The following is a 56,721-nucleotide window of genomic DNA, read 5'->3' as shown; positions in this document are numbered from 1 at the left end:
CCGGGCCGTTGAACGAATTCGGCTCGTAATAGGCACTCGGATTGCCGGTCTGAATGCCGCCGAACGTGTTCATCTGGCCATCGCGGTGATAGTGATGCACCGGGCATTTCGGCCGGTTGACCGGAATGTGCTCGTAATGCGTTCCGAGCCGGTAGCGGTGGGCGTCGGCATAGGAGAACAGCCGGGCCTGCAGCATCTTGTCCGGCGAAAAGCCGATGCCGGGCACGATGTTGGACGGCGAGAAGGCGGCGTTCTCGACCTCGGCGAAATAGTTCTCCGGGTTGCGATTGAGCTCCAGCACGCCGACCGCGATCGGCGGATATTCTGCATGCGGCCAGACCTTGGTGACGTCGAAGGGATCATAGGCCGTCTTCTCGGCTTCGAGCTCGGGCATGATCTGCACCTGCAGCGTCCAACGCGGATAGTTGCCCTCTTCGATCGCCCCATAGAGCGCTTCCTGGTAGCTTTCGCGCGTCCGGCCGATCACGTCTGCCGCCTCGGCGTTGGTGTAGTGCATGTGGCCGTGCTGGGTTTTGAAGTGGAACTTGACCCAATAGCGCTCGCCGGCGTCGTTCCAGAACGAGAAGGTGTGCGAGCCGTAGCCGTTCATGTGCAGCGGCGACACCGGACATCCGCGATCGGACATCAGGATCGTGACCTGATGCAGGCTTTCCGGCGACAGCGACCAGAAATCCCACATCGCGGTCGCCGAACGCAGGTTGGTCTTCGGGTGGCGCTTCTGGGTGTGGATGAAGTCCGGGAACTTGTAGGCGTCGCGAACGAAGAAGATCGGCGTGTTGTTGCCGACGAGGTCCCAATTGCCCTCGGGCGTATAGAATTTCAGCGCGAAGCCGCGCACGTCGCGCTCGGCGTCGGCAGCACCCAGTTCACCGGCAACAGTCGAGAACCGCGCCAGCATCGGCGTCTCGGCGCCGGGCTGCAAAACCTTGGCCTTGGTGTATTTCGAGATGTCGCCGGTGATCTTCAGCGTGCCATAGGCGCCCCAACCCTTGGCGTGAACGGCGCGCTCGGGAATGCGCTCGCGGTTTTGATGCGACAGCTTCTCGATAAGCTGATAGTCCTGCATCATGACGCCGCCGCGCGGGCCGGCCGTCAGCGAATTCTGGTTGTCCGGCACCGGGGCTCCGGCACTCGTCGTCAATATGGGTCGATCAGACATCGCGTCCTCCTGTCAAAGGGTTTCGCGTCCGGGTGGTCGCACAGGACCGACGGCAGCCGGCGCAAACTGCGCGGCGATCAAAGCCCGAACGCTCTGGCAAGAGGTTTTTCCCACGGCGCTTCGATAATCTCCAATTGCATAAAAATTAAAAATCGATAAGATTTTCCTATCATGCTTACACTCAGACAGATGCGCTATTTCGATGCGCTCGCCTCCGCTCGCCACTTCGGCAAGGCGGCCGAACTCGTCCATGTCAGCCAGCCGGCGCTCTCCGCCCAGATCATGGAAATGGAGAACCACTTGGGCGTGAAGCTGGTGGAGCGCAGCCGCAGCGGCGTCTTCTTGACCCGCAAGGGCGAAGAGGTTTTGGCCCGTACCCGCGCCATCCTCTCTGAGGTGGATCAGCTGGAGTTGAGCGCGCGCGCCAGTTCCGGCACGCTCGAAGGGCGGATCCGCATCGGCGTCATCCCGACGCTTGCCCCCTACCTCGTGCCGCGGCTGGTGCCGCACCTGCGCCAGGTCTACCCGGCAATCGAGATCGAACTGAAGGAATCGGTGACATCAAGACTGGTCGCCGATCTCGGCGAGGGCCTGCTCGACGCCGTCGTCGCCGCCTTGCCGATCGAGGCCGACGGACTTTCGACGAAGCCGCTCTTTTCCGACCGCTTCTACATGGCAATGGCGGACGACGAGCGAAACATCCTGATGTCGCCGCTGACTGAAGACCAGGTGGATGTCGAACAGTTGCTCCTGCTCGAAGAGGGCCATTGCCTGCGCGATCAGGCGCTCGCCGTCTGCAGCACGGCCGGCAAGCGCCGTCTCGTCTCGTTCGGCGCGACCTCGATGACGACGCTCCTGCAGATGGTCGCCAACGGCATGGGCATGACGCTCATCCCCGAGATCGCGATCGCGACCGAGGCGGCGCGCAACTCCATCCGCATCGTACCCTTCGCCGCGCCTGAACCGGCGCGCGAGATCGGGCTTATCTGGCGGCGCAGCAGCCCGCGCGAACGAGACATGGAAGCGCTCGCAGCGGCGATCAGCGGCTGCGCCGACGATATTCTCCAGGCGGCAGCGGCCTGAGCGTAGCAGCGCTCAGGCGAGCTTGGCCTTCAGGAACTCGACCGTCCGGCTCCAGGCGAGATCGGCCGCGGCCTTGTCATACCGCGCGGCCGAGGTGTCGTTGTTGAAGGCGTGGTTGACGCCATCATAGACATAGATCGTCGCGTCCTTGCCATTGTCTTTCAGCGCCTTCTGGTAGGCGTCGATGCCGGCATTGATGCGTTCGTCGAGGCCTGCATAGTGCAGCAGCAGCGCCGCCTTGATCTTCGGCACGTCTTCGGCCTTGGGCTGCGCGCCATAATAGGCGACGCCGGCCTTCAGATCCGGGGATCCGACCGCGAGCCGGTTGACGAGACCGCCGCCCCAGCAGAAGCCGATGGCGCCGACCTTGCCGGTCGATTGCGCGTGTCCTTCCAGAAATGCCACGGTCGCCGCCGCATTCGCGGTCGTTGCCGCCGCATCGAGCGCACCGATCATCTCGCGCGCCTTGTCCTCGTCCGTCGGCGTGCCGCCCGCAGGCGACAGGAAATCCGGCGCCAGCGCCAGGAAGCCTTCGAGCGCCATGCGCCGCGCGACGTCGCGGATATGCGGGTTCAGCCCGCGGTTCTCATGGATGACGATGACCGCCGGCAGCTTGCCGCTCACCTCTGCCGGACGAACGAGATAGCCTTTCATATCGCCGGCAGCGCCGGGATAGGTGATGTCCTCGCCGGTCACCCGGGTGTCGTTTGCAGCCACGATCTCCGCCTTGGCACCATTGGCCGCCAGCAGCGGCGCGATCGCCGCGGCCGCAGCCGCGGAACCGGCGAGACCGGTGAGCTTTTCCATGAAGCGACGGCGATCGAGGGTCAGATGCGTGTACTCGTCGTAGGCGTCGATCATCGCCTGCGTGATTTTCGGTTCCTGCATGCCAGCCTCCTTCGGTTCTTATCTCCCGCGGCGGCAGACAGAACCGCCCGCGACAGAATAGGTCGGCGGGCGGCCTGGAACATACAAACTTGCGTTACTGCCGCGTGTTTCCTTTCGCCCTCACAGGTCGAAGGTCCCACGCACGCCGATCAGCCGTTGAGGTCGAGCACGATGCGACCGTCGATCTTGCCTTCCTCCATGCGCTTGAAGATGGCGTTGATGTTCTCGATCTTGTCCCAGGTGAAGTGCGAGGCGACCTTGCCTTCACCGGCGAACTCGAGCGATTCCTCCAGATCCTGCCGCGTCCCGACGATCGAGCCGCGGATGGTGATGCGCTTCAGAACCGTATCGAAGATTGGCAGGCACATCTGGCCGGGCGGCAGGCCGACCAGCGCCATGGTTCCCTTGGAGCGCAGCATGTTGAAGGCCTGCTCCATCGCCTTGGGCGCGACGGCCGTCACCAGGGCACCATGCACGCCCCCGGTCGCATCTCGCACCTGCTCGACCGCATCCTTGTCGCGCGCATCGACGACGAGGTCGGCACCGAGTTTTCGGGCAAGCTCCAGCTTGTCCGGGAAGATATCGACGGCGGCGACATGCATGCCCATGGCCTTGGCATATTGCACCGCCATGTGCCCGAGTCCGCCGATGCCCGAGATCAGCGCCCATTCGCCCGGACGCACTTCGGTTTCCTTCAAGCCCTTGTAGACGGTGACGCCGGCGCAAAGGATGGGGGCCGCCGGTCCGAATTCGAGCTTTGCCGGCAGGCGGCCGACGAAGTCAGGATCGGCGAGGCCGTATTGCGCAAACGTGCCGTTGACGGAATAACCGGTGTTCTGCTGGCTGCCGCAGAGCGTTTCCCACCCTGTGCGGCAAGGCGTGCAGCCGCCGCAGGCGGTGTGCAGCCACGGAACGCCGACGCGGTCGCCTTCCTTCAGCCGCGCGACGCCGCTGCCGAGCTTGGCGACATAGCCGACGCCTTCATGTCCGGGGATGAAGGGCGGCTTCGGCTTGACCGGCCAGTCGCCGTTGGCGGCGTGCAGGTCCGTGTGGCAGACGCCCGTCGCCTCGTATTTGATCAGCACCTGGCCGGGACCCGGCTCCGGTATCGGCACATCCTCGATTACCAGCGGCTTGCCGAATTCGCGCACCACGGCGGCTTTCATCGTTGCGGTCATCTCGTCCTCCGATGCGTTGTTGCCCAACGCCGGAGAGACTACGCGCAAAAGCGGCATCGGGTAATTGATACGCATCAAGACGGGAAGATGAAGGCGCAGACTGTCTCAGATCTGCGTCAGAATGGCGGTGCGCCTATCCGGATCAGCTCATCGCCATCCAGACGGCAAGCCACACCCACATCGCAAACAGCGTTGCGCAGCCGCCCATGAACAGCGGGCGCCGGTAGCGGAGGCGATTGCTGGTGACATGCACGAAGGCGTGCACATAGCGCAGGGCAACGAAGAGCCAGGCAAGAGCGAGGGAGACGATGTTGTCGGCCTCGGTGATGTAGAGCAGCACGCAGCAGAGGTAGAAGAGAACCGGCAGCTCGAACTGGTTGGCGATGCTGTTCTTCACCACCAGGCTTTCGCTCGGCTCGTCACGGTTTTCGCGAAACTGGCCGGCATTCGCCTTACCGGCGCGCACCAGGCCCATCCGGCGGAAGGAGAGAAGAGCATAGAGGCAGAAGACGAGGAAGACATGCGCCACGATCGGCCAGAAAATCTCGAAACCCGTCATTACGCTACTCCCTCAAACACGCTTACTCTGAAATAGCGAAGGGCGCCGCGCGATGGCGCGGCGCCCTTCGAATGCAATCGCAATCAGTGCGCGCCCGGGTAGTTCGGGCTTTCGCGAGTGATCGTCACGTCATGGGCGTGGCTTTCGCGCAGGCCTGCGCCGGAGATGCGCACGAACTGGGCGCGCTCCTGGTATTCCTTGATCGTCGGGCCGCCGACATAACCCATGGAGGCCTTGAGGCCGCCCGCAAGCTGGTGCAGGACGCCTGCGACCGGACCCTTGTAGGGGACCTGGCCTTCGATGCCCTCGGGAACCAGCTTCAGCGTGTCGCGCACTTCCGCCTGGAAGTAGCGGTCTGCCGAGCCGCGCGCCATGGCGCCAACGGAGCCCATGCCGCGATAGGCCTTGAAGGAGCGGCCCTGGTAGAGGAACACTTCGCCCGGGCTTTCATCGGTGCCGGCAAGCAGCGAGCCGATCATGACGGCCGAAGCACCGGCGGCGATCGCCTTGGCAAGGTCGCCAGAGAACTTGATGCCGCCATCGGCGATGACAGGAATGCCGGCCGCCTGGGCGGCTTCGACGGCGCCCATGATCGCAGCGAGCTGCGGCACGCCGACACCGGCGACGATGCGCGTGGTGCAGATCGAGCCCGGGCCGATACCGACCTTGACCGCATCCGCACCGGCATCGATCAGCGCCTTGGTGCCGGAAGCAGTCGCGACGTTGCCGGCCATGATGCGAACCGAGTTCGAGAGCTTCTTGACGCGGGCGACCGCGTCGAGAACGCGCTGTGAGTGACCATGGGCGGTGTCGACGACGATCAGGTCGACGCCGGCATCGATCAGTCGCTCGGCGCGCTCAAAGCCGTCATCGCCGACCGAGATGGCGGCGGCGGCACGAAGGCGGCCCTGCGCATCCTTGGAGGCGTTCGGGTTCAGCTGTGCCTTCTCGATATCCTTGACGGTGATGAGACCGACGCAACGGCCGTCGCCGTCGACCACGAGCAGCTTTTCGATGCGATGGGCGTGCAGCAGGCGCTTGGCTTCCTGCTGGTCGACGCTTTCCTTGACCGTGACCAGGTTCTCATGGGTCATGAGTTCGTGAATCTTCTGGTTCGGATCCGAGGCGAAACGAACGTCGCGGTTGGTGAGGATACCGACGAGGCGGCCCTGCTTCTGGCCACCGGCACCGCCGTTTTCAACGACCGGGATGCCGGAAATGCCATGCTGCTTCATCAGGCCGAGCGCATCGGCGAGCTTGGCGTCGGGACCGATGGTCACCGGATTGACGACCATGCCGCTTTCGAACTTTTTGACCTGGCGAACCTCTTCGGCCTGCTCGGCCGGCGTCAGGTTGCGGTGGATGACGCCGATGCCGCCGGCCTGCGCCATGGCGATTGCGAGACGCCCTTCAGTCACCGTGTCCATGGCCGACGACAGGATCGGCAGGTTCAGGTCGATGTCCTGGGCAATGGTGGTCGCGATGTTGGTCTGACCCGGCATGACTTCGGAATGCCCGGGCAGGAGCAGGACGTCGTCGAAGGTCAAAGCCTCCAGACCAGTTGCCGTTTCGATGATGCGCGCCATGGCCAATTCCCTTCAAATAGCGAAAATCCCCGGGGACGGGCTGCGATTTGTCCACCGGGCGACTTCAAAGCGTGTCTTGGAAGTTGGCGAGGGCTCGTAACACGGATATGTCAGGATGAAAATAGCCAAAGCCGGGAAATGTCCCGCCGTCGGCCGATATTTGTTGCAGAGCAGCAATTTCGCGCGAAGAGGCGCGGTAACCGATCAGATATCGAGCTGATAGCTTGCGGGCACGAAACGGTAACCCTCGCCCTGCTTCTCGACGAAACCGACCGCAGGAAACGGCATGTGGTAGCCGATAAAGGGCAGCCGTTCGCTGGCGATCATGTCGAACACCCGGCGGCGCGTCTCTGCTGCCTTCGCCTTGTCCATGTCGAAGCGCACTTCCCAGTCCGGCCGCTGCAGCGACAACACATAGTGGTTGGCGGTATCGGCCGTCAGCATCAGCGCCTTGCCGTCGGAATCAAGACGGAACACCATGTGCCCCGGCGAATGGCCGAAGGCGGCAATGGCCGAAATGCCCGGAACGACCGCGGCACCGTCGCCGATGAAGGTGGTCTTTTCCGCAAGCGGCACGACCTTTTCCAGCACGGCCTTGTGACCGTTTTCTGCTGGCGTGCCGGCGCGCGCCGAATCTTTCCAGAAGGCGTATTCGACTTCGCCCATCACATAGCGGGCATTGGCGAAGGCCGGTTTTCCGGCCTCCATGAGGCCGCCGATGTGATCGCCATGCATATGGGTTACCACGACGACCGAGACCTGCTCCGGCGAATAGCCGGCAGCGCGGATCCCGTCGAGCAGGCGGCCAGCGCCGGTCTCCCGACCGCCCTCGCCCATGCCGGTATCGAAGAGCACGAGGTCCGATCCGGTATCGACAAGAACGGGCGAATAGCTGTTGAGCAGCGCATCGGTCGGCAGGAAGTTCTGCTGCAGCAGTTCGGCCACCGCCTGTTGCGGCTGGTTGGTGCCGTAAGTCTCGTGCGGCTTGTCGCTGACGCGAATGCCGTCATTGACGACAACGATCTTGAACGCGCCAAGCTTGAGCATTCTTGTCGGAGGGCTGGCTTTCATACCGGTGTTTTCCGATTTTTCCTGAGCGACTGCAATGCCCGTCATCAGCGAGGGCGCTGCGAGCACGCCGAGCGTTCCCGCTCCCATCAAGGTCCTGCGCTTCATCGACATTTCACTCATGGTTCGTTTCCGCTTTCTGTTGGATCCGTTGCCATCGGCGGCAACTCGGCCAGAACTAGCGTCTTGACAGCAAAGGCCAGTCGGGATCACAGGCTTTTGATCCGCAATCACCGGTTTTGCCCCGACAAAAGCCATGACGGCATTATTAGCTTCTGCTTATCGCTGACCGTCCGAAGCATCGTTTCATGAACCGTATCGTCCCGATGATCCTTGCCGTCGCTCTTTTCATGGAGCAGATGGACTCGACCGTGATTTCCACGTCGCTGCCGGCAATCGCCCGCGACATCGGCGTCGGGCCGATCACGCTGAAGTTGGCGCTGACCGCTTACATGGTGGCGCTGGCGATCTTCATCCCCTTGAGCGGCTGGATGGCCGACCGCTTCGGCGCCAAGAGGATCTTTCGCGCGGCGATCCTGGTCTTCATTGCGGGATCGATCTTCTGCGCCATTTCGAACAGCCTGCCCGCCTTCGTCTTCTCCCGGTTTCTGCAGGGAATGGGCGGCGCGATGATGACGCCGGTCGCTCGCCTCGTGCTGGTTCGCGGGACGCCGCGCAGCGAACTGGTGTCGGCCATGGCGCTGTTGACGATCCCCGCGCTCGTGGGTCCGCTTGCCGGACCGCCCCTCGGTGGCTTCATCACCACCTACTTCTCCTGGCACTGGATCTTCCTGATCAACGTGCCCGTCGGCATCGCCGGCTACATCCTGTCGGGCATCTACCTGCCGAAGATGGAGCCGCTCAATCCGCCGCCGGTCGACGTGCTGGGCTTCCTGCTCGGCGGCATTGCTGCCTCCGGCATCGTCTTCGGCCTGTCGGTGATCAGCCTGCCTGCCCTGCCCCCCGTTGTCGGCATCGCCTCGGTAGCGATCGGCCTTGTTTCGGCCCTGCTCTACATCCGCCATGCGCGGCGTCATCCGGCCCCGGTCCTCGACCTGAAGCTCTTCCGCGACAACGCCTTTCGCGCCGCTTCGATCGGCGGCACAATCTTCCGCATCTCGGTCGGCGCCGTTCCCTTCCTGATGCCGCTGATGCTGCAGGTGGGGTTCGGCCTCAACCCGTTCCAGTCCGGCCTCATCACCTTCATCGGCGCGGTCGGCGCGATTACCACGAAGTTCTACGCGCGGCGCGTTCTGGCCTTTGCCGGCTTCCGTACCACGCTGATCATCGCTGCGATCATTGCGGCGATCACCACCTTCGCCAACGGCTTCTTCACGCCGGAGACGCCCTATCTGGTGCTGATCACCATCCTCCTGATCGCCGGCTTTGCGCGCTCGTTCTTCTTCACCAGCGTCAACGCGCTGTCTTTTGCCGATATCGACGATGCGGATGCCAGCAAGGCGACCTCGATGAGCGCGGTGCTGCAACAGATCAGCCTGGCGCTCGGCGTTGCGGTCGCCGGCGCGATCCTCGAAATCGAGACGAAGCTCAGCGGCGGCCCGCTGCAACTCGACGATTTCCACACCGCTTTCATGATCATCGCCGCCGCCAACCTGATCGCGGCGATCCCGTTCCTCACCATGGCGAAGAACGCCGGCTCCTCCGTGTCGGGACACCGGCTGCCGGCGCGCGAAGTCGAGACGGCTGCGGGGAAATGATCCTTTGGGCACCGACTGATCGACGGTGCCTTCCTAGCAACGGTGCCGGCCTTAGTAGTTGGCCAGCCACTGTTCGGCGCCCAGGTCTCCAAACCGGGGCTTCACCCCGAGGAGCGGCGCTGACCGACCGATGATCGACTTGACCATCGGAGCGGCGTTGGCCGCGGCCGTCCGCCCGCCGTTTTCTCCGGTTTTCGGCGCGTCGATGATCGACAGCACGATGTATTTGGGCTTATCCATCGGGAAGGCCGCAAGGAAGGCGTTGAAGTTGATGTCCTTGGCATAGCGGCCGTTGATGACCTTGTCGGCCGTGCCGGTCTTGCCGCCGACATGGAAGCCTTCCACCTGCGCCCGCCTGCCGGAGCCCTTCACGCCGTTCCAGTTGTAGAGGAAGCGCATGTCGGCGCTGGTCGTTTCCTTGATCACCCTTTGCGAGACGAACTTCGTTTCCTCCGGTGAGCGCGGCAGGAAGGTCGGCGGGATCAGGTGTCCGCCATTCATCAGCGCCGCGGCGGCGACGGCCGTCTGCAACGGCGTGGTCGCCACGCCGTGACCGAAGGAGATCGTCACCGAATTGATCTTCTTCCACGTGCGCGGCTGGGTCGGGATGGCGACCCCCGGCATTTCGGTTTGCATGCGGGACAGGAGGCCCATCTTCGTCAGGAACTGCTGGTGACCTTCGATCCCGACCATGTCGGCAACCGCCGCGGTGCCGATGTTGGAGGAGTACTGGAAGACCTCCGGGATCGATAGCGGACGGTTCTTGCCCTTGAAGTCCTTGATGGTGAAGCCGCCCATGCGGATCGGCCGCGACGCGTCGACGACCGAGTTCAGATTGACCTTGCCCGCGTCGAGGCCCATCGCCAGCGTGAAGCTCTTGAAGGTCGAGCCCATCTCGAACGTGGCGTTGCTCATCCGGTTGAACCAGCCCTTTTCGTACTCCTTGTCGACGCCGCCGCCAGGCAAAGTTCGCGAGGGTTCGTTCGGATCGTAGTCGGGTACCGAGGCCATGGCGAGCACCTCACCGGTCTCTGCATCGAGAACCACAGCGCCGGCCGCCTCGGCCTCATAGTCGGTCATCGCGATGGCGACCACTTCGCGCACGATGTTCTGGACGCGCAGATCGATCGACAGCCGCACAGGCTCGAGCGAGGCGTTGCTGGTAAGGCCAGCGGCCCGCAGATCGGCAAAGCCCTGCTGGTCGAGATAGCGCTCGATGCCGGCCAGCCCCTGGTTGTCGACATTGACGTGACCGAGGATGTGCGAAGCGGTGACGCCGCCAGGATAGAAACGGCGCTTTTCCGGGCGGAAGCCGATGCCGGGAATGCCGAGCGCCAGAATGTCCGACTGCTGCTTCGGCGTGAGCTGGCGTCGCAGCCACTGGAATGCTGATCCGGACTGGAGCTTGCGGTGCGTATCGCGCCAATCGAGATTGGGAATCACGGTCGCGAGCTTCTCGACGACCTCGTCGGCGTCGACGATCTTGCGCGGCTCCGCATAGAGCGACATCGTGTTGAGATCGGTCGCCAAGAGATGGCCGTTGCGGTCGACGATATCCGGGCGAGAGGCGATGACATGGCCGCTGCCGCCGATCGACGCGGTTTCGGCCGGCGCCGACAGGCCATATTGAACCAGCCGCCCGCCGACGACGAGAAAGACGACGGCAAAGCCGGCGATCAGGATCCCCACGCGCTGCCGCGCCTGGTTCCTGCGGCCGGCGCTGGTGCCGATGATCACCCCCGGCTTGCCGGCACCATTCCTCTTGACGGAAAAATGCGCGCGGCTTCTGAGCCGAACGGCAAGCGAAATCATCGACATCCAGGTACTTCCACATGCAGCCAACCGGGCACGTGCTCGACCCGTCGCCAATCGTCGATCGGCAGCCAGCGCTCGGTGAAATTTAAAACCTTAGGAGGTCCTAATGGACCAGATAGTAACACCAGAGTTGCACTCAACTGGTTAATGGCCGATTAACCACGATGCGCCGTCTTTGGGGGGGGGCCGGGTTTTGGAGGGCGATCAGGAGTGCGGCCGATCGGCACAAGCCGGCCTGGCCCCGTGGCGCCTGCGTGCTTTCACCATCAGGAAATCGTTGGAAACTCGGCGCCCGTGCGGCAGGTTACTCCGGCCGCTCGCAGACGGCGGCGATCTTGTTGCCGTCGTGATCGCGAACCCAGGCACCATAAAAATTTGCGTGAAACGGGCGTAGGCCCGGCGCACCCTCGTCCGTGCCGCCATTGGCAAGGGCTGCGGCATGAAAAGCGTCGACGGCGGCGCGGGTCTCGGCTGCAAGCGCGATGCTCACGCCATTGCCATAGGTGGCGGGCGCGCGGTTGAAGGGAGTCACCACCCAAAAGCGGATGCGATCGCCCTCAGCGCCATAGCCGATCTCGGTCTCGTCCCGGCGCTGCCGGTGGTAGCCAAGGGTCGGCATTACCGCATCGTAGAACGCGCCGGCGCGTGTCAGATCGTTGCTGCCGACGGTGACGTATAGCAGCATGTTATTTGGCCGCTTCGTCTTCGGTTTCCATTTCGCTGCCGGCCTGCTGGCGCCCCTTGAAATCCTTGGCAAGCAGGAACATCTCGACCGATTCGGCGCGCGAGGAGGCCGGCTTCACATGGATGACCTGACGGAAATTCTGCTTGAGCATGTTGAGCAGCTCGCGCTCGGTGCCGCCCTGGAAGGTCTTCGCCAGGAAGTGCCCGCCCTTGGCCAGCACGTCGACGGCGAAATAGGCCGCGACCTCGCACAGATGCATGGTGCGCAGGTGGTCGGTCTGGCGGTGGCCGGTCGTCGGCGCCGCCATGTCGGAGATCACCAGATCAGGCGTTCCGCCGATCGCTTCCATCAGCTTGCCCGGCGCTTCCGGATCGAGAAAGTCCATCTGAAGAATGCGCACGCCCGGAAGGGGATCGACCTCGAGGAAGTCGATCGCCGCAACGCGCGGATCGGTATCGGTGGAGTTGGTGACCTTGGCGGCAATCTGCGACCAGCTGCCGGGGGCAGCGCCCAAGTCGATGATGCGGCGGGCGCCGCTCAGGATCTTGTGCTTCTCGTCGATCTCCAGGAGCTTGAACGCCGCGCGGGCGCGGTAGCCCTCGAGCTGCGCCCGCTGCACATAGGGGTCGTTGATGTGGCGCTCGATCCAGCGGCGGGAGGATGCCTTGAGCTTGCCCTTCTTGACCTTCTGGCCAAGCTTGCGGCCGCTACGGTTGGCGCCGACGGGGGGTTTCGTCATGGTTTGTTTCCTTCGTGGCTGCCGGAGGCATTAGAACCGCGCTGGTGGCGGCGCGGCCGCGAGCGGCGCCAGGCGCCGTCGTCCGCCATCATATCGGTGAGCAGGCCTTCGCGCAGGCCACGATCGGCTACCCGCATGCGGGTCGACGGCCAGCGCCGGCGGATCGCTTCGAGGATGGCGCAGCCGGCAAGCACCAGATCGGCACGATCAGGGCCGATGCAGGGATTGGCGGCGCGCGCGTCGAAATCCCAGGAGAGAAGCCGCGCCTGCATGGCCGAGACTTCGTCGTCCGTCAGCCACAGGCCATCGACGCGGCGGCGATCATAGCGCGGCAAGTCGAGATGCACGCCGGCAAGCGTCGTCACCGTGCCTGACGTGCCGATCAGGTGGAAACCGCTGCCCGACGTGCCGTTCGCCAGAGCTTCGACAGGCGGGCTGTCGAAGCGGGAAAGCATGCCTTCCACTTCCTGCACCATCGCCTCGAAGCTTGCCGGCGTCACATGCTGGCCGCCATGGCGCTCCGAAAGCGTCACGACGCCGACCGGCAGCGAAGTCCAGTGGGTGATGTGGTTGGCGAGCCGGTTCGAGCGCGAATCACCGATGCGGATGACGGCGATCTCGGACGAGCCGCCGCCGATATCGAAGAGCACGACCGAGCGCGTCTCGCGATCCACCAGCGACGAGCAGCCGGAAACGGCAAGCCGTGCCTCGGTTTCGCGGTTGATGATCTCGAGATCGAGACCGGTTTCGCTCGCAACCCGCTCAAGGAAGCTTTCACCGTTTTCAGCCGCGCGGGCAGCCTCTGTCGCAATCAGGCGGCTTCGGCGGATGGTACGGGCGCCGAGCTTCGACGCGCAGATCTTCAGCGCCTCGACGGCACGCTCCATCGCCTCGTCCGACAGCCGGCCGCTGGCACCGAGCCCTTCGCCGAGACGGACGATGCGCGAGAAGGCGTCGACCACCCGGAACTGGCCGGGACGGGTCGGCTGAGCGATCAGCAGACGGCAATTGTTGGTACCGAGATCAAGTGCGGCATAGAGCGGCGCGGGCGGTTCGCTAGCAGCGATATAGGGTGCACGCGGTTGTTCGCCGCGATTGCCCGAACGCGGCTGTGCGCCCGCCTGAACGCCGCCGGCGGCAGAAGTCTGCCGCGCATTGCCGCCGCCATCGGCGCCACGCTGCTGCGCCGGCTGGCGCTCGCCGCTCGTCAGCGGGCGCCCCTGGAGCCCGCGGCGGTGCTTGGCCTTCTTGCTGCGCTTGTGGCCCTTGCGTTCGCCAAGCGACGCATCGACGACCTGAACGCCGCTGCTTTGCGACGCGGATCCGGCCTGCGCCTGCTGTTTTGCTGATTTCGAACGACGCCGCCGCTTGCGCTTGCGCGCCGGCTCCGTTTCGTTCTCTCCTGCGGGACGCCCTGCCAAACCGGCTGCGCCGGACTGGCTGGCAATTGCAGACGGCGAAGCAGACGACTTGCGTCGTTTACGCTTGCCCTTGCCGTTGCGCGGACCGAGCTTCGATCCATCACTGCGGCCTGCTGCCGACGCCCCGGATTCGGACGGCTTATCGCCGTGATCGGGGTCTTTCACTTGTTTCAACCATGGCGCCGCGCAAGGCCTTAGGGCCGCTCAAGGCGCTCTCTCGATTTTTCGTTGGCGCGACTGTACCAGCGCAACCCCCATTCGCCAAACTTTTTTTGAGAACCGGCTTGTGCACAACAAAGGCGTCGGGCGCCCGAACCCAGCAAACACACCGGGTTGAGCACCTGGGCCCCTGTTCCGGCCACCCTCGATGGCTGCGATCTCACTTCAGCCGCGATTTTTTTTGCAAAAGGTATTTGCATCAGCCGCCGATTTGTTTATAAGCCCGCCAACCACACCGACGGGCTTCGCTCCGACGGCGGCTTTGGGGAATAGGTTAACGGTAGACCCACGGACTCTGACTCCGTTAGTCCTGGTTCGAATCCAGGTTCCCCAGCCAATCTTCTCTCTTCAATTCCTTGATTTTCAGATCGCGCTGGATGTCGCTTTGACATCATTGGCGGCCCGATACGGCGCCGAAATCCCTGCCCACCGTAAGCTCCGTCACCTCTGAGGTAGGAATATTAGGATATTCTGCCCCATGGTCGCTTGCCTATGCGTGGCAAATGGAGTGGGATGTGGTCAACTCGGCTGACGTTGGGCGATGGCGAGAATGAAGGGGTCCGATTCGCAAATTCAGCTCGGCGGCGAAAGGCGCCAGGTGACGGCGGTTTTCTACGATATCGTCGGTTCGACCGAGCTGTTGCTCAGCAACGACCCGGAGAAATACCTCCGCTCCATCGCCAGTCTCCACAACAGTTCGGAAGACATCATTCGTCGCCATGGGGGCAATCTTAGCCGGCGGCTTGGCGACGGCGGATGCGGCTACTTCGGCTATCCGGCGCAGGTCGAGGACGCAGCCGAAATGGCCGTCCAGGCGGCTCTGGAGCTCATTGAGATGGCGACCCGGCAAAGCCACCGCCCGCGCACGGTACCCTTCAAGTTGCGCGTCGGTGTCGCAACCAGCGTCGTCGTCCTCTCCTCCGACGGCAAGGATATTGTCGGCACCGCACCGATACTGGCGGCGCGGCTTCAGGCGGAAGCGCAGCCTGATACGGTCCTTGTTGCCGAGGCAACCTACCAGCTCACCCGAAACAGGTTCGACTATACTTTCTTGCGCGACGCCGCTCTCAAGGGCTTCTCTGAACCGTCGGCGTTGTGGCAGCCTCTTGCCAGAAGCCCTGGATCTCTCCGCGACCGGTCGAATCCGGCGCGCGGCGCGCCGATGGGCGGGCGCGAGAAAGAGCTGGCGCGGCTCACGATCGAGTGGAACGCCGCATGCAGCGGCACTGGCAGATCGGTCGCCGTGACCGGTGAAGCCGGTATCGGCAAGTCCCGGCTCGTCGCCGAACTGCGCCGCTCGCTCGGGCGCGAAAACGATGCCGATATTCTTCTGCAATGCGATGCACGGATGACCGGCGAGCCCATGCAGCCGCTGATCGGCTTTCTGGAAGCAAGCGTGGGAAAGGATGTCCTGCAGCGCGGCAACGCACCGCAGCTGCGGGAGGCCCTGCACGGCATCGGGCTTCCCGTCGATGAGCGCGCGGCGCGCGCGATCGCCACGTTTACCGGCGGCGATTCGCGACGCAAGGCCGGCAATATCCAGGTTGCCGATCTCTCCGGCGAGGCGTTCCGAAAGGATGTCATCCGGGCGGGCGTGCAGATCCTGTGCGCCGGCGAGGCGGCCAAGCTCATCGTGATCGAGGACGTGCACTGGGCCGACAGCATGACCCTGACGATGCTCGAGCACCTGGTGAGCCACGCTCGCCATCGTCCGGTTCTCGTGGTCCAGACCTCGCGTGGACCGACGGCGGTTGCAGCCGCCGAAAGCCTGCCCCTCCAAGGCCTCGGAACCGCGGCAATGAAGAGCCTGGTCGCCTCCGTATGGGGCGGCGCGCCACCCGCAGGCCTGGTGTCCTTCATTCTGCAGCAATGCGACGGACTGCCGCTTTATGCCAAGGAGCTCGCGCTTCTGCTTCGGAGCCGGCATTCCGTAGCGCCCGCCGCCGCCAGCTGGACGAAGCTGCTCGTCGAAGAAGGCGTTTCGTCGCTGAACGATCTCCTAGCTGTCAAGCTTGCGAAGGTTGGAAGCGCCCGCCGCGTTGCCCAACTGGCAAGCGTCATCGGCAGGGAGTTCAGCGTCAGCCTGCTCAATCGGCTGCTCGATGGCGCAGCGGCAGCCTCGCTCGAAGCGGACCTTGCCGCACTCGTCGCGCATGGCGTGATCGAACAAGGCGCCACATCCAACGACGCCTTCCAGTTCCGCCACGTGCTGCAGCACGAGGCGACCTATGGCAGCCTGCTTCGCACCGACCGGCGCAGGTTCCACAAACGCATCGCCCAATTGCTAAGCGAGGAGGACGTGCCGAGCGTGCCGCCAGCCGTGGCCGCCTGGCAATGCGCCGAAGCTGGCCTCCATCTCCAGGCGGCGCAATTTGCAATGAAGGCGGCGGAGGCGTGCGTCCTGCGATCGGCGATGCGCGAGGCCCGCCAGTCGCTCGATCTTTGCGCCCGCGAGATCGCGGCGATGCGGCGGCACGCGGATCGCCGTCCGTTCCTGCTGGACCTGCTGCAGCTTCAAGGCGTCGTGGCGACGGCGCTCGAGGGCGAAGGGTCGCAACTGGCCCGCCGGACCTACGCGCGCGCCATTTCACTGCTCAAGCGCGACGGCTCCGCCAACCGCGAAGAGCGCCTGCCGCTCTATTGGGGCTGGTGGTTCACCGCTCCGAACATTTCGCTGCAACAATCGCGGGCGCGGGTGCTGGTGAGCGACATGGAGGGCGCCCGGGATCCCGAAACGCGGCTTCAGGCTTATCATTGCGGCTGGGCGACGAGCTTCCATGCAGGCCATCACGACTACTGCCTGGACTGCGTCGGCAAGGGCATCGCCCTATATGACGCGGAACGGGCGCTTCGCAATCGCGCCTTCTACGGCGGCCACGACGCCAAGGTCTGCGGCCTTGGCGAAAGCGCCTTGTCCTACCTTCTGACGGACGCACACGAACCGAGCGAGGCGGCCATCCGGCAATGCCTGGAGTGGGCCGACAGGACGGAGCATGTCGGCAGCATGGTGCATGCGCTCTACTACGGAATCGTGTTGCGTCGCTGCCAGCAGCGATATGAAGACGTGCACAGCCTCGGCGAACGCATGCTGGCGCTCGCCGACGAAAATGGCCTGGTGGCGAGCCAGGCGCGCGCCAATATGTATTGCGGCTGGGCGGAAGCCATGGCCTCGTCACCGGAGCGGGGCGCTGCGCGCTTCGAGGAAGGGCTGCGCCTCCAAAAGCTCACGGGGACCGACGACAATCTGTCGATCCACAGCGACATGCACTCCGAGATCCTGGAACGCATGGGAGATCCCGGAGCGGCGGTCGTCCCGATCGAGAACGCCATCGCGCTTGGCCGCAAGAGCGGCCAATGGTTCTGGCTTGCGGAGCTCTACCGGCGAAGGGCGCATCTGCGGCTGGCGCTCGGCGACGCTCCTGCGCGGGCACGGCGCGACCTGCGATATGCCTTGCAATCGGCCGAGACGCAGGGCGCCGAATGGCTGGCCAAGCGCGCCGGGCACGATTTGCGACATCACTTCGGCTAGTCGGCGATGGCGAGCGTTTCGTTCCAGGACCGATCGCTCGAGGGCGTGCTGAACGCCCCCTCCCCAGCCCCTCCCGACACCTGGCAAACCGTGGAGAAAATTCTCGCCCTCCGACGGGATTTCGGGATCACCCGCCTCGGATCGGTAACCGGGCTCGATCGGATCGGCATACCGGTCGTGCAGGTGGTCCGCCCGGCCTCGCGCTCGGTTTCGGTCAATCAGGGCAAGGGCCTCAACTATGCCCAAGCCGCCATTTCCGGCCTGATGGAATCGCTTGAAGGATGGGCATCGGAGCGCATACCGGCGGAGCGCGTGTGGCGGGCCAGCCTTGCAGACATAAATGCCGGCGGGATGTGGTCGCATCTCCATCCGGCTGCAACGCCGCCGGCCGACAGCCACGATCTCGCCTGGATTTCAGGCTGGGATCTGATCTCCGGCTCTTTCCGGCCCGTGCCGCTGGCGGCGGTCGACACAAATTACGTCATCCCCTCTCCGCATCCGCACTGGCTTCAACGCAACACCACCGGGCTTGCCGCAGGCACGAGCCTGCAGCAGGCACTGATTCACGGCTGTCTTGAGATCCTCGAACGCCACGCGCATCATCTGGCCACCAAGCGGCCGCACTTCTTCGACCGCTACCAGATCGGTGTCGACACCATTGGCCGGGGCAAATCCGGTGAAATCCTTGACCGGCTGCGCCAGGCGGGGCTGGCTGCGGGCGTATGGGCGTTACCAAGCCCGAGTGGCCTGCCCGCCTATTGGTGTCATGTCATGGAAGACCCGGCGCGGGTTCCGCTGGCCCCCTTGCCGGCGTCTGGCTTCGGCTGCGACATCGATCATGACCGCGCCCTTGCCAAGGCTCTTCTCGAGGCGTGCCAGTCGCGCCTCGGCGCCATCGCCGCGACCCGGGAAGACGTGATCGGCCGCTTCTACGCCCCACCGGAACGAAGCGAACTGATCGCCTGGTTCGAAACCCTGTCGCGCGGCGGTCTGCCCTTTCCCGAAAACGCGTCTGCGCACTTGGGCGAAAACCCGTTACCGGCCATTCTCGAGGCGATGGTCGCCGCTGGTGTCAAAGCGGTCGTCGTCGTGGTCCTGTTCTCGGACGAAGCGCTCCCTCTGCATGTGGTCAGAGTGGTTGCCCCGCCCCTGGAGGTGAGCATTGAGGAGTGAAACGATCGTCTTCCTCGGACCAACGCTGAGTGCCGCCGAGGCGCGAGCACAGCTCGATGCGACCTATCTTCCGCCCGCCGGGCAGGGGGACGTCGTGCGCGCCGTGCTGAAACATCGCCCGGCGGTGATCGCGATCATCGATGGCGAGTTTGCGCAGCGGCCAGCGGTTCGGCACAAGGAGATCCTCTGGGCCTTGGCAAAAGGCGTGTATGTCTGCGGCGCATCCAGCATGGGCGCCGTCCGCGCGGCGGAACTCAGCGACGAAGGAATGATCGGCTATGGCTTCGTCTACCGATGGTATCGGCGCACGAGGCTTGCCGACGACGCCGACGTCGCAGTGGCGATGGCGCCGCCCGAACTGGGGTCAAGGGCGCTCACCGAAGCCCTCATTGACATCAGGCTGACACTGAAACAGTCTGAACGGAGGGGCATCATCACACGCGAACTGCGCGTTGCACTCGAAGAGGCGGCGCGATCGCTTCATTATTCAGAGCGCAGCTACAGCATCATCCTCGACAGTGTCAGGAATAATAACAACGACCTTGATATTGAGCGATTAAGACGTCATCTCGCAATCGGATTACCGAGACAGAAGAAACTTGACGCGATCGAACTACTAAAAGCGATCTCCACCTTTAAACTTCGGCGCAAAGGCCCGGACAAAAGCAACGCGTTCGAGATGACCGAGGCTTTTGCATACGATCTTCAATACGCTGAGCTGCTCGATGAAATATTCCGAGCGGATTAGTACGAACAAGTTAATCGAATTTTACAATCACAGGTGATATTGAAACCGCGAGAGAGGCCAACATGGATGCCGCCGCTCACACGTCCGACGCCGACCCGGGCAGAGCCGCTTCACCGCGTCTCGGAACGCGCTTTCTTGTCTTTCCGCAACCCCCATACATTCCAGGTTACGAGAAACCCGAGGTGGTCTGGCTCGCCCCTTCGGCAGGCGGGATTACGGCCGGCCCGTCCGACCGGCGCATGTATGTCGCCGATCCGCTCGAAACCAAGAGGCCCTATGCCTACCCTATCCTGCCGCCCTATGCCGGCGCACTCTGCCCGCCGGTGGAACCGGACGCTGACGGACATTTCGATTACATCACGCCGGACTCGCCTGCCTTTCTGGCGACACACAGCTTTGCCTGCGCACGGCGCGTGCTGGATATCTTCGAGGGCTATGTCGGGCGCGAAATCAGATGGTTCTTCGAACCGACCCTGAGCCGGCTGGAGATCATTCCGCACATTGCCGACTGGGACAACGCACAATCGGGCTTCGGCTTTGTGGAATTCGGGGAAAGCGAACCCGAGAGGGTAACATCGCGATTCGCGCTCAATTTCGATTCCGTCGCCCATGAGATGGGCCACCTGATCCTTCTCAGCGAACTGGGCCTGCTTGAGGGCGACGGCGCCGGCAGCGAGTTTTTTGCCTATCACGAGGCGGTCGCCGACTTCGCATCGCTGCTCGGCTTGCTGCATTTCGATACAGCCGCGGATCGCATCCTGCGCCGCACCGGAGGCAACCTTTTGATCAACAACGAACTCGATCGCTTCGCCGAGCTCAGCGACGAAAGGCAGATCCGCACCTTCAATAATTCGCTGCGCGCGGGCGACGTCAGCCATGAAGTGCACGATCATTCCAAGCCATTTGCCGGAGGGCTCTTCGACTGCTTGGTCGAGGTCTATCAGACACTGCTCTTCGAGCGCGGACTTTCCGACCTCGATCCTCGCCAGTTCGGCAACCTGCGCCAGCAACTGGCGCCAGAGCTCATCGAAGCGACACTGCGTCCGTCAAGGGCGGACTACGAGCTGAAGCACTTTGCCAGCAAGGCTGCCCTAGAAGAGGCACGGGACATCGTCGGCGAGAGCGTCGTTCGCTCCTGGCGGTTTCTGGAACCCGACGACGTCACCTTCGAAGCGGCAGCGGAAGCCTTTTTGACGGCAGCCGATCGGGGGCGTGGTCGAGCCTATGTCGAACAATTCGAAGACTGCATGCGGTGGCGTGAAATTCTTTGGTGAAACGGAGGGAATTGTGATGACCGATGTGAGCGTACCTGCACCTGCCAAATCAGGCCCATACCACGCAGAAGCGATCATACTATACGGCGTGAAACTGAATGCCACAGAAGACTATGGCAGCTTCGATATGAGTCAGGGCTCCAATGCCGAATTGCGAGTTCAGCTATTCAGGGCGGGCGACGCGCAAACCAAACAGAAATACTCGGTTGTGTTGGCCTATGGTTATGCCTTCGAAGGTCATTGCTACAGGTTCGACGCAAATCGTATTTTCATCGTCACAGGCCCCGCAGGCGAGCCAGCTGTTGGCTGCGGCTTTGATGCTTTGCCGGGTGCGAAAGAATCGGATCCCTCCTATCAGATGTGGCGGATACGAGCTTCGACCGATCTACTCGAAGTCGCTGTCAACTTTGACGACGCAAAGACCCTCATTCTAGACGCGAACCTACCCGGCAAAAGATCACCGACCTCGTATGCCATCACGCAATCCATGGCACACCGCAACGGTCGCCTTTCTCGCGACTAGTCGCATTCGCCTTTGCCTGTGAAAGGAGAAGCCCTATGTTTGAAGCGACCGTGGAGTTCACGAAAAACCTAACAAACGTATCAATAAGAGATTACGTCGATGGCGGAAAACCGCTCTGCAAGAAGAAGGATGGTACTGTCATTGAGAACATTTCCGCGTCCGCCAAGACAACAATAATATTTCTTGCGGAGCAATTCGACGGTACGATGTCAGGATATGTTCACATTACGGGTACTGACGGTAGTATACACGTAGAAAAGCATGCAGATGGGATAAGAGAAGGTAATCCCGTCAAATTTCCCTAGGTCAAGGCACGCGCTGCTGACGCATTAAATGAATCGGCGCATAATCATTGCGATCACGACGAAGGATCAGGCGGAGAAAAGCCGATGCTCGATATCAACAGGAAAGCGGACGCCTCCTATGCGATCGAGTACTTCCAGGAACATCCGGAAGCCGGACTGTGCCAGGAGGGTCGAAGCTGGTGGATTACCCCAAACGCCAACGAGACGGACGGGCAGGTTTTTTCCATGGATATGACAGAGGCCGTGCGGCTCAAGGACGATGCGCGCCTTCGAGCCGTCCCCGACATCGCGCATGCGGGTCGGTCGCTCTGGGTCATGCGGGACATGACGTAGTCGCCGTCGCGAAGACGGGAAGACGTTTGCCCTACAGCAGCCCCCTGCCCGCGAGATTGCGCATCAGAGCCGCGGATCCGAAGGTCCATGGCGCGCACTGCGTCGACAACCTCACCGTATTGGTGAGATGGCCGAGCTCGGCATTGGCGATCGTCACCACGTCGCCGAGCTTGTGGGTGAAGCCCTGGCCGGGCTCGTCGCGGTCTTCGACGGGCGCAAAGAGGGTGCCCATGAACAGCATCAGGCCATCAGGATACTGGTGGTGCGGGCCAATCGTCTGAGCGACGAGGTCGAGCGGGTCGCGGCTGATTTCGGCCATCGAACTGCGGCCGGTCAGGCGGTAGCCGTCTTCGCCTTCGACCAGGAGCGTCAGTTCGGCCTTGCGGACATCGTCGATCCCGTAGGTTTCATCGAAGAGGCGGATAAAGGGACCGACGGCGCATGAGGCGTTGTTGTCCTTGGCCTTGCCGAGAAGCAGCGCCGAGCGCCCCTCGATGTCGCGCAGGTTGACGTCGTTGCCGAGGGTGGCACCCCTCACCTGACCGCTCGAGGAAACCGCGAGCACGATCTCCGGCTCCGGATTGTTCCAGCGTGAGGCCGGGTGCAGGCCGACATCGGCGCCCGGGCCGACCGCCGAGAGCGCTTGCGCCTTGGTGAACACCTCCGCATCCGGACCGATGCCGACCTCCAGATACTGCGACCAGATGCCCTCTTCGATGAGGGCTGCCTTGACGCGGGCCGCCTCCGGCGAACCGGGCTTCAGGTTTCGCAGGCTGTCGCCGATGACGGTTGTGACGCGGGCGCGGATCGCTTCGGCGCGCGAGGCATCGCCCGCCGCCCGCTCCTCGATGACGCGCTCGATCATCGAGCGCGCGAAGGTGACACCACAGGCCTTCACCGCCTGCAGATCGCAGGGCGCAAGGAGATGCAGGGCGGATGGATCCGCCTTCTGTGCGAGGCAATCCTCGAGCGCGACAAGCCGCTCGCCCTGGGTGGAGCGGACGTGCGCAACGGGATCCGGGTGTTCGAGAATGTCGCGCATGGTGGGCGCTGCCTTCGAGGTGACGTCGAAGAGCGCGCCGTAACGGATCACAACTACCGACGGGCCGCCGACATCGGCTCGCCAGGCGCGACCGACAAAGGTGCCATTTTGAAATACCGGATCCGCCATGCCGTTCTACCCTCCCGTGAGCGCTACCATCATGCAGCGGAAACCTCCGCTGTAAAGCGGGCGACGACGATCGAACGTCCCTTGGGTTGTAGCGGTCGGAACATTGCAAATTTTCACGCGTTTACGGTTACGGCGCGCCGATCCGAGCGCGCCCCGCCTACGGCGCGCCGATCCGAGCGCGCCCCGCCGCTCTGTGTCGCGAGCGCACGAAATCCGGCGCCCACCGCTGCCCCGGGAAGGTTCAGGAGCAGCCGGCCGAGGCCACGAGGAGATCAAGAAAGGATCAACGCAATGAACCAGCACGAAGAGTTCAAGGAAAAGCCGGTCATCGACCCCGTGACCGGGCAGCCGCTGCCCCAACCCACTGCGCAAACGCACCTCAGCGACGTACCTGTCGAGCCCCCCAGACGCAGCAGCTGGCCAATCATCATCATCCTGCTCGCCGGCCTGGTGCTGGCGTTGATCGCCTGGCTGCCGGCCGAACTGAGCCGCGACACCGCCAACACGGCAGCGCCACCGGCGACCACCGACCAGCCGGCAACCGGAACGACGGGCCAGGCCACACCGCCGGCCGATACGGGCACGGCTCCCGCCGGTGGAACGACGACCCAGCCGGCCCCGGAAGCAACGCCGCAGCAGGGAACACAGGGCGCTAGCCCGAACTCGACCCCTGGCACGACACCCGAAATGACGCAGCCGGCGCCGTAAGCAGGACGGAGCACGCGCAAACTGGTGGGCCGGAGGCTTTTGATCTCCGGCCCTCGCGTCGTCGTTCACCAGAACAAAAATCATCAGGCCGAATGACGGATCGGGTGTGTCCGTTAAACGTCGTTCGTCAGTCCGGCCGGATGTTTGCGGAAATCATCGCGTCCCAGCCGCCTGCGGCGCAGTCGGCGATCGCGACCAGGGTTTCCCGCGTGGCGCCGTCGCGCGCCTGGATCGACATGCCGTGCTGCAGCGAGGCGACGTAGGCGGCAATCGCGGCGCAGTCGACACCCACAGGCAGTTCGCCTTCCTCGACTGCGCGCTCGAAACGCTGCTCCAGAGCCATCTGCTTCTCCAGCCGACGCAGCTTCAGTGCGTCACAGACCTCCGCATCCCCACCCGCCATCTGCGGTGCCGACAGAACCACCATGCAGCCTCTCGGCTCGCCACGCTGTGTAAAATTCTCGGCCGTGCGTCTCAACAGGTCGTGCACCGCCGCCTTTGCGGTCGGAACCGTCTCCAGTTCATCCCAGATGCCGGCACCGTCGGTGCGGCCGTAAAGGTCCACGGCCTCGATGAAGAGCTGCGCCTTGCTGCCGAAGGCAGCGTAGAGGCTCGGCGGGTTCAATCCCATGGCCCGAGTCAGATCCGACAGCGAGGTATTGTCATAGCCCTTGTCCCAGAAGAGCTGCATGGCGCTTGCAAGCGCCTCGTCCCTCGAAAAATTGCGTGGCCGCCCGCGGCTCATCTCGGCTGATCCTTTTTGTATCGATCAATACATAAATCGCTTGACAGCGGATGGCAAGTCGTTTCCCCTTATATGTATCGATCACTACAGATTTGGAGAAACCAGTGACGAGTTTGAAAGACAAGGTGGCCCTGGTGACGGGCGGCAGCCGCGGCATCGGTGCAGCGATCGCAAGGCGCCTGGCAAGCGACGGCGCAACGGTGGCGGTGACCTACAGCCAGTCGAAAGAAAAGGCCGAGGCGCTCGTGGCGGAGATCACGGGGGATGGCGGCAGCGCACTGGCGATCCAGGCGGACAACCGCGATCCGGGCGCGGTTGAAGCCGCCGTCAAGACGGTCGCGGAAAAACACGGTCGCATCGATATCCTCGTCAACAATGCCGGCATCTTCGATGCCGGAACGGTGGACGAGGTGACTGAGCAGGATTTCGACCGGACGATCGACGTCAATGTGAAGGCGGTGTTTCTCGCCACGCGCGCTGCAGCGGCGCACATGCCGGATGGCGGGCGCGTCATCACCATCGGCAGCAACCTCGCCGCCCGCGTCCCATGGCCGGGCATGAGCCTTTATGTGCTGAGCAAGAGCGCGCTGATTGGCTTCACCAAAGCGGTGGCGCGCGATCTCGGGCCGAAGGGCATCACCGTCAACATCGTCCATCCTGGCTCCACCGACACGGACATGAACCCGGCCAACGGCGAACATGCCGGCCCGCAGCGCGGACTGATGGCGATCCCGCGTTTCAATGAGGCGAGCGACGTAGCAGGCGTCGTCGCCTGGCTGGCGGGGCCTGACGGCCGGAGCGTAACGGGCGCCGAATTCACCATCGACGGCGGCACCAACGCCTGACCAGGCAAGGAACAAGGCCGGAAACGCAGCGTCCGGCCTTTTCCTACTTCGTGATGCTATGGTTTCGGACCGTGTCAGGCCAGGAAACGCTCCGGCCGGTAGGGCGCGATGTCGATGACCGTCTTTTCGCCGGTCATGGCTTCCGCCAGCGCCCGACCGGTGACCGGCCCAAGCGTCATGCCGTGATGGGCATGGCCGAAGGCAAACCACAGGCCCTCGTGACGCGGCGCCTTGCCGATAAGCGGCATCATATCCGGCGTGCAGGGACGCGCGCCCATCCAAGGTTCTTCGTCGCGACGTTCGGCAAGCGGGAAGAATTCGCGCGCCACCCGCTCGGCCCGCGTCAGCTGCACCGGCGTCTTGGGCGCATCGCGCCAGGCAAATTCCGCACCCGTCGTCAAACGGATGCCGCGCAGCATCGGCGCCAGGAAGTAGCCCTTTTCGGCATCGAGCACCCAGTTGTTGAGCTGCGCGCCGTCCTGCATGCCGTAGTGCATGTGGTAACCGCGTTTGACCGCAAGCGGGAAATGATAGCCGAGCTTGCGGGTAACCGTATCGGCCCAGGGGCCGAGCGCCACGACGACTTCGCGGGCTTCCAGCGGCCCTTCCGGGGTGGCGACGCGCCAACCGGGACCTTCGAGTACGTGTTCGGTCGTCGCCGCATCGCCGGAAATCAGCCGTCCGCCCAGGGACTGGAAGTAGGCGAGATAGGCCTTGTTGAGGCTGTGCGGATCGCGGATCGACCAGGGATCGCTCCAGCGCAGACCGCCGACGAGATCGGCCTTGATCGACGGCTCCAGCGTCTTCAACTCGCTCGTCGAAAGCTTCTGGTGGTTGACGCCGAAGCCCGCCGAGAGCTTTTCCGCTTCCTTGTACGCGGCGTCGCGTTCCTTCTCGGTGCGGAACACTTTCATCCAGCCGTCCTTACGGATGAGGTCGCCGGCGCCGGACGCCTCGATCAGATCCTGATGTTCGGTGATCGAATGCTCGATCAGCGGCGCATAGAGCTGGGCGATGCGCCGGTGCTGGGTAAAGCCGGAATGCCACCAGTAGCGGGCGAGGAACGGCACAAGGCCCGGAAGGGCGCGGAAATGGTAATGGGCGTCGATGGTGTTGTTGAGCGCGTAGCGGAAGAGCGCGCCGAAATCATGCGGGAAGCCGTATGGAAAGACGCCTTCGCGCTGGATCAGGCCGGCGTTGCCGTAGGAGGTTTCCTCGCCGGGGCCACGACGATCGAGCAGCACCACCGACTTGCCGCGGCGGGCGAGATGGATGGCGGTGGAAATGCCGACGATGCCGGCGCCCAGAACCACTACGTCAGTCTTCATCTCAGGCTGCCCCGTTGCTCGATCAAGACGAACCGCGGCTTTGCGTGAAGCCGCGGCACCAATATCACTTCTTCTTCAGCGCATTCATGATTTGCTCGAGATAGCCGAGTAGTACGGCCGAGACGACAAAGGCCAGATGTATGATCGTCGCCCACATCAACTGCTCGCTCGAATATTGCTGCGCGTTTAAGAAGATCTGCAGCAGGTGGATCGAGGAAATGGCCACGATCGACGACGCAACCTTGATCTTCAGGCTGCCGGAATCGAGCTTGCCGAGGAAGGAGACCTCCGCATCGCCTTCGTCGAAGCGGCTGACGAAGTTCTCGTAACCGGAAATCATCACCATCACGATCAGGCTGGCCACGAGCGCTGCATCGATCAGGCCGAGCATCGCCAGAATCATCTGCGCATCGTCATAGACGAAGACCATGCTGGCGATCTTCAGCAGCTTGAAGGCGAACGAGATGCCGTAGAGGGCAAGTGCCGCGACCAGGCCAAGGTAGAAGATGACGAGAAGCCAGCGGCTGGACAGGATGATCCGCTCGACGAGCAGTTCCAGCGATTTCATGATGTTCGATACCCCGGGGCGAAAACGACAATTGGGGCATCAATAGCCAAGCGGGCCAGCAAGGGCAAGCAAGACGATTCGGCCACCAAACACATCGAGGGCGGCTCTGACGCCGCCCGTTTCCTGTTTATGCCTAACAACTCAAATAAGGCCGCTCAGCCGCGGCGCACCAGGCCGGCAACGAGCGAAATCACCAGAAAGACCAGGAAAAGGAAGAAGAGGATCTGCGCGATGCCCGCGGACGTGCCGGCAATACCCCCAAACCCAAGTACACCCGCTATGATTGCCACAACGAGGAAGACAAGCGCGTAGTATAACATAGCAATTCTCCTTGCCTAAATCACTGCAATGCAAACGCGATAGCTTTCAATTTGTTCCAGTTCTCGATCAAAATCGGCGCGCGGAATTCCGTGGCGTCACTCGACATTAATATTCTGTTTACGATGAAAGACGAAAGAGTCCCAAATCGGCACGGTTTGCACCGGAAATGCCCGGAACCTTCGCAATACTCTGACGTTCTTCATCCATGGAACGCAGGGTCGAAATGAAGATGCCGACAGCACATATCTGGAAAACGGCGACCGAAGCCGGACGGGAGCGGACGCATCTCTCCGATAGAAATCTTCACATCGGAAAGACGATGCGCGACCTGTACACGGACGGCGAAGAACAAAGCGCCAAGCTTCAGTCTCTGCTTGAAGAACTTCGCAGGCGAGAGGCCAAGGCAAAGAAGAAATAAGCGCGATGCGCATGACAAACAAAAAGCCGCGCGACAGGTGTCGCGCGGCTTTTGTCTTGGCGTCGTTCTTCCGGGGAAGCAAGACTGACTGCTTGCCGCGAACCGCCTAGCGGCGCGACATCCAGTCGTCGATCTGCCGCTCCGCCTCGTCACGTGCAACGCCGTATCGCGCCTGGATCCGCCCGGCGAGTTCTTCCCTGCGGCCATCGATGATATCGAGGTCGTCGTTGGTGAGCTTACCCCACTGCGACTGAGCCTTACCCTTCAACTCGTGCCATTTGCCTTCAACAATGTCCCAGTTCATTTCCGATCCTTTCGGTTGATGCAGTCGCCCTAGCGCAATTGCCCAAGAGCTACCGGTGAAATCAGTTGCGAGCCTTGGCGCCGCTTTCGCTTCGCGCGGCAACGGCATAGCTGCCGTCATCGACCTTGACCTCGACCTGCAGACGGCCAGGCGCCTTCACCTGCCACTCGATGGTCGCATCTTCTACGAACAGCGCCGGATCGACTTCCGCGCAGGCGCCGTAGGCGTGCTTGAAGCTCGTCGATGTCGCCTCGATCGCAGGTGAAAGCAGTTCGCGGCATTCGTCTACGGTCTCGAAAGCCACGGTGGGCGCCGGCACTTCGCGGCAGGCCTCTGTCGTCTGCATGCAGCCGACCAGGACCATGATGGCGGCAATGTGTTCCATTCGCATGCTCCCTTGCGTCAAACTCCAACAGCAAACGGAAATATGCGATCTGCGGTTCCGCGAATGGGCGCGAAATATTTCCTGGAACCTTGGCGTCAGCTGCGCGTTTGAGCGGCCCAGAGAGGTCGGGAGGCGTCATTCGCCCACAGCGTTCAGCGGGCGACCACGGCCCACAACCGGGACGGACATCGACCGTCGGCCACCCCAACAATGGAACAAAAATGCCCCGGTCTCGTTTTCGCAACGATAACAAGCGCTGCGACCGCGGCCGAGCGACGGAGGATATACTGGCGAGGCAAGGACACACCACAAGCGGCTCGCTCATTGCGAGCGCCGAAAGGTAACATCAAAAGTCGATCAGGACGGCGCGGCATCGGGTACGGGCTATGCCTCATTGTCGTCATTCTGTTCGTCACCAGTCGCGGGCAAATCGATTTCACCGAAAATTGATTCTCAGTTCAACAAAGCAACCCTCGGATAGGAACGCGTCATGAAGAAGATACTTATCGTAGCAAGCCTGATCCTCCCCCTCGCGGCATGCACGCAGACAGAAAAGGGCGCAGCGATCGGCGCAACCGGCGGTGCCATCGTCGGCGGTGCGGCGACGGGCAATGTCAGGGGTGCGGCCGTGGGCGCGGCCATCGGCGGCGTCGCCGGCGCGCTCATCGGCAACGCCAACGAACCGGGCCGCTGCATCTATCGCGACCGCTACGGCCGCCGCTACGAAGCCGCCTGCTGATCGGCGCATCTCATAAAGAAACGGGCAGCCGCCCGTTTCTTCCCCCTCAAAGCGGAACCCCACCCTTCGACGGGACTTTGGCCGCAGCCTCCGCTTCATCGAGTTTTTCAAGAAGATTGAGAAAGAGTTCCGGAACGGGCTCCTGCTCCAGCGACCGATAGAGCGCCTTCAAGCTGGTGCCGATCGAGCCGCCGATTTCGAGCGTTTCGGCAGTGCCTCCGCGCTGTTGGCCTACGCCGCCGTGCTTTCCGGTTTCTTCATCCATGCTGCGTCCCACCACCGCTTAGTCCTTCACGGCTTTTGCTGCCCTTGCGAAATCGCCGGCACACCGTTTCGAACACGTCCCCCATTTGCTCTAAGCCGAAAAACGTGTTCAAAACATCCATCTATTCCGCCCCATACCCCCTATCCTCAGAAATCAAACGAATCGCATTGCACGTAAGGAAGTCGTTGATGTCACTTTCGACCCGGATTGCGCCCCACCTGCCCTTTCTGCGCCGTTACGCGCGGGCCGTCACAGGCTCGCAGGCCGCAGGCGACGGCTATGTGGCCGCCGTTCTCGAAGCCCTGATCGAGGATATCAGCCTCTTTCCGGAAGCCTCGAACGACCGGATCAGCCTCTACAAGCTGTTCTGCTCGCAGTTCGAAAAGATCTCGATCGACCGCAGCGAAAATGCCTCACCGTTCGCATGGGAAAAACAGGCGGCCGCCAATCTCTCGCTGATCGCGCCGGCGCCGCGCCAGGCGTTTCTGCTCGTATCGGTCGAGGGTTTCTCCATCGCCGATGCGGCCGAGGTCATGAACCTCAGCCAGGCCGAGTTTTCGAAGCTGCTGACAGTCGCCTCGGAGGACATTTCGCACCAGGTCGCAACGGACGTCCTGATCATCGAGGACGAGCCGCTGATCGCGCTCGATATCGAGGATATGGTGACCAGCCTCGGCCACCGCGTCACCGGGATCGCCCGCACCCACGGCGAGGCGCTCGATCTCTACCGCAAGACCTCTCCGAAGATGGTTCTGGCCGATATCCAGCTTGCCGATGGCAGCTCGGGCATCGACGCCGTCAACGAGATCCTCACGCAGGCCGCTGTGCCGGTGATCTTCATCACCGCCTTCCCCGAGCGGCTGCTGACCGGCAAGCGGCCGGAGCCAGCCTTTCTCGTGACCAAGCCGTTCAATCCGGACATGGTGAAGGCACTGATCAGCCAGGCGCTGTTCTTCGACGAGCACGCACGCTCTGCCCGGCGTTAGGCCGGGCAACACATCCCCTTATCCGGGCAGCTGACGTTCAGGCGGCTGGTCGCTGATTTCCTCGACGATGGCGAGGACGATGAGAGAGAGCGGCAGCGCCAGCATGGCGCCGACCGCCCCCCACATCCAGGTCCAGAACACGATCGCCAGGAAGATCAAGAACGGGTTCACCTCGAGCTCGTTGCCGAGGATGGCCGGAATGGCAAGGTTTTCCATCGCAAGGTGAACGACGAAGAAGGCCACCGCCGGCGCCAATGCCAGCCACAGCACCTCGTGCGTCATCAGCCCCGCCACCAGCAGGCTCAACGTCATCGCCGTCACGCCGAGATAGGGAATGAAGCTGGAGACGAAAGCGAACAGGCCCCACAGCGGCGCCATGCCCAGACCCCCGACAAAAGCGATCACCGTCGTCACGAGGCCGAGCGAGAAATAGATGACGCTGGCGATCGAGAAGTATCGCGCCAACGCATCCTCGATGCCGTTCATGATGCGAATGGCGCTAAGCCGCCGCTCACGGCTGGCAAAGGCAAGGATGACCGCCTTGCGCAGTTGCAACCGTCCGAGCAGAAACAGGCCGAGTGCTGCCAGGAAGATCAGTGTCTGCACCAAAGCGGGTGTCAGCCCGGCGGCGGTGGCGGCAAGCATCGGGCCGGCATTCTTCATGACGGTATCGGCAATCGCATCGTTGCCGACGCTGCGCGCGACGGCCAGACGCAGCCACTCGAACCGGTCAATGAACGGCATCACCCGCGCCACCACGCTTTCGGCAAGCTTCGGCGCCTCCGAGGCGAGCGCCGTCAACGGACCCAGGAGGGCATTGACGAGCCACGAGAGGCCGGTGACGAAAATGATCGCCAGCAGCAACCCTCCGAAAATCGGCGGCAGGCCATAACGCGCCAGTCCGTCGGCCGTCCGGCCGAGCACGACGCCGACGACGATTGCGAGCGTGATCGGCAGGAGGATCGTTTCCATGGCGTAGATGCCCGCGCATGCGGCAATGGCGAAGAGGCCAATGATGCTCCAGGCGACCATCAGATCGATGCCGTCGCGCCGCGGGGCTGTCGATGGCGCCGCCGTCGCCACAGCAGCCTCTTCCTCGACGATCCACCGCGCACGCTTGCGCTGCTGGGCGGCACCCGCCCGACGCAGCGTATTCGCGATCATGCCTCGCCGTCCTTCAATCAGGGCCGCGCGCGGTTCGTTCGCGTTTCCGGTCAACAGATCAGGCCGCCCTGCCTTTTGCTCCGGCCCGGCTTGCGGCACATCGCGTGAATGGTCTTGCACGGTCAATGGTGTTCCGGCGGGAAGACATGCAGGGTCAGCGACAATAGGCCAAGCCCAAGGATGATGACGAGCAAGGTATGGGCGACACCTGCGGCGGTGTAGGGAAGAAGACCGAAACCGATCATGACGCCCGCCAGGAGAAGGACACAGACACGGGGCAGCCAGTAAAGCATAGACAGTCCTCCCAATCGTGGCGGCCGGTTTTGGCCTGCTTCTTCGGATTGGACACTTAACGTGCCGGTGCGCCGTTTGGTTCCGCGCAAGGGAACTGAAATGGGAACGAAAAACGCCGCCGGACGGCAGTCCGGCGGCGCAGGAATAAGAAGACGGGAAATCCCGTAGCGCAGGCCTTAGGCGGCAGCGGCGACGACGATGACTTCGACGAGGTATTCCGGGGTCGCGAGCTTGGCTTCGCCGGTGGCGCGAGCCGGGGTGTGGCCCTGCGGTGCCCAGGCGTCCCAGACCGAGTTCATCTTCGGGAAGTCTGCCATGTCGGCGAGCCAGATGGTGGCCGAGAGGATGCGAGTCTTGTCGGTGCCGGCGAGCGCCAGAAGACGGTCGACTTCGGCAAGCGCCTGCTTGGTCTGCGTCACGACATCGTCACCGGCGTTGCCGACCTGGCCGGCGAGGTAGACGGTGTTGTTGTAGACCACGGCCTGGCTCATACGGGGGCCGGTTTCGAAACGCTTGATTTCCATGAACGTGTTCCTGAGGTTGGGCCGAACGATCGGTCCGGCCAAAAAGCGGCTGCCCGCCGCCAAGAGGCGAGAAGTGAAGGCGGCGCGACACCTCTACACCATCAAGCCCCCAAGTCAAAGAAGCCGGGCATTGGCTGCCCGGCTTCTCTTGTTTCTTCAGCAAAAATCAGCAGCGGCGGATCAGGCCGCCTGCTTCTTCTTGGCAAGGCGCGCCTTGATGCTCTCGACATCCGCACGCGGCGTCGCTGCAAACAGCGTCTTGGTGTAGCTGTGCTTCGGGTCGGCAAAGACCTCGTCGCGGCTGCCGTATTCGACCGCTTCGCCGAAATACATCACCATGACATCGTCAGCGATATAGCGCACGACAGAGAGGTCGTGGCTGATGAAGACGTAGGTGAGCTTCAGTTCGTCCTGAAGGTCGGCGAGCAGGTTCAGCACCTGTGCCTGGACCGACAGGTCGAGCGCCGACACCGGCTCGTCGAGCACCAGCAGCTTCGGGTTCAGCATCAACGCGCGCGCAATGGCGATACGCTGGCGCTGGCCGCCCGAAAACATGTGCGGATAGCGGTTGAAGTGCAGCTCGGTGAGGCCGACCTTCTTCAGCATCGTCATCGCCCGGTCGCGACGTTCGTCGGCCGGCGTGTCGGTGTTGATGACCAGCGGTTCCATCAGGATGTCGCCGATCTTCTGGCGCGGGTTGAGCGAGCCATAGGGGTTCTGGAAGACGATCTGCACCTTGCGGCGCATCTCCGGCGTCATGTCGCCTTTGGAAATATCGATCTTCTTGCCCTCGATCAGCAGTTCGCCGGAGGTCGCCGGGTCGATCAGGGTGAGGATGCGGCCCAGCGTGGACTTGCCGCAGCCGCTTTCGCCAACGATCGCCAGCGTCTTGCCCTGTTCGACGGAAAAGCTCACGCCTTTCAGCGCATGAACCGTCTTTGCCTTTTTGATGAGGCCGCCGGGGATATGGTAGTCGCGCACCAGATTGCGCGCTTCGAGGATCACGCTCATTGGGCCGCTCCTTCGTCGACGAAGAGTTCGGAAATCGTCGGCAGACGATCGCCGGTCGCGTTGTCAGGCAGCGCCGCCAGAAGTGCGCGCGTGTAGTTGCTCTTCGGGTTTTCGAAGAGCGTCAGAACGTCGGCCTCTTCCATCTTGCGGCCCTTGTACTGCACGACCACCCGGTCGGCAGTCTCGGCGACCACGCCCATGTTGTGCGTGATCATGATCAGGCCCATCTTGTGCTCGGCCTGCAGCCTCATCAGGAGGTCCAGGATCTGCTTCTGGATCGTCACGTCGAGCGCGGTGGTCGGCTCGTCGGCGATCAGGAGCTTCGGGTTGCAGGCGATCGCGATCGCGATCATCACGCGCTGGCACTGGCCGCCCGACATCTGGTGCGGATAGTGGCCGAGCCGCTCGGCCGGATCGGGAATGCCGACCGCCTCGAACAGTTCGATTGCGCGCTTGCGGCGACCGGCCTTGTCGAGGCCCATGTGGATGCGCAGCACTTCCTCGATCTGGAAGCCGACGGTGAAGCACGGGTTGAGGCTGGCGATCGGCTCCTGGAAGATCATGGCAATATCCTTGCCGACGATCTTGCGCCGTTCGTTTGCCGACATGCCGAGCAGGTCGCGGCCGTTGAAGGTGAGCTTGTCGGCGGTCACTTTCGCCGTCCAGGGCAGAAGCCCCATCGCGGCCAGCATCGACACGGACTTGCCCGAGCCGGACTCGCCAACGATCGCAAGCACTTCGCCTTCATGGACCTTCATCGACACGCCGTTAACGGCGCGGAAGGGACCGGAGGCCGTCTGGAATTCGACGACCAGGTTTTCGATTTCGAGAAGCGCCATGATCAGGACCTCTTCAGCTTGGGATCGAGCGCATCGCGCAGGCCGTCACCCATAAGGTTGATCGCCAGCACCGTGATCAGGATCGCGATACCCGGAAGGGTCACCACCCACCAGTGGCTGCTGATGAACTCGCGGGCTTCGGCGAGCATCGTGCCCCATTCCGGTGTCGGAGGCTGTGCGCCCATGCCGAGGAAGCCGAGGGCCGCAGCGTCAAGGATCGCGCTCGAGAAGGAGAGCGTCGCCTGGACGATCAGCGGCGCCATGCAGTTCGGCAGGATCGTCTTGAACATCAGACGGCCATGACCGGCGCCGGCCACCTTGGCGGCAACGACATAGTCACGGGTCTTTTCGCTCATGACGGCAGCACGCGTCAGGCGCACGAAGTGCGGCTGGAAGACGAGCGCGATGGCGATCATGGCGTTGACGAGGCCCGGGCCGAGGACGGCGACCAGCACGAGGGCGAGCAGCAGCGACGGGAAGGCCAGGATGATGTCCATCACGCGCATGATGACGGTATCGACCCAACCACGGAAGTAGCCGGCGATGACGCCAAGCGCGATACCGCCGACGAGCGACAGGGTCGTGACGATGACACCGACGAACAGCGAGAAGCGCGTGCCGTAGATCAGCCGGGACAGCATGTCGCGGCCGACGGCGTCGGTGCCGAGCAGGAAGCCGGCGCGGCCGCCCTCCTGCCATACCGGCGGTACCAACACCGCATCGCGGTACTGTGCCACCGGATCGTGCGGTGCGACCCACGGTGCGAAGACCGCGAGCAGAACGAGGAACACGAAGAACACGAGACCGATCACGGCGCCGCGGTTCTCGGAGAAGTAATACCAGAACTCGGCCAATCGCGCCCGGCGGGACGGATCGGTCGAAACGGTGCTTGTTGCAGCAGCTTGAGACATGACGCCCTCCTTAGTGCCGGATGCGTGGATTGATGAGACCGTAGAGCAGGTCGACGATGAGGTTGACCAGCATGATCACCGCGGCGATGACGAGCAGGCCGCCCTGGATGACGGCGTAGTCGCGACGCGACACCGAATCCACCATCCACTTGCCGATGCCCGGCCAGGAGAAGATCGTTTCCGTCAGGATCGCACCGGCGAGCATGACGCCCACCTGCAGGCCGATGGTGGTGACCACCGGGATCATCGCATTGCGCAGCGCATGGACGCCGACGACCCGGAAGGTCGAAAGGCCCTTGGCCCGTGCCGTGCGCACGTAGTCTTCGGAGAGAACTTCAAGCATCGCCGAGCGCGTCTGGCGCGCGATGACCGCAAGCGGAATGGTTCCAAGCACGATCGTCGGCAGGATCAGGTGGCTGACGGCCGACTTGAACGCGCCGGCCTGACCGGACAGGAGCGAGTCGATCAGCATGAATCCGGTTACCGGCGGGAAGAAGTACATCAGCGAGATGCGGCCGGAGACCGGCGTCCACTGCAGCATGCCGGAAACGAGCATGATGAGCAGCAGCCCCCACCAGAAGATCGGCATGGAGAAGCCGACGAGTGCCGTGCCCATCATCGCCTGGTCGACGGCCGAGCCGCGCTTGATCGCAGCAATCACGCCAGCCGGAATGCCGAGAATGACCGCAAACAGGATCGCGCAGAGCGAAAGCTCGACGGTTGCCGGGAACAGTTCGAAGAACTGATCGATGACCGGCTTCTTGGTAACGATCGAGGTGCCGAAATCACCCTGGAGCACGCCCCAGAGATAATCGAGGTATTGCACCACGATCGGCCGGTCGAAGCCGAGTGCGTGTGAAATTTCCGCATGTCGCTCCGGCGACATGACGCGCTCGCCCGAAAGCAGCGCAACCGGATCGCCCGGAAGCAGGCGGATGAAGGAGAAGGCGATGATGGAGACGCCGACGAAGGTCGGTATCAGGACAGCCAATCGCCCCAAGAGAAATCGGAACATGTTAAACCCCGCGCCATGTTGCCGCGGCATTGTATCCCGCCGCTGGCACCACCGCATGCTTTCCCACTTAACGGCCAAGCATACAGCAAGTCGAAATGCCACAGCGACCTTTTGCGCTCCAGCCGGAACTCAGGGTCGCTATAGTGGATGCAAAGAGGGGCGCTTGCCCTTGGCAAACGCCCCCTTAAGGATCAGTTAACTAAATTACTCGGTGATGTCCACGCCGTCGAAGGCAAAATCACCAAGTGGGCTCTGAACGAAGCCCTCGACGTTCTTGCGCATCGGCACGACCGAGAGCGAGTGGTCGATCGTCGCCCACGGCGCTTCGCGCTTGAAGACGACCTGCGCCTCTTCGTAGAGCTTGGTGCGCTCTGCGGGGTCAGAGGTTTCCTTCGCCTTCTTCACGAGAGCATCGAATTCCTGGTTGCACCACTGTGCACGGTTGTTGCCGCCGACAGCGTTGCAGCCGAGAAGCGTGTCGAGGAAGTTGTCCGGGTCGCCGTTGTCGCCGGTCCAGCCGAGGATGACGGCACCGTCACGATCCTTGGCCTTGGACTTGTCGAGGTATTCGGCCCATTCGTAGGAGACGATCTCGACCTTGACGCCGATCTTGGCGAAGTCCGACTGCATCAGTTCAGCTGCGCGACGGGCGTTCAGCATGTACGGACGCGAAACCGGCATTGCCCAGAGCTTCATCGACAGGTCCTTGACGCCTGCGTCTTCAAGCATCTTCTTGGCGACTTCGGGCTCGTAGGTGTCGTCTTCGATCTTGTCGTTGTACGACCACATCGTCGGCGGGATCGGGTTGACGGCCGGCTGGGCAGCACCCTGGAAGACGGCATCGACGATCGCCTGCTTGTTGATCGCCTTGTTCAGCGCCTTGCGGACTTCCGGCTTGTCAAACGGAGCCTGGGTCGTGTTGTAGGCGAGGTAGGAGACGTTGAGGCCGGCCTGTTCCATGACCTTCAGGTTCGGGTCTGCCTTCATCTTCGAAACGTCGGCAGCATTCGGGAACGGCATCAGGTGGCATTCGCCAGCCTGGAGCTTCTGGAAGCGAACCGAAGCGTCAGACGTGATCGCGAAGACGAGGTCGTCGATCTTCTGCTTGCCACCCCAGTAGTCCGGGTTTGCCTTGTAGCGGATGACGGCATCCTGCTGGTAGGCGACGAAAGCGAACGGACCGGTGCCGAGCGGCATCTGGTTCATCTGCTCCATCTTGCCGTCAGCCTGCAGCTTGTCGGCATATTCCTTCGACAGGATCGAAGCAAACGGCATCGCGATGTTGGCGAGGAACGGCGCTTCCTTGCGCGTCAGGGTGAACTTGACGGTCAGGTCGTCGACCTTCTCGACCGACTTGATGACTTCCGGGAAGCCCATGCCGGCTGCGTATTCCCACGAAGCGCCAGCAATGTACTTGTTCCACGGATTGTCAGCCTTCAGCTGGCGCTCGTAGGAGAACACCACGTCGTCGGCAGTGAAATCACGCGACGGCGTAAAGAATTCGGTGGTCTGGAACTTGACGCCCGGACGCAGCTTGAAGGTGTAGACCAGGCCGTCGTCGGAGATCGTCCAGCTTTCGGCGAGGCCCGGCTCAACTTCGGTCGTGCCCTTCTTGAACTCGAGCAGGCGGTTGTAAACCGTGTGCGCAGCCGCGTCGAAGGTCGTGCCGGCGGTGTACAGGCCCGGGTCAAAACCCTCTGGCGAACCTTCCGAGCAATAAACGAACGTCTTCGACCAGGCGGAGCCGGCCATCAGCGTGGCAAGCGCCGTCGCTGCAAACAGAGTAGTGAGCTTTTTCATGAGCTTTGCTTCCCAGATTTGTTTTTGTTCTCGTGTTTTCCTGACGCGGAATGCCGTTGCCCCCGGTCAAGGCCGGATGGAACGACATTTGGCGTCGCATTGCAATAAGTCGCCGCAGAAATTTGTCTATGCGAAAAATTCGTCCGCAGGTAGAGCCGGGATATTCGTCCACTGTTTTAGAATCGCCTGACAAAACAGTACACCGCGGCACCTAAAATCCACGACGTTCCGGCCGCTTCCACAGGGTCTGCAGCCTCCCCCGCCAGCCCCTTGGGCGGCGCGATGCCACACCGGGGAAGCCACATTGGTTCCGGGTGAATACCCCTACCGAGAATGCCGTGATCATTGGCCGCACGAACACGCGATTCGGCCTCGACAGGTTTTCGAATCCCAAGATACTATGGTAGAAATCCCGAACGGGATTGTGCAATAAAATGTATACAAAACTCGGGGGAGATATTCGACGTGCCCAGACGTCCTTGGGAGGGACCGGCAGCCGCCTTTTACAGCTTTCAGTCGCTCGGTGGGCTTGCCGAGGGACGGGCATGACCCTGCCTGTCGGCAATACCGGCAAAGCACTTTGCCGATTGATCGCTGCGGCTCGCGGGATAAACTGCCGCACGACGATAAGGGGATAGCCAGTCCGTGGCGGCTTTGCTGGAAAATCACAGGCGATACGACCTTCGCGACGAGCTAGAGAAGGCGCTCAACCGCGTCGATTTCTTCCGCATTTTTCATACCATGGCATTGCGCTACGGCTTCAGCCATTTCGGCATTCTGCAGCTCGGCAACGAGAACGACGCCTGCATGCTGTCCACCCGCCTAGTATTGCACGACCTGCCATCCGGGCTCGCGGAGGAATACGACAAGCGCCATCGCTTTGGCGACTCCGTGTTTTACAAGACGCTGCACCGCTCGGCGATCTCGTCGGTATGGCGGGCGGACGACCCCGGCTGCGACGCCAGCCAGAACCTGCTGGTGCAGCTCGGTTTCGAACTGCTCGTCAGCGTACCGGTGCACGCAGCTTCCACCGGCGCGCGCTATGCCGTGCTCTTTCTCGGAGACGGGGAGGATATCGGCCGGGCCGAGCATGTGGCGCTCGCCTATGACGCGATCGCCGCCTTCGACTATTTCTATCGCATCGCGCTTGCCAACAAGGCCGGGATGGGACTGACGCCGCGCGAAACCGAAATCCTCAAGTGGATCTCGCATGGCAAGACGGCAAGCGAGATTGCGCTCATCGTTTCGGTGTCGGAGCACACGGTGAACTCACACACCGCAACGATCCTGAAGAAACTCGACGTCGTCAATCGCACCCAGATGGTGGCGAAGGCAATCCGAGAGCAGATCATCCAGTAGCAGCCGATGCGTGGCCGCGTTTCGCACCGCCACGCCCAACGAACGGGACGCCCGCCATCAGCAAGGGTATTCGGTCATGACGCGAAAAGCACACATCCTGCTCGTTGACGACGACCCGGCAGAAAACCTGATCCTGCGCGCGCTCATCCGCAAGGTGAGCAGCATCGACATCGAGCTGCACTACTGCCAGACGATCGACGATGCGCTTGCATTCCTGCGCTCGGGCAAACCCGTATCGATGATCCTGCTCGACAACCGTCTGCGACCGCAGCTCGATTTCCGCGAGACGGTCCCGGCCCTCCGGCATCAGGGCTATATCGGCCCGATCGGGGTAATCTCAGCATCGCTCGCCGATGCCTATTTTCAGAATCTGGAGGATTACGGCGCCGATTTCCGCATCGACAAGGCTGAAATCGACCCCACTGCGATCGACTTCATATTGCGGGAATATCTACCGCAAGAGTAACACCCGGCGGCACTTCAGCCGCCAGGTCATGCCGCACCATTTGCGCGGGCGTTGCTCGGAGATATCAGGCCGCCGAGGTCTGCGGACGCTTGGTTTCTTCCAGACCGAGGAGGAAGTTGATCTGCGGGCGCGCCTTGACCAGGTCGTCAATCGTGTAGCCCTGCAGCACTTCGAAGAAGGCGTTCAGCGCCTTGCGGAGCGCCGAGTTCAGGCCGCAGCTGTCGACGAGCGGGCATTCGATCTCGCCCGCCTCGAAGCATTCGGCCATCGCGAAACTGTCTTCCGTCACCTTGACGACGTCGAACAGCGTGATCGCCGAAGCGGGCTTCGGCAGGCGCACGCCACCGTTACGGCCACGCACCGTTTCAACGAGGCCGGCCTTGGTCAACGGCTGCAAGATCTTGAAGAGAAACAACTCGGAAACACCATAAGCCCTGGCGATTTCGGGAATGCGGCTGAGCTTTTCCCCGTTGGCGGCGCAGTACATCAACATGCGAACCGCGTAGTTCGTTTGCTTCGTCAGACGCATCATTCACTCCGGCATCGAGAGGTTCACGAACTCATCATATAGGACGGATCGTAGTTTGGAACAATTCCAAAAAGCCAGAAAAATCACTTCTTGTTGAGCGTTTACGGTTTCCTGATTGACTGTTTTCAGCGCTCCGGTCAGAAAGATGAGGAATTTTGTTAACTTAGCTCAAACAAGAAAATGGAGGAAGCGATGTCCGTTTCAAGAGCAGCGATGGGCGTTCTGTCCCTGACGGCAACCCTGCTGGCAACGAGCGCCGCCTGGGCCGATGGTGAAGTCAATATCTACTCGTACCGGCAGCCCGACCTGATCAAGCCGCTGCTCGACGCCTTCACCAAGGAAACCGGCATCACCACCAATGTGCTCTTCCTAGACAAGGGCCTCGTCGAGCGCATCCAGGCCGAAGGCGCCAACTCGCCGGCCGACGTGATCCTGACCGTCGACATCAGCCGCCTGACCGAAGCCAAGGATGCAGGCGTAACCCAGCCTGTCGTCAACGAGACGATCAACAAGGATATCCCGGCGCATTTCCGCGACCCTGAAGGCAACTGGTTCGGCCTCACCACCCGCGGCCGCGTCGTCTACGCATCCAAGGAGCGCGTCGCCCAGGACGACATCACCTATGAAGAGCTTGCCGACCCCAAGTGGAAAGGCAAGATCTGCACCCGCGACGGCCAGCACTCCTATAACATCGGCCTCTTCGCCTCGATGATCGCCCACCATGGCGAAGCCGAGACCGAGAAGTGGCTGACCGGCCTCAAGAACAACCTCGCCAAGAAGCCTGACGGCGGCGACCGCGACCAGGCCAAGGCGATCTTGGCCGGCGAATGCGACCTGGCACTCGGCAACACCTACTATGTCGGTCTGATGATGACCAACGAGAAGGAGCCGGAACAGAAGGATTGGGCAGCGGCGATCAAGGTACTCTTCCCGAACGCCAAGGACCGCGGCACGCACGTCAACATTTCGGGCATGGCACTCGCCAAGAATTCCCCGAACAAGGACAACGCGCTGAAGCTGATGGAATTCCTGTCGGAAGGCGAAGCCCAGAAGATCTACGCCGAGCAGGTATTCGAATATCCGGTTCTGCCGGGCGCCGAGCCGTCTGACGTCGTGAAGTCCTTCGGCACGATCAAGCCGGACGAACTGCCGCTCGCCGACATCGCCGCAAACCGCAAGAAGGCTTCGGAACTGGTCGACAAGGTCGGCTACAACGACGGTCCGCAGGACTGATCAACAAGGCAATTGCTTGAATACGAACAGCGGGCCATCGGCCCGCTGTTTTCGTTTCAACAAGCGAAATTCAAGGAGGCTCATTGCGCCTTGGCGCGCAACTCCGCGGCGTAGTCGAGGATCGCCTTGCGCCGCTCCGGCGTCCCTGGATGCGTTGAGAGAATGCTGGTGTCGGCGTGATCGTCTAGCTTCTTTTCAAGCAGGTCGAAGAAGCGCGCGGCCGCCGTCGGATCTCGCCCTGCCTTCTGCATCAGCTCGACCGAGTGTCGGTCGGCAGCAGTTTCCGCGCCGCGCGAATAGGAAAGCGACAAGAGACCAGCGCCCTGCACCAGGACGTCGTCCACGCCCGAACCGATATCGCCGCCGATCATCATGATGAGGCCGGCAACGCCGGCAGCACGGTAGATCTGCCGCAGACTATGTTCGAGCTCGACATGGCCGATCTCGTGCGCCAGCACGCCAACGATCATTTCGGTATCGTCCCCGGCAAGTTCGATGAGCTCGTCGGTGACGACCAGCGTGCCATCCGGAAGCGCAAAGGCATTTGGTCCGACCACACCGCCCTTGCGGAAATTGAGCGAGTAACCGGCCTCGCCGCGGCCTGATCGGGCGGCGATTGCCTTGAAGCCGTCGCGGATCCTTTCCTGCCGCTCAATCGCCAGCTGCGTTTTGTCGAACAGTGTCTGATCCATCGTCTCCATCGTGCCCCTCGACATCATCTCCGGCACGATCGGCGGGGTCACGAGGACGGCGACCTCGACGAGCGCAGGAACCGCATAGCGATAGATGGCAACGCCGCACAGCACGGTGGCTGCGACGACGGCGATGAGACGTGGACGAAAACGCTCCCATTCGTGGATGTGGTTGACCCTGCCATTCAGCTTCAGAAAACGATCGACTGCCTCGTTGTCCGGCGTTTCGAACAACGAACCGTCTGCAAATTCGACGCGGCGCGGTATCGCCCCGACGCGGTCGGAAATATCGACACTTGCCAAGGTGCCACGGGCAAGTTCGGTGCTCGCATCGTCTACGGCCCTGAGGCTGCCTCCCTCTTCCAAAAGCCTTGAGGGCACCGACCGGCTGGAACCGGCCGGATGCCACTCGCCACGTGCGATCTCGATGCTGCTAGAAGCCAAAATCGAACCCTTCGAAATCCATGAATTCCGCTCCAACCGCCGACGCTTCCGCTTCGATTTCGCTCATCAGCGTTCCGACGGCGCCAAAGACGGTTACGCCCGTCAGGGTCCATTTGTAACGGGCCATGCGGACGGCCGCCCAAGGTCGCAGCAGGCCCAGCGTCAGGATGGTGACGACGAAGTTCGATATGGCGATCCACGTGTAGCGGCCCCGAGAAAGACCGCTGAGGAACCGATGTTTTCCGTCAAAAACCGTCGCCCCCCAAACGGCGTTGCGCACGGCTGCACTGTAGAACAACGCGATGACTGCGTAGAAAGACATGGACGCCACATATCCTGCGCCCAAGCCTACCCATCCCCACCTCGGATCGTTCAGCGATTGGAGCAAACTTGGCGATGCGCGAAGCGTTCCCATCAAGATCGCGAAGACAACAACGCCAAGAACCAGCGCAAGCCCCACACCCAGGAACATGCCGCGATAGAGCGGGCCGAACGGCGGGTTGGTCTCAAAGGCCCTGCCGCCAAAGCGCAGGTTCGATCCGACGTAGCGCCCAACCCATCGGCTTGCGAGCGGCGTCAGTAGGCCCAAGGTGATAATGGAAAGGAACCCGCCCAGAATGAACGCCTTGAAGGCACCGCCCATCGTGCCGACGAAGTCGAAGCGGACGTTGCGGTAGCTCGTCACCCGTGCGCTGAAGCGCAACCCGCGTGCGGCCAGCCAGGGAACGAAGAAGAGCGAAAGCAACAATAACGCGATGCCGACGATCGGAACGAATGTCAGCAGAAGATTGTAGAGGATCAGATAGCCGAAAACGATCACTCGCCCGATCAGGATCTGCTTGCCCTTGGCATGGTACTCGAAGGTACGGCCGAGCAGAACCGTGTTTCCGTAGAAGTATCGGTTGCGCCGGACCTTTGCCCAGGCGGAATAAATGCCAAGCGTGACGATCGTCAAAAACACGTTGACGATCCAGATGCCGAAATATTCCTTGCCGCTCCCCATGAACGAGAAACGGTGAAAATCGATCGACACGTCGCGTGTCGGCGCTGCTTGAAACGACGTCGCTTCAGCCACGACCATGATGGGCCCCTCCGTCCATCCTTTGTGCATCGGACGCGCCGCAAAGCGCTCCGACAGCACATGATCAAACACAAATCGTCTGGTGCGCCCCCGCCCGCCAGACTGCCGTTGGGGCAGCGGTGAATTCACGACCCATGCCCACGGTTCGCAAGTTAGTTGTGCCGTATCGCCGAATGCAACAAAAAAGGGCCTCCCGAAGGAGGCCCCGAGGCGGGAGGATCTTTATCCCGTTGTTACTTCATCGTCGGCATGACGAACTCGGCACCGTCCTTGATGCCCGAAGGCCAGCGCTCGGTGATGGTCTTGGTGCGGGTCCAGAACTTGATCGAGTCCGGGCCGTGCTGGTTGAGATCGCCGAAGGACGAGGACTTCCAGCCGCCGAAGGAGTGGTAGGCGAGCGGAACCGGGATCGGAACGTTGACGCCGACCATGCCGATGTTGATGCGCGAGGCGAAGTCGCGGGCCGCATCACCGTCGCGGGTGTAGATCGCGACGCCGTTGCCATACTCGTGCTTCATCGGCAGGTCGAGGGCTTCCTCGTAGGTCTTGGCGCGGACGACCGAGAGAACCGGTCCGAAGATTTCCGTCTTGTAGATGTCCATGTCCGGCGTGACGTTGTCGAACAGGCAGCCGCCAATGAAGTGGCCCTGCTCATAGCCCTGCAGCTTGAAATCGCGGCCGTCGACGACGAGCTTGGCGCCTTGCTCGACACCGCTGTCGATCAGGCTGCGGATGCGCTGTTCGGCTTCCTTGGTGACGACAGGGCCCATATCGGCCTTCTCGTCGGTGTAGGGGCCGATGCGCAGGCTTTCGACCATCGGGGTCAGCTTGCTGATCAGGCGGTTGGCGGTCTCTTCACCGACCGGGACGGCAACCGAGATCGCCATGCAGCGCTCGCCGGCCGAGCCGTAGCCGGCGCCCATCAGGGCGTTCGCGGCCTGGTCGAGATCGGCGTCGGGCATGATGATCATGTGGTTCTTGGCGCCACCGAAGCACTGGGCGCGCTTGCCGTTCATCGCTGCGGTGCCATAGACGTAGCGGGCGATCGGGGTCGAGCCGACGAAGGAAACGGCAGCGATATCCGGATGCGTCAGGATCGCGTCGACAGCCCCCTTGTCGCCGTTGACGACGTTGAGGATGCCTGCCGGCAGGCCGGCTTCGATCATCAGATCGGCAAGGCGGATCGGAACGGACGGATCACGCTCGGACGGCTTCAGGATGAAAGCGTTGCCGCAGGCGATGGCCGGGGCGAACATCCACATCGGGATCATGGCCGGGAAGTTGAACGGGGTGATGCCGGCGCCGATGCCGACGGCCTGGCGGATCGAGTACATGTCGATGCCGGGACCGGCACCTTCGGTGAACTCGCTCTTCTGCAGATGCGGAATGCCGATGACGAATTCGCAGACTTCGAGGCCACGGATGAGGTCACCCTTGGCGTCTTCGATCGTCTTGCCATGCTCGCGCGACAGGATCTCGGCGAGCTCGTTCATGTTGGCGTTCAGAAGTTCGACGAACTTCATGAAGACGCGGGCGCGGCGCTGCGGGTTGGTGGCCGCCCACTTCGGCTGTGCTGCCTTCGCGCTTTCGACGGCTGCCGAAAGTTCCGCGTCGCTTGCCAGCGCCACGGTGCCCTGCACTTCGCCGGTTGCCGGGTTGAAGATGTTGCTGACGCGGCCGCTCTTGCCGGCGACGCGCTTGCCATCGATGAAATGACCGAGTTCGTACATGAATGGTTCCTCCAGATCTTGATTGTGGCGGCATGATCGCACTACGATTTCAACAAATCAATTTCCGATATTCAGCAACCGTTGTGCAAAAATTGAAGTCCAACGGTTTTGTATAGGATTGTCGCACTATGAATTGGGACGATGTCAGAATGTTTCTAGCCGTCGCGCGGACCGGACAGATCCTGGCCGCATCCAAGCGGCTCGGCGTCAATCATGCCACCCTCAGCCGTCGGGTGACTGCGCTGGAAGAGGCGATGAAGACACGGTTGCTCGTTCGTCGGCCGAACGGTTGCGAACTGACCGCCGAGGGCGAAATCTTCCTTGCGGCAGCCGAGCGCATGGAAACGGAAATGCTGGCGGCGCAATCGCAGATCGGCCGGATCGACACGGCGATCGCCGGCACGGTGCGCATCGGTGCACCCGACGGTTTCGGTGTTTCTTTCCTCGCGCCCCGGCTCGGCCGGCTGACGGCGCGCTATCCGGAATTGAAACTGCAGCTCGTGCCGGTCCCTCGGTCTTTCTCGCTGTCGCAGCGCGAGGCCGATATCGCGATCACCATCGAACGTCCGGAACAGGGGCGCCTCGTTTCCTCGAAACTCACCGACTATACGCTCGGCCTCTACGCCTCGGCCGACTATCTCGAAAAGCACGGCACGCCGCAGACGATCGACGACCTCAGGGAGCACCGCCGCATCGGCTACGTCGAGGATCTGATCTTCACGCCGTCGCTGAATTTTTCCGCCGAGATCATGCGCAGCTGGGATGCCTCGTTCGAGATATCGAGCGCCACCGGCCAGACGGAGGCGGTGCGTTCCAGCGCCGGCATCGGCATTCTGCACAATTACATTGCCCGCCATGCGCCGGAACTAAAACGTATCCTGCCGGAAACGACCATCCGCCGTGCCTACTGGACCACCTATCACGAAAGCGCGCGCGATCTCGTGCGCGTTCGCACCGTCGTCGCCTTCCTGCAGGAACTGGTGACCGCGGAGCACCAGATTTTCGTCTGAGACCTCCGGCGCACAGGCACGTTTCTCGCGAGCGAACGCGGTCGAGGCGGATGCCTGGGGCGCTAAAGGGAAATCCCGGCCTCCCGCAGGCCGTCAATCAGCCGCGGAATGACGGCCGGATCCTGGTAAGGCATCGCCCGCTTGAAGTGGTCGATGGAAAAGTCTGGATTGACCTCGAAGACCTCGTGCCAGTAGCGCCGCGCCTCCTCATGGCGTCCGGTGCGGCCATAAAGACAGGCGAGATAGAAGCGCGTCATGTCCGAACGCGGTGCCAAGGCCAGGCGCCGCTTGAAGGCAATCTCGGCTTCGTCGAAACGGCCGAGGTTGAGCAGGGTCCGGCCAAGGAAATGCAGCGCCAGATCGAACTGCGGATCGAGCCGGTGGGCGCGGGTATAGAAGGGCAAGGCCTCCTCGAACTGGCCCAGGAAATCTCTGATCGTGCCGAGCTGCGTGTGGCCGCCGGCGGAGTTCGGGTCGAGCTCGATCGTGCGTTGGGCGGCCCGCTCGGCCTCGTCGAAGCGGCGCTTCCAGCAGAGCGCAATCGCGAGCGCGTGGTGGCCGTGGGGTTCATGCTCGTCGGTCTCGACGGCCTTCTGTGCAAGCTTGAGAGCGCGCTCGATATTGTCGACGGTGCCACCGTTCCACCGGTTGATGTAGTCGGTCATGGCAATGATCGCGAGCGACCCATAGGCCGCGGCAAGCGCCGGGTCGATGGCGATCGCACGTTCGAGCATGCTGCGCGCCTCCGCAGACGATACCGCGTCGAACCGCAGGATCGCCTGGCGCGACCGTACGAGCAGATCGTAGGCCTCCGGATCGACCTTGCCGCGCCCCTCGCGCCGCTCCGTTTCTCCGGCCGTCAGCTTCACCTTGAGCGCCGTCACGATGGTGCGCGTCACCTCGTCCTGAACCTCGAAAATATCCTCGATGCCGCGATCGTAGCGCTCGGCCCAGAGATGGCCCCCGGTGGTGCCGTCGATCATCTGAGCGTTGATGCGAATGCGGTTGGCGGCGCGGCGCACGCTGCCTTCCAGCACATAGCGAACGCCGAGGTCGCGGCTCACCTGGCGGATATCCGCCGACTTGCCCTTGTAGGCGAAGGAGGAATTGCGGGCGATGACGAAGAGACCGGAGACCTTCGAGAGATCGGTGATGATGTCCTCGGTAATGCCGTCGGCGAAATAGCCCTGCTCCGGATCGCCGGACATATTGTCGAACGGCAGCACGGCGATAGACGGCCGGCTCGGAAGCTGCGGTGGCACCTCGGCGGCGACCTTGATGGGCGCGTCGGCATACTCGTCCGGCGACCAGCTCCAGATATGCACCGGCCGCTCGATGTTCTTGACCTCGTGATGGCCGCTGTCGACGAAAATGAGATCGATGCGGCCGTGCACATATTCGTGCACCCCGTCCGAAATCGCCACGCCGCCGGGCCTCGCAAGCGCCTCGATCCGGGCTGCGACATTGACGCCGTCGCCGTAGAGGTCGCTGTCGGCGACCATGATGTCGCCCATGTTGATGCCGACGCGCAGCACGATTTGCTGATCGTGGGGCACGTCCGCATTGGCGGAGATCATCGCCCGCTGCAAGGCAGCCGCACATTCGACCGCGTTGACCGCGCTGGAAAACTCGACCAGCACGCCGTCGCCCGTTCGCTTGAACACCCGGCCCTGGTGGGTTTCAACGAGCGGTTCCAGCACTTCGGCCCAGCGCGCCATGAGTTGCGTATAGGTGGTTTTCTCGTCTCGCTCCATCAGCCGGCTATAGCCAACGACATCAGCAGCCAGGATGGCGGCAAGCCGCCGTGTGATGGATTCTTTGGCCATGGATTGCGACGCCTTACTGGGAATCCTCTTGGCGAAATTTTACCGGCGGATGAGCCCTATGTCCATTCGAACCGGATCCGCCCCGCGCCCAAGCGCTAGCCCGAATTGGGTATTGCCGCGACAGGAACCTGGCGCGGTATCCCGACGTTGCCTTCACAGGGAATTGAGCTGCTTGCTCAAGGCGATGGCTGCGAGCACGCCGGTCGCAATCGGCTCGCGCTCCCATTTCGACAAAGGAGTGTGAAAGGATGCTTGTGTCCATACCGGGCCGGCCGATCCTGCCGGGTGAACTCACCAAGATCGACGATGTCTTCAAGGAAACACTAAGAGAGCGAGAGCTGTCGCGCCAGTCGGCAGAGGCAACGGCGCTCGCCGCCCGGCTGATCGAACTTTATCAGAATGGCGTACAGGACGTGGTGGCGCTCAGAGCCTTGGCCAAGCTGTTCTGACGAAGCAAGGCGCCCCGCAAATCGCGATACCGATCGTTTAGAGAAGAAATGGTACGGTTGGTGGGAATCGAACCTACGACCTCAGGTGCCACAAACCTGCGCTCTAACCAACTGAGCTACAACCGCACATAAAGCGACATCAGTCGCTTGGCGGCTCACATACGGAGACTTCCGTCGCTTTGCAAGCCTTAACTTGAGATTATCCTGGAAAAAATCCGGATGGCAAGCCATCCGGATTCTTGGTTTTGGGCGCAGATGGCAGAATTCGGCGACAGCAGTCTGTCGCCATCCTTCAGCCGGCGCGGTCGGTTGACTTTAGACCTTCTTGAAGGACGACATCGCCTTTTCAGCGGCGTCCTTGCCCGGCTTGGTGACGTTTTCGGCAACCTTCTTGGTGGCTTCCTGCATCGACTTCGCCTGCTCGACCGCGAGTTCGGCCTGCTTGCGGACAAAGCTCGTCTGCAGTTCGACGAATTCCGACAGCGACTTCACGCCGAGCAGCGCTTCCATGTGAGACAGCGAGTTTTCGGCATTGGTGCGCAGTGCGTCTATGGCCTTGAGACCGAGTTCGACGGAGCCGGTTTGGGCGCTTTCGAGCGTTGCTTCAACGGTCTTCGTTGCCTCTTCGGCAGCGGTCTTCATCTTGGCATAGGCTTCCTTCGACTGGACGGCACCCTTTTCCGCGAAGTCGCGGAAGCTGTCGGTGAACTTCGCCGGGTCGAAAGAGGAAAGGGAAAATACGTCGTCGGTCTTCTTGGTAGCCATGAAAGCGCTCCTTGGTGTCTGGCCCTCTTCAGAGGCGCCGTTGATTGATGCGCATTATATAAACTACTTGCTTGTGCATTGCAATAAAATTGTGCAGTGCACAAAATCCGGAGAATTAACCTTTCGCGCTGAAAGCCGTGACGAAGCTCCGGCCCTCGCTGGACCCTTGCGGGCCTGCCGGGTATTAATAGAGTGTTAACCCGCAAGCGATCCGTCAATAGGCCCCCTTTATGCCCGCGAGACAGTATCCCTTCATTGATATCGCCGTGCATGCGCGGGTGCGGGAGCATTTTGCCCGCGGCGACGCGGCGATCCTGTTTTCGCGGGACTTTGCGCGCATTCTCTGGGCCAACGACCAGGGCGCGGCCTTTTTCGGCGCCGGGTCGATCTATGATTTCATCGATGCGGGACCGGACCAGGGCGAGCTGTCGCTGCGTCAGCTCAAGGCCGCGGGAGCGCAGCTCGTGCGCGCCGGCGACCGGCGCCAGCTTTCGATCCGGAAGTTCTCGGGTTTCCGCGGCACACCGCTCAATGTGAGCGTGGAGATGATCCGCGTGCGCCCGGACGAGGACGCGGTGCTCTTTACTGCACCGCATTCGGGCACGCCGCTGTCGCTTGAGGATCGCGCTGCGCGCATGATCGCCGGCCTCGACGGCCCGGACACCCACATGGCCGTTCTCGATGGCAACGGCGGCATCATCGCACACTCGCCGGGCTTCATCGATCTCGGCATGTCGGACGAGACGCGCAAGCAGCTCGTCGATACGGTCGGCCGAGACCACGACTGGCTGATCAAGCGCCCGGTCGCAACGCGGAAGGGGCACCTGCCGGCCGCGGTCGGCAAGATCGCCGATGAGCCGTCGCTGCATCTGCTCTTTGCTGTCGAGACCATTCTCGGCACGCTCGATCCGGACGAAGAGACCCCGGCGGCGCAAGTGTTGCCGATCTTGCCGCTGGCCGAAGAGCTGGAACCGACCGCCGAGACACCGGCCCCGGAGGCAAAGGATACCGTCGAACCGGCCGAAGCGCTGGTCGAAAGCGCTGCACCAGCCGAAGACGCTGCCCTGGCCGACGCATTCGAACAGGCGGAGTCCGTCGAACCGGTTGCCGCGCCACAGGACGATGGCGACCTTGAGGTCGCAGACGTCCACGTCGCTGCAGGCCAGGTCGCTTTAACGGAGGAACCGGAGGCGCTTGCCGCCGCAGATGCGGAAACTTCGGCGCAGGGCGTGGAGCCAGCGGAAGATGACGGCGAGCCGGCGCTTGCAGTCGCGACCGACGTGACCGCGACCGATACGCCGGTTGCCGCGGAAATCCCCGTGACGGCAGAGGTCACTCGCGAGGACGAGACGGTCGAGGCGACCGATGCTGGCACCGCTGAAACGGAACAGGCCGACTTCGCCTTCGTGCCCGGCGGCCGTGCCGTCCGCTTCGTCTGGAAGATCGACGCCGAAGGCCGCTTCAGCGAGATTTCCGAGGAATTCGCCACCGCCGTCGGCCCGCGTGCCGCCGATGTGATCGGCACCACCTTTAACCACGTGGCAGCACGCTACGGCCTCGATCCTGATCAGAAGATCGGCGCGCTGCTGCAGCGCCGCGACACCTGGTCGGGCAAGACGATTTTCTGGCCCGTGCAGGGCACCAGCCTCAAGGTTCCGGTCGACCTGGCGGCCCTGCCCACCTACTCGCGCTCACGCGAATTCGATGGCTTTCGCGGTTTCGGTATCGTGCGCCTTGCCGATGTCGTCGAAGACGAACACGCCAACGGCCTGACGTTCAGCGCCGCAACGGACATGACGGCAGAAGCTGCCGCGGAAGCGACGCCGTCGGAAGACCACGCGCATACTCCAGCGGTCGATCCTGAGACCGTCGGCCCTGAGATCGAGGAGCGGTCCGCCGACGAGGTGCAGGTCGTCGCGCAGAGGTCCTCCGAAACGGAGGCCGAGCCTGTCGCAGCTGCGCAGGATCGTGATGCGCCCCAAGACCAGACCCTCACCTCCAGCGAGGAGGCAGAGGCAGAGCCGGACCATGCAGCCGAAGTTGCCGCGGACGAACAGGTCGCCGCAAATGACGATCTCTTCCAGGGAGAGCGCCCTGCCCTACAGCTCGTCGACAACGCTGAGCCCCCCGGCTCCGACAAGATCGTCGAGCTCGAGAAACATCGCGCGGCGACCGCGCTGACGCGGGGCGAACAGGCGGCGTTCCGCGAGATCGCGCGGCAATTGGGCGAGCATTTTGGCGGGCCGGCGGAAACCGCACCCGCGGAGGAAAGCGACGCAGCGGCCGATGCAAGCACACCCTTCCCGGTAGACGCGCACGAAGCCATCACTTCCTCGACGCCAGCGGCAGAAGAACAGACTGGCGCGGAAGAAACCGGAGAAGAGACCGACGACGGCGCAGCCGAGGACGAACAGGCGAACGTGCATCTCGAGCAGCAAGCGGCAGATATCGGCCTTAGCGGCGAGATCCTCGACAGCCTGCCAATCGGTATGCTCGTGCATCGCGGGGAAGAGCTGCTGCACGCCAATCCGGAATTCCTGCGGCTCACCGCCTATGGCGACCTCGACGACTTTGTCCGGGAAGGCGGCCTCGACGCGCTCTTTGCCAATGGCGAAGAGGCGACCGACCAGGAACCCGACGGCACGATGATGCTGATCCGCAGGGACGGTCAGATGCGGCCGGTCATCGCACGGCTGCACACGATCCGCTGGGACGGCCGGAGCGCGCTGATGCTGGCGCTGACGCCAGCAGCCGCGAACGCGCCGTCGACGAAAGCAGACGATGCCATCTCCGGTGACGACGTCGACCGTCTGAAGACGGAAATCGACGAACTCAAGTCCATCCTCGAAACCGCAACCGATGGCGTTGTCATTCTCGGGCATGACGGCGACATCCGCTCGATGAACCGCTCGGCAAGCGCGCTCTTCAACTATGACGAGGGCGAAATCCGCGGCAAACCTTTCGCCGCGCTCTTCGCTCACGAAAGCCAGAAGGCAGTCATCGACTACCTGCACGGGCTTTCCGGCCACGGCGTCGCGAGTGTGCTGAACGACGGACGCGAGGTGATCGGGCGGGAAGCGAATGGCGGCTTCATTCCGCTGTTCATGACCATCGGCCGGCTTTCGGCCTCCAATGGCTTTTGCGCCGTGATCCGCGACATCACCCAGTGGAAACGCACCGAAGAGGAACTCCGGAACGCCAAGCGCGCCGCGGAAACGGCCAATGCCCACAAGACCGAGTTCCTCGCCCGCGTCAGCCACGAGATCCGCACGCCGCTCAACGCGATCATCGGCTTTTCCGACATGATGGCGAGCGAGCATTTCGGCCCGGTCGGTCACCCGCGCTACATCGAATATGCCGGCGACATCGGCCGGTCGGGCCGCCACGTGCTCGATATCGTCAACGATCTGCTCGACATCTCGAAGATCGAAGCAGGCGAAATGGAACTCGATTTCGGCGCCGTCGAGATCAACGACGCGGTCTCGGAAGCCGTGTCGCTCGTCCAGCCGCAGGCCAACAGCCAGCGCGTCATTATCCGCACCTCGCTTTCGGCAGCCGTGCCGAACGTCGTGGCCGACGGCCGGTCGATCAAGCAGATCGCGCTCAACATTCTGGCGAACGCCATCCGTTTCACGCCTTCGGGCGGCCAGATCGTGGTGTCGACCTCCTACGAGGCGAACGGTAGCGTCATGCTGAGGATCCGCGACACCGGCGTCGGCATGACCCGCGGCGAACTGGACCAGGCGATGAAACCATTCCGGCAGGTGACGACAGGCGCGCGCAAGCGTGGCGACGGCACCGGGCTCGGGCTGCCGCTCACCAAGGCGATGGCGGAGGCGAACCGCGCCCACTTCTCGATCACCTCGGCACCCAACGAGGGAACGCTGGTGGAAATTTCCTTCCCGTCACAACGCGTCTTGGCGAACTGAGGCCGGATGCTATAAGGAAATGTTGACTTGTGGTGGCCAGTTTGCTGGCCGCCCTTGGCCATTTCTTGCCGTCATGCCGCGGAATCGATCGATTGCAGTCCACATCTCAGAGCATCAAGCGCCGCCATGCGCGTGCCGGAACCGGTCTTTCGCATCCCCTGCTGGCGACATGGGCCGGATTGACATCGGTCATCGTGCTGATGCCGATCATCGCGATCGCCTGGCTGGCGATCTCGGGCGGCGGCGGCGACTGGCCGCATCTGATGCAGAACGTCATTCCGCGCGCCACCGGGCGCACGCTGCTCTTGATCTCGCTGACGGGTGCCGTGACCGCCTTCGTCGGCATCCTCACGGCCTGGCTTGTCGCAAGCTGCGAGTTTCCGCTGCGGCGCTTCCTGTCGGCAGCACTGGTGTTACCGCTCGCAATCCCCGCCTATCTCGCTGCCTATGCGTTCGGCGAGCTTTTCACCTTTACCGGGCCGGTGCAGGGACTGATCCGCGCGATCTTCGGCTTCAAGACGAGCCGTGACTATTGGTTTCCGGATATCCGCTCACTCGGCGGCGCCGTGCTCGTGCTGAGTTCGGTTCTCTATCCCTATATCTACCTCGCCTGCCGTTCGATGTTCCTGATGCAGGGACGCGCGGCCGCCGACGTCGCCCGCACGCTCGGCGCCGGGCCGCTGAAGGTGTTCTTCCGCATCCAGATCCCGATGGCTCGCCCGGCCATCATGATCGGCCTGACGCTGGTGGCGATGGAAACGCTGAACGACATCGGCGCGGTCGAATTCCTTGGCGTGCAGACGCTGACCTTCTCGATCTTCGACACCTGGCTGAACCGCGGCAGCCTCGCGGGCGCCGCGCAGATCGCCTGCATCATGCTGGTCTTCGTCATCGGCCTGATGATGATCGAGCGGGCCGCACGGCGGCGCCAGCGCTTCTCCAGCCAGAAGACGACGTCCGCCGTCCACGATGCTGCCCGGCTCATACTGTCCGGCTGGAAGAAGTGGGCCGCCATGGTCGCCTGCCTGCTGCCCGTGGTTTCAGGCTTTGCCGTACCCGTGCTGATCCTCGGCAATTATGCGCTCAAGCGCATCGACCAGTTCATCGAGCCGCGGCTGCTCAACGCGCTCTTTCATAGCATCCTCGTCTCAGGTGCGACCGCAACGGTTACCGTTCTGCTCGGTTTCGTGCTCGCCTATGCTGCGCGCACGGGGCATTCTCGGGTGAGCGACATCGCCGGGCGGCTCGCCTCCTTCGGCTATGGCGTGCCCGGCACTGTTCTTGCGATCGGCGTGCTCTTCCCGCTGGCCGCTCTCGACAACATTATCGATGCCGGCATGCGCGATACGTTCGGTATCTCCACCGGGTTGATGATGACCGGCACCGGCTTTGCGATCATCTACGCCTGCAGCGTGCGCTTCCTCACCATGGCCGAGGGCTCGCTCGAAGCGGGTTTCCAGAAGCTTTCGCCGCATCTCGACATGGCGGCGCGCGCGCTCGGCCGGACCGGCGGCCAGACTTTGCGCACCGTGCTTTTGCCGATGATGCGGCCGGCGGTACTGACCGCCGCTCTCCTCGTCTTCATCGAGACGATGAAGGAGCTTTCGGCAACGATCATGCTCAGACCCTTCAACTTCAACACGCTCGCCACGCTCGTCTACGAAGACGCGTCTCGGGCCAAGGTCGAAGACGCTTCGGTCGCCGCGATGATCATCGTCGTCGCCGGCATGATCCCGGTCATCCTCGTGTCGCGGTCGCTCGAACGCCGCTCCTGAGCCCCGTTCAGCAAGGCCTGGCGGGCGAGAAACGCATAAAAAAAAGGTGGCTGGGAGGCCACCTCGATAGTTGAATGCTAAACCAACAATCGCTCGAGAAGTAACGACGTCATGTCCGCGACGGCATCTCTGCCGAACGCCGATCCAACATCGATCGGCCTCAAGTTGGCATGACCATGCGCCCCCAATCCTTAACAAGACCTTACCCGCCGGATCCGCAATTTTAGGGATTTTTCAGCAAGTCTGAAGCCTTGGTTAATTCCAATCACGCGAATCCGTTAACGCGCCCTCAATTTTTAAGGGCATCCAGTCCGGCGTAAAGATCAAGCGCCTCGGGGTTGGCGAGCGCCTCCTTGTTCTTCACCGGACGACCGTGCACCACATCACGGACCGCGAGTTCGACGATCTTGCCGGACTTCGTGCGCGGGATATCGGCGACCGCGATCACCTTTGCCGGCACGTGGCGCGGCGAGGCGCCGACGCGGATGCGGTTCTTGATCGCCTTCGTCAGGTCGTCGGTCAGAGCGACGCCGGCGGCGAGACGAACGAAGAGAACGACGCGCACGTCGTCTTCCCAGTCCTGCCCGATGCAGAGCGCCTCTGCGACCTCCTCCATCTGCTCGACCTGATTGTAGATTTCCGCCGTGCCGATGCGCACCCCGCCGGGATTAAGCGTCGCGTCCGACCGGCCGTGGATGATGATGCCGCCATGCTCGGTCCATTCGGCGAAGTCGCCATGGCACCAGACATTGTCAAAGCGCTCGAAATAGGCGGCGCGATACTTGGCGCCCTCGGGATCGTTCCAGAACATCACCGGCATCGACGGGAATGCCTTGGTGCAAACGAGTTCCCCCTTCTCACCGCGCACCGATTGCCCCTCGTCGTTCCAGACGTCGATCGCCAAGCCAAGACCCGGCCCCTGGATCTCGCCGCGCCAGACGGGCTTCAGCGGGTTGCCGAGGACGAAGCAGGAAACAATGTCGGTCCCGCCCGAGATCGACGCAAGCTGAACGTCAGACTTGATGCCTTCGTAGACGAAGGAGAAGCCTTCCGGCGACAGCGGCGAAC

At 62.6% G+C, this 56,721-nt stretch carries 54 protein-coding genes and 2 tRNA genes (2 of these 56 cut by a window edge); 22 read left to right on the top strand and 34 right to left on the bottom strand.

All coding sequences use genetic code 11. The annotated features are described in order from the left end of the window. Positions 1-1,180: the 5' portion of a catalase KatA gene (gene katA, locus IB279_RS03915; RefSeq protein WP_113188757.1), read on the bottom strand. The gene continues 305 nt to the left of window position 1, outside the view; only the first 1,180 of its 1,485 coding nucleotides appear in the window; it begins with the start codon at positions 1,178-1,180; its stop codon lies beyond the left edge, outside the window. A 171-nt stretch (positions 1,181-1,351) separates the two neighbouring features. Here katA and IB279_RS03910 point away from each other — a divergent pair, with 171 nt between their 5' ends. Further along, the gene (locus IB279_RS03910; protein WP_034800912.1) at positions 1,352-2,263 is read left to right on the top strand and encodes a hydrogen peroxide-inducible genes activator; all 912 of its coding nucleotides are present in this window, start codon (positions 1,352-1,354) and stop codon (positions 2,261-2,263) included. Positions 2,264-2,275: 12 nt separating this feature from the next. Here IB279_RS03910 and IB279_RS03905 read toward each other — a convergent pair whose 3' ends face one another. The 5 genes from IB279_RS03905 to IB279_RS03885 all read right to left on the bottom strand — a co-directional run bounded on the left by IB279_RS03905 (position 2,276) and on the right by IB279_RS03885 (position 7,665). Continuing rightward, complete coding sequence (locus IB279_RS03905; protein WP_034800909.1) at positions 2,276-3,151, bottom strand: dienelactone hydrolase family protein; 876 nt, start codon at positions 3,149-3,151, stop codon at positions 2,276-2,278. A 149-nt stretch (positions 3,152-3,300) separates the two neighbouring features. Then, positions 3,301-4,329, bottom strand: coding sequence for an alcohol dehydrogenase AdhP (gene adhP / locus IB279_RS03900; protein ID WP_060602043.1), 1,029 nt, complete (start codon positions 4,327-4,329; stop codon positions 3,301-3,303). 142 nt (positions 4,330-4,471) lie between these two features. Continuing rightward, positions 4,472-4,888: an MAPEG family protein gene (locus tag IB279_RS03895; RefSeq protein WP_112975961.1), complete on the bottom strand. Its 417-nt coding sequence runs from the start codon at positions 4,886-4,888 to the stop codon at positions 4,472-4,474. Between the two features lie 83 nt (positions 4,889-4,971). Next, positions 4,972-6,474, bottom strand: a complete 1,503-nt coding sequence (gene guaB / locus IB279_RS03890) for an IMP dehydrogenase (protein ID WP_034800902.1) — start codon at positions 6,472-6,474, stop codon at positions 4,972-4,974. Positions 6,475-6,678: 204 nt separating this feature from the next. Next, on the bottom strand, positions 6,679-7,665 hold the full coding sequence (locus tag IB279_RS03885; protein WP_246801851.1) for an MBL fold metallo-hydrolase: 987 nt from the start codon (positions 7,663-7,665) through the stop codon (positions 6,679-6,681). Between the two features lie 185 nt (positions 7,666-7,850). Here IB279_RS03885 and IB279_RS03880 point away from each other — a divergent pair, with 185 nt between their 5' ends. Beyond that, positions 7,851-9,260, top strand: a complete 1,410-nt coding sequence (locus IB279_RS03880) for a DHA2 family efflux MFS transporter permease subunit (protein WP_113188756.1) — start codon at positions 7,851-7,853, stop codon at positions 9,258-9,260. Positions 9,261-9,311: 51 nt separating this feature from the next. Here the strand turns inward: IB279_RS03880 and IB279_RS03875 are convergent, their stop codons facing one another. The 4 genes from IB279_RS03875 to IB279_RS03860 all read right to left on the bottom strand — a co-directional run bounded on the left by IB279_RS03875 (position 9,312) and on the right by IB279_RS03860 (position 14,085). After that, positions 9,312-11,078 carry a penicillin-binding protein 2 gene (locus IB279_RS03875; protein ID WP_192339092.1) on the bottom strand — a complete coding sequence of 589 codons (1,767 nt, stop codon included), beginning with the start codon at positions 11,076-11,078 and terminating at the stop codon, positions 9,312-9,314. A 301-nt stretch (positions 11,079-11,379) separates the two neighbouring features. Continuing rightward, positions 11,380-11,760, bottom strand: a complete 381-nt coding sequence (locus IB279_RS03870) for a VOC family protein (protein ID WP_113188755.1) — start codon at positions 11,758-11,760, stop codon at positions 11,380-11,382. Between the two features lies 1 nt (position 11,761). Then, positions 11,762-12,499: an RlmE family RNA methyltransferase gene (locus tag IB279_RS03865; RefSeq protein ID WP_113188754.1), complete on the bottom strand. Its 738-nt coding sequence runs from the start codon at positions 12,497-12,499 to the stop codon at positions 11,762-11,764. Continuing rightward, complete coding sequence (locus IB279_RS03860; RefSeq protein WP_112770515.1) at positions 12,496-14,085, bottom strand: Ppx/GppA phosphatase family protein; 1,590 nt, start codon at positions 14,083-14,085, stop codon at positions 12,496-12,498. The genes IB279_RS03865 and IB279_RS03860 overlap by 4 nt, the downstream gene beginning before the upstream one ends. Positions 14,086-14,402: 317 nt before the next feature. Here IB279_RS03860 and IB279_RS03855 point away from each other — a divergent pair. The 8 genes from IB279_RS03855 to IB279_RS03820 all read left to right on the top strand — a co-directional run bounded on the left by IB279_RS03855 (position 14,403) and on the right by IB279_RS03820 (position 22,024). Further along, positions 14,403-14,476: transfer RNA gene (locus IB279_RS03855), tRNA-Gln, on the top strand. 213 nt (positions 14,477-14,689) lie between these two features. Next, entirely contained in the window at positions 14,690-17,668 is a 2,979-nt protein-coding gene (locus IB279_RS03850) for an AAA family ATPase (RefSeq protein ID WP_113188753.1), read from the top strand. 6 nt (positions 17,669-17,674) lie between these two features. Beyond that, positions 17,675-18,841, top strand: a complete 1,167-nt coding sequence (locus IB279_RS03845) for a YcaO-like family protein (protein ID WP_192339090.1) — start codon at positions 17,675-17,677, stop codon at positions 18,839-18,841. Continuing rightward, a complete protein-coding gene (locus IB279_RS03840) occupies positions 18,831-19,589 on the top strand; it encodes a TfuA-like protein (RefSeq protein ID WP_113189571.1) in 759 nt (252 codons plus the stop codon). The genes IB279_RS03845 and IB279_RS03840 overlap by 11 nt, the downstream gene beginning before the upstream one ends. A gap of 62 nt (positions 19,590-19,651) precedes the next feature. Continuing rightward, positions 19,652-20,863, top strand: coding sequence for a hypothetical protein (locus IB279_RS03835; RefSeq protein WP_113189572.1), 1,212 nt, complete (start codon positions 19,652-19,654; stop codon positions 20,861-20,863). A 16-nt stretch (positions 20,864-20,879) separates the two neighbouring features. Next, the gene (locus IB279_RS03830) at positions 20,880-21,386 is read left to right on the top strand and encodes a hypothetical protein (protein ID WP_090294913.1); all 507 of its coding nucleotides are present in this window, start codon (positions 20,880-20,882) and stop codon (positions 21,384-21,386) included. Between the two features lie 35 nt (positions 21,387-21,421). Continuing rightward, a complete protein-coding gene (locus IB279_RS03825) occupies positions 21,422-21,691 on the top strand; it encodes a hypothetical protein (protein WP_112770520.1) in 270 nt (89 codons plus the stop codon). Positions 21,692-21,775: 84 nt separating this feature from the next. Further along, positions 21,776-22,024, top strand: coding sequence for a hypothetical protein (locus IB279_RS03820; RefSeq protein WP_090294915.1), 249 nt, complete (start codon positions 21,776-21,778; stop codon positions 22,022-22,024). A gap of 31 nt (positions 22,025-22,055) precedes the next feature. On the opposite strand, the gene IB279_RS03815 is transcribed toward IB279_RS03820, so the two are convergent. Further along, positions 22,056-23,195: a fumarylacetoacetate hydrolase family protein gene (locus IB279_RS03815; protein ID WP_113189573.1), complete on the bottom strand. Its 1,140-nt coding sequence runs from the start codon at positions 23,193-23,195 to the stop codon at positions 22,056-22,058. Positions 23,196-23,486: 291 nt separating this feature from the next. Between IB279_RS03815 and IB279_RS03810 the strand changes: the two genes are divergently transcribed. Beyond that, on the top strand, positions 23,487-23,903 hold the full coding sequence (locus IB279_RS03810; RefSeq protein WP_210338196.1) for a hypothetical protein: 417 nt from the start codon (positions 23,487-23,489) through the stop codon (positions 23,901-23,903). Between the two features lie 127 nt (positions 23,904-24,030). On the opposite strand, the gene IB279_RS03805 is transcribed toward IB279_RS03810, so the two are convergent. Next, entirely contained in the window at positions 24,031-24,648 is a 618-nt protein-coding gene (locus IB279_RS03805) for a TetR/AcrR family transcriptional regulator (RefSeq protein ID WP_113189574.1), read from the bottom strand. A 50-nt stretch (positions 24,649-24,698) separates the two neighbouring features. On the opposite strand from IB279_RS03805, the gene IB279_RS03800 reads away from it, so the two are divergent. Then, positions 24,699-25,493: a 3-oxoacyl-ACP reductase family protein gene (locus IB279_RS03800; RefSeq protein WP_113189575.1), complete on the top strand. Its 795-nt coding sequence runs from the start codon at positions 24,699-24,701 to the stop codon at positions 25,491-25,493. 74 nt (positions 25,494-25,567) lie between these two features. On the opposite strand, the gene IB279_RS03795 is transcribed toward IB279_RS03800, so the two are convergent. From IB279_RS03795 to IB279_RS03785, 3 genes are all read right to left on the bottom strand, one after another. Continuing rightward, positions 25,568-26,821, bottom strand: a complete 1,254-nt coding sequence (locus IB279_RS03795) for an FAD-binding oxidoreductase (protein WP_034800866.1) — start codon at positions 26,819-26,821, stop codon at positions 25,568-25,570. Between the two features lie 64 nt (positions 26,822-26,885). Continuing rightward, the gene (locus IB279_RS03790; protein WP_082566270.1) at positions 26,886-27,389 is read right to left on the bottom strand and encodes a TIGR00645 family protein; all 504 of its coding nucleotides are present in this window, start codon (positions 27,387-27,389) and stop codon (positions 26,886-26,888) included. 155 nt (positions 27,390-27,544) lie between these two features. Further along, a complete protein-coding gene (locus IB279_RS03785) occupies positions 27,545-27,709 on the bottom strand; it encodes a DUF1328 domain-containing protein (protein WP_034800864.1) in 165 nt (54 codons plus the stop codon). A gap of 224 nt (positions 27,710-27,933) precedes the next feature. Between IB279_RS03785 and IB279_RS03780 the strand changes: the two genes are divergently transcribed. Beyond that, on the top strand, positions 27,934-28,128 hold the full coding sequence (locus IB279_RS03780; RefSeq protein ID WP_060584342.1) for a hypothetical protein: 195 nt from the start codon (positions 27,934-27,936) through the stop codon (positions 28,126-28,128). Positions 28,129-28,234: 106 nt separating this feature from the next. Here the strand turns inward: IB279_RS03780 and IB279_RS03775 are convergent, their stop codons facing one another. Continuing rightward, positions 28,235-28,432 carry a CsbD family protein gene (locus tag IB279_RS03775; protein ID WP_090294925.1) on the bottom strand — a complete coding sequence of 66 codons (198 nt, stop codon included), beginning with the start codon at positions 28,430-28,432 and terminating at the stop codon, positions 28,235-28,237. A 61-nt stretch (positions 28,433-28,493) separates the two neighbouring features. After that, the gene (locus IB279_RS03770; RefSeq protein ID WP_034800858.1) at positions 28,494-28,817 is read right to left on the bottom strand and encodes a hypothetical protein; all 324 of its coding nucleotides are present in this window, start codon (positions 28,815-28,817) and stop codon (positions 28,494-28,496) included. Positions 28,818-29,307: 490 nt separating this feature from the next. Here IB279_RS03770 and IB279_RS03765 point away from each other — a divergent pair, with 490 nt between their 5' ends. After that, positions 29,308-29,556: a glycine zipper domain-containing protein gene (locus IB279_RS03765; protein ID WP_034800856.1), complete on the top strand. Its 249-nt coding sequence runs from the start codon at positions 29,308-29,310 to the stop codon at positions 29,554-29,556. 46 nt (positions 29,557-29,602) lie between these two features. Here the strand turns inward: IB279_RS03765 and IB279_RS03760 are convergent, their stop codons facing one another. Then, a complete protein-coding gene (locus IB279_RS03760; protein WP_060584014.1) occupies positions 29,603-29,821 on the bottom strand; it encodes a NepR family anti-sigma factor in 219 nt (72 codons plus the stop codon). 188 nt (positions 29,822-30,009) lie between these two features. Between IB279_RS03760 and IB279_RS03755 the strand changes: the two genes are divergently transcribed. After that, positions 30,010-30,807, top strand: a complete 798-nt coding sequence (locus IB279_RS03755; protein ID WP_034800852.1) for a response regulator — start codon at positions 30,010-30,012, stop codon at positions 30,805-30,807. An 18-nt stretch (positions 30,808-30,825) separates the two neighbouring features. On the opposite strand, the gene IB279_RS03750 is transcribed toward IB279_RS03755, so the two are convergent. The 8 genes from IB279_RS03750 to IB279_RS03715 form a co-directional block, all read right to left on the bottom strand. Then, complete coding sequence (locus IB279_RS03750; protein ID WP_370689547.1) at positions 30,826-31,956, bottom strand: AI-2E family transporter; 1,131 nt, start codon at positions 31,954-31,956, stop codon at positions 30,826-30,828. A 137-nt stretch (positions 31,957-32,093) separates the two neighbouring features. After that, positions 32,094-32,264 carry a hypothetical protein gene (locus IB279_RS03745; protein WP_089044705.1) on the bottom strand — a complete coding sequence of 57 codons (171 nt, stop codon included), beginning with the start codon at positions 32,262-32,264 and terminating at the stop codon, positions 32,094-32,096. 177 nt (positions 32,265-32,441) lie between these two features. Then, positions 32,442-32,789 (bottom strand): RidA family protein, encoded by a 348-nt coding sequence (locus tag IB279_RS03740; RefSeq protein ID WP_060516475.1) that lies wholly within the window; start codon positions 32,787-32,789, stop codon positions 32,442-32,444. A gap of 180 nt (positions 32,790-32,969) precedes the next feature. Continuing rightward, complete coding sequence (locus tag IB279_RS03735) at positions 32,970-33,800, bottom strand: ABC transporter ATP-binding protein (protein ID WP_034800847.1); 831 nt, start codon at positions 33,798-33,800, stop codon at positions 32,970-32,972. Beyond that, positions 33,797-34,639, bottom strand: a complete 843-nt coding sequence (locus IB279_RS03730) for an ABC transporter ATP-binding protein (protein ID WP_082566271.1) — start codon at positions 34,637-34,639, stop codon at positions 33,797-33,799. The genes IB279_RS03735 and IB279_RS03730 overlap by 4 nt, the downstream gene beginning before the upstream one ends. Before the next feature lie 2 nt (positions 34,640-34,641). Further along, entirely contained in the window at positions 34,642-35,550 is a 909-nt protein-coding gene (locus IB279_RS03725) for an ABC transporter permease subunit (protein ID WP_034800846.1), read from the bottom strand. A gap of 10 nt (positions 35,551-35,560) precedes the next feature. Further along, complete coding sequence (locus tag IB279_RS03720) at positions 35,561-36,565, bottom strand: ABC transporter permease subunit (RefSeq protein WP_034800844.1); 1,005 nt, start codon at positions 36,563-36,565, stop codon at positions 35,561-35,563. Between the two features lie 204 nt (positions 36,566-36,769). Next, on the bottom strand, positions 36,770-38,365 hold the full coding sequence (locus tag IB279_RS03715) for an ABC transporter substrate-binding protein (protein ID WP_034800843.1): 1,596 nt from the start codon (positions 38,363-38,365) through the stop codon (positions 36,770-36,772). Positions 38,366-39,010: 645 nt separating this feature from the next. Here IB279_RS03715 and IB279_RS03710 point away from each other — a divergent pair. Both IB279_RS03710 and IB279_RS03705 read left to right on the top strand, forming a co-directional pair. Next, on the top strand, positions 39,011-39,724 hold the full coding sequence (locus IB279_RS03710; protein ID WP_051659566.1) for a helix-turn-helix transcriptional regulator: 714 nt from the start codon (positions 39,011-39,013) through the stop codon (positions 39,722-39,724). 76 nt (positions 39,725-39,800) lie between these two features. Next, positions 39,801-40,190, top strand: coding sequence for a response regulator (locus IB279_RS03705; protein ID WP_034801387.1), 390 nt, complete (start codon positions 39,801-39,803; stop codon positions 40,188-40,190). Positions 40,191-40,254: 64 nt separating this feature from the next. On the opposite strand, the gene rirA is transcribed toward IB279_RS03705, so the two are convergent. Continuing rightward, positions 40,255-40,719: an iron-responsive transcriptional regulator RirA gene (rirA, locus tag IB279_RS03700; RefSeq protein WP_034801384.1), complete on the bottom strand. Its 465-nt coding sequence runs from the start codon at positions 40,717-40,719 to the stop codon at positions 40,255-40,257. A 213-nt stretch (positions 40,720-40,932) separates the two neighbouring features. Here rirA and IB279_RS03695 point away from each other — a divergent pair, with 213 nt between their 5' ends. Then, positions 40,933-41,952 (top strand): Fe(3+) ABC transporter substrate-binding protein, encoded by a 1,020-nt coding sequence (locus IB279_RS03695; RefSeq protein ID WP_370689548.1) that lies wholly within the window; start codon positions 40,933-40,935, stop codon positions 41,950-41,952. Positions 41,953-42,032: 80 nt separating this feature from the next. Here the strand turns inward: IB279_RS03695 and IB279_RS03690 are convergent, their stop codons facing one another. From IB279_RS03690 to IB279_RS03680, 3 genes are all read right to left on the bottom strand, one after another. Then, entirely contained in the window at positions 42,033-43,088 is a 1,056-nt protein-coding gene (locus IB279_RS03690; RefSeq protein WP_113189576.1) for a M48 family metallopeptidase, read from the bottom strand. After that, on the bottom strand, positions 43,078-44,169 hold the full coding sequence (locus IB279_RS03685; protein ID WP_051659565.1) for a YjgN family protein: 1,092 nt from the start codon (positions 44,167-44,169) through the stop codon (positions 43,078-43,080). The genes IB279_RS03690 and IB279_RS03685 overlap by 11 nt, the downstream gene beginning before the upstream one ends. Positions 44,170-44,402: 233 nt before the next feature. Beyond that, on the bottom strand, positions 44,403-45,899 hold the full coding sequence (locus IB279_RS03680; RefSeq protein ID WP_113189577.1) for a CoA-acylating methylmalonate-semialdehyde dehydrogenase: 1,497 nt from the start codon (positions 45,897-45,899) through the stop codon (positions 44,403-44,405). A 128-nt stretch (positions 45,900-46,027) separates the two neighbouring features. Here IB279_RS03680 and IB279_RS03675 point away from each other — a divergent pair, with 128 nt between their 5' ends. Next, positions 46,028-46,909, top strand: a complete 882-nt coding sequence (locus IB279_RS03675; protein WP_113189578.1) for a LysR family transcriptional regulator — start codon at positions 46,028-46,030, stop codon at positions 46,907-46,909. 62 nt (positions 46,910-46,971) lie between these two features. Here IB279_RS03675 and IB279_RS03670 read toward each other — a convergent pair whose 3' ends face one another. Beyond that, positions 46,972-48,735 carry an adenylate/guanylate cyclase domain-containing protein gene (locus tag IB279_RS03670; RefSeq protein ID WP_113189579.1) on the bottom strand — a complete coding sequence of 588 codons (1,764 nt, stop codon included), beginning with the start codon at positions 48,733-48,735 and terminating at the stop codon, positions 46,972-46,974. Between the two features lie 248 nt (positions 48,736-48,983). Here IB279_RS03670 and IB279_RS03665 point away from each other — a divergent pair, with 248 nt between their 5' ends. After that, positions 48,984-49,184 carry a hypothetical protein gene (locus IB279_RS03665; protein WP_060516485.1) on the top strand — a complete coding sequence of 67 codons (201 nt, stop codon included), beginning with the start codon at positions 48,984-48,986 and terminating at the stop codon, positions 49,182-49,184. Between the two features lie 49 nt (positions 49,185-49,233). Here IB279_RS03665 and IB279_RS03660 read toward each other — a convergent pair. Beyond that, positions 49,234-49,310: transfer RNA gene (locus tag IB279_RS03660), tRNA-His, on the bottom strand. A 189-nt stretch (positions 49,311-49,499) separates the two neighbouring features. Continuing rightward, the gene (locus IB279_RS03655; protein WP_034800834.1) at positions 49,500-49,949 is read right to left on the bottom strand and encodes a phasin; all 450 of its coding nucleotides are present in this window, start codon (positions 49,947-49,949) and stop codon (positions 49,500-49,502) included. Between the two features lie 230 nt (positions 49,950-50,179). Between IB279_RS03655 and IB279_RS03650 the strand changes: the two genes are divergently transcribed. Further along, the gene (locus tag IB279_RS03650) at positions 50,180-53,878 is read left to right on the top strand and encodes an ATP-binding protein (protein ID WP_162741427.1); all 3,699 of its coding nucleotides are present in this window, start codon (positions 50,180-50,182) and stop codon (positions 53,876-53,878) included. 92 nt (positions 53,879-53,970) lie between these two features. Then, positions 53,971-55,653 (top strand): iron ABC transporter permease, encoded by a 1,683-nt coding sequence (locus IB279_RS03645; protein ID WP_034801377.1) that lies wholly within the window; start codon positions 53,971-53,973, stop codon positions 55,651-55,653. Between the two features lie 289 nt (positions 55,654-55,942). Here the strand turns inward: IB279_RS03645 and IB279_RS03640 are convergent, their stop codons facing one another. After that, positions 55,943-56,721, bottom strand: partial view of an acetoacetate--CoA ligase gene (locus IB279_RS03640; RefSeq protein WP_060584007.1) — the final stretch only. Its footprint extends 1,174 nt past the window's final position; only the last 779 of its 1,953 coding nucleotides appear in the window; the start codon falls outside the window, past its right edge — the gene reads right to left on this strand; the stop codon is at positions 55,943-55,945.

The sequence above is a fragment of the Ensifer sp. ENS06 genome (genome assembly GCF_014852205.1).
Classification (GTDB): Bacteria; Pseudomonadota; Alphaproteobacteria; order Rhizobiales; family Rhizobiaceae; genus Ensifer; species Ensifer adhaerens.
Note: the sequence above shows the minus strand (reverse complement) of the source record. Positions and strands in the feature narration are given on the sequence as shown.

Bases quoted from the DNA above. Each gene is read 5' to 3' on its own strand.
- IB279_RS03665 (WP_060516485.1), top strand. From the start codon at position 48,984: ATGCTTGTGTCCATACCGGGCCGGCCGATCCTGCCGGGTGAACTCACC.
- IB279_RS03705 (WP_034801387.1), top strand. From the start codon at position 39,801: ATGACGCGAAAAGCACACATCCTGCTCGTTGACGACGACCCGGCAGAA.
- IB279_RS03720 (WP_034800844.1), bottom strand. From the start codon at position 36,565: ATGTTCCGATTTCTCTTGGGGCGATTGGCTGTCCTGATACCGACCTTC.
- IB279_RS03725 (WP_034800846.1), bottom strand. From the start codon at position 35,550: ATGTCTCAAGCTGCTGCAACAAGCACCGTTTCGACCGATCCGTCCCGC.
- IB279_RS03905 (WP_034800909.1), bottom strand. From the start codon at position 3,151: ATGCAGGAACCGAAAATCACGCAGGCGATGATCGACGCCTACGACGAG.
- IB279_RS03770 (WP_034800858.1), bottom strand. From the start codon at position 28,817: ATGGAACACATTGCCGCCATCATGGTCCTGGTCGGCTGCATGCAGACG.
- IB279_RS03680 (WP_113189577.1), bottom strand. From the start codon at position 45,899: ATGTACGAACTCGGTCATTTCATCGATGGCAAGCGCGTCGCCGGCAAG.
- IB279_RS03675 (WP_113189578.1), top strand. From the start codon at position 46,028: ATGAATTGGGACGATGTCAGAATGTTTCTAGCCGTCGCGCGGACCGGA.
- IB279_RS03885 (WP_246801851.1), bottom strand. From the start codon at position 7,665: ATGAGTGAAATGTCGATGAAGCGCAGGACCTTGATGGGAGCGGGAACG.
- IB279_RS03685 (WP_051659565.1), bottom strand. From the start codon at position 44,169: ATGGTCGTGGCTGAAGCGACGTCGTTTCAAGCAGCGCCGACACGCGAC.
- IB279_RS03735 (WP_034800847.1), bottom strand. From the start codon at position 33,800: ATGAGCGTGATCCTCGAAGCGCGCAATCTGGTGCGCGACTACCATATC.
- IB279_RS03805 (WP_113189574.1), bottom strand. From the start codon at position 24,648: ATGAGCCGCGGGCGGCCACGCAATTTTTCGAGGGACGAGGCGCTTGCA.
- IB279_RS03910 (WP_034800912.1), top strand. From the start codon at position 1,352: ATGCTTACACTCAGACAGATGCGCTATTTCGATGCGCTCGCCTCCGCT.
- IB279_RS03670 (WP_113189579.1), bottom strand. From the start codon at position 48,735: ATGGCCAAAGAATCCATCACACGGCGGCTTGCCGCCATCCTGGCTGCT.
- IB279_RS03715 (WP_034800843.1), bottom strand. From the start codon at position 38,365: ATGAAAAAGCTCACTACTCTGTTTGCAGCGACGGCGCTTGCCACGCTG.
- IB279_RS03870 (WP_113188755.1), bottom strand. From the start codon at position 11,760: ATGCTGCTATACGTCACCGTCGGCAGCAACGATCTGACACGCGCCGGC.
- IB279_RS03755 (WP_034800852.1), top strand. From the start codon at position 30,010: ATGTCACTTTCGACCCGGATTGCGCCCCACCTGCCCTTTCTGCGCCGT.
- IB279_RS03775 (WP_090294925.1), bottom strand. From the start codon at position 28,432: ATGAACTGGGACATTGTTGAAGGCAAATGGCACGAGTTGAAGGGTAAG.
- guaB (WP_034800902.1), bottom strand. From the start codon at position 6,474: ATGGCGCGCATCATCGAAACGGCAACTGGTCTGGAGGCTTTGACCTTC.
- IB279_RS03830 (WP_090294913.1), top strand. From the start codon at position 20,880: ATGACCGATGTGAGCGTACCTGCACCTGCCAAATCAGGCCCATACCAC.
- IB279_RS03895 (WP_112975961.1), bottom strand. From the start codon at position 4,888: ATGACGGGTTTCGAGATTTTCTGGCCGATCGTGGCGCATGTCTTCCTC.
- IB279_RS03780 (WP_060584342.1), top strand. From the start codon at position 27,934: ATGAAGATGCCGACAGCACATATCTGGAAAACGGCGACCGAAGCCGGA.
- IB279_RS03810 (WP_210338196.1), top strand. From the start codon at position 23,487: ATGAACCAGCACGAAGAGTTCAAGGAAAAGCCGGTCATCGACCCCGTG.
- IB279_RS03745 (WP_089044705.1), bottom strand. From the start codon at position 32,264: ATGCTTTACTGGCTGCCCCGTGTCTGTGTCCTTCTCCTGGCGGGCGTC.
- IB279_RS03765 (WP_034800856.1), top strand. From the start codon at position 29,308: ATGAAGAAGATACTTATCGTAGCAAGCCTGATCCTCCCCCTCGCGGCA.
- IB279_RS03835 (WP_113189572.1), top strand. From the start codon at position 19,652: ATGGATGCCGCCGCTCACACGTCCGACGCCGACCCGGGCAGAGCCGCT.
- IB279_RS03865 (WP_113188754.1), bottom strand. From the start codon at position 12,499: ATGACGAAACCCCCCGTCGGCGCCAACCGTAGCGGCCGCAAGCTTGGC.
- IB279_RS03790 (WP_082566270.1), bottom strand. From the start codon at position 27,389: ATGAAATCGCTGGAACTGCTCGTCGAGCGGATCATCCTGTCCAGCCGC.
- IB279_RS03880 (WP_113188756.1), top strand. From the start codon at position 7,851: ATGAACCGTATCGTCCCGATGATCCTTGCCGTCGCTCTTTTCATGGAG.
- IB279_RS03740 (WP_060516475.1), bottom strand. From the start codon at position 32,789: ATGGAAATCAAGCGTTTCGAAACCGGCCCCCGTATGAGCCAGGCCGTG.
- IB279_RS03820 (WP_090294915.1), top strand. From the start codon at position 21,776: ATGCTCGATATCAACAGGAAAGCGGACGCCTCCTATGCGATCGAGTAC.
- IB279_RS03800 (WP_113189575.1), top strand. From the start codon at position 24,699: ATGGCAAGTCGTTTCCCCTTATATGTATCGATCACTACAGATTTGGAG.
- adhP (WP_060602043.1), bottom strand. From the start codon at position 4,329: ATGACCGCAACGATGAAAGCCGCCGTGGTGCGCGAATTCGGCAAGCCG.
- IB279_RS03695 (WP_370689548.1), top strand. From the start codon at position 40,933: ATGGGCGTTCTGTCCCTGACGGCAACCCTGCTGGCAACGAGCGCCGCC.
- IB279_RS03875 (WP_192339092.1), bottom strand. From the start codon at position 11,078: ATGTCGATGATTTCGCTTGCCGTTCGGCTCAGAAGCCGCGCGCATTTT.
- IB279_RS03650 (WP_162741427.1), top strand. From the start codon at position 50,180: ATGCCCGCGAGACAGTATCCCTTCATTGATATCGCCGTGCATGCGCGG.
- IB279_RS03815 (WP_113189573.1), bottom strand. From the start codon at position 23,195: ATGGCGGATCCGGTATTTCAAAATGGCACCTTTGTCGGTCGCGCCTGG.
- IB279_RS03825 (WP_112770520.1), top strand. From the start codon at position 21,422: ATGTTTGAAGCGACCGTGGAGTTCACGAAAAACCTAACAAACGTATCA.
- IB279_RS03730 (WP_082566271.1), bottom strand. From the start codon at position 34,639: ATGGCGCTTCTCGAAATCGAAAACCTGGTCGTCGAATTCCAGACGGCC.
- IB279_RS03785 (WP_034800864.1), bottom strand. From the start codon at position 27,709: ATGTTATACTACGCGCTTGTCTTCCTCGTTGTGGCAATCATAGCGGGT.
- IB279_RS03850 (WP_113188753.1), top strand. From the start codon at position 14,690: ATGAAGGGGTCCGATTCGCAAATTCAGCTCGGCGGCGAAAGGCGCCAG.
- rirA (WP_034801384.1), bottom strand. From the start codon at position 40,719: ATGCGTCTGACGAAGCAAACGAACTACGCGGTTCGCATGTTGATGTAC.
- IB279_RS03795 (WP_034800866.1), bottom strand. From the start codon at position 26,821: ATGAAGACTGACGTAGTGGTTCTGGGCGCCGGCATCGTCGGCATTTCC.
- IB279_RS03760 (WP_060584014.1), bottom strand. From the start codon at position 29,821: ATGGATGAAGAAACCGGAAAGCACGGCGGCGTAGGCCAACAGCGCGGA.
- IB279_RS03655 (WP_034800834.1), bottom strand. From the start codon at position 49,949: ATGGCTACCAAGAAGACCGACGACGTATTTTCCCTTTCCTCTTTCGAC.
- IB279_RS03845 (WP_192339090.1), top strand. From the start codon at position 17,675: ATGGCGAGCGTTTCGTTCCAGGACCGATCGCTCGAGGGCGTGCTGAAC.